Here is a 55,468-nt window from a genome sequence, read left to right as displayed (position 1 = left end):
TTAGCGCGTTCCTTAATTAAAATTAGCATTCAGATGAGGAATATGTTCGCCGTATCCTGGATTAAGTAAATTATTATTCGGCGGGCCACTGCCGGGAGAGATGGAGCGACTGACCATCAGATACCGTGACGAGAATTTTGACGTTATCGTGCGCGGAAATATTCAAATGAATGCGCGAAATTGCGGTTGTTTGATTCGCCGGGAGAGTCATTGTGTTTCGTTGCCGGCTTTGGCTCACCCCCGCAGCACCTTCGCGCTCGGTAATAATCTGCACCTGGCAAACACAATCCTGTGTAACCTGCACCAGCGGAGTAATGGTGTAATTGTCGCCCTCGCGGGTGGTGTTGAACGTGATCTGGCTGGATAACGCCGCCAGCAATAATAAGGTATGCATAGCGCCTCCAAAAAAAACAGGGCCGTAGCCCTGTTTATTCCTGCCCGGGGGATCAGTACTGATTCGCGGTAGCGTGGTTACCGTAACCGGTTTGCTGAACAGTGACACTCGAGCCCGATGCAGTCTGGTTAACCAGCGCGCCGTTACCCACACCATACTGGCTCACAGAAATATCAGAGTTGCGGCCATTCCACTGATCGATAGTGGCATTGTTTTGCGCCCCGTTCTGGACCAGATCGATAGAGCTGGCATCAGAACCCTGGCCCACATCGGCGGCGTTGGCGGAACCATACTGATGGATAGTCAGGTCAGATTCACGTGCATCGCTTTGCAGAGCAAGGGCGGCGTTGGCGCTGCCATATTGATAAATGCTCAGTTCAGAATTTGGGCCATTGCTGCCACCGCCATGACCGCCGCCATTGCCATACTGCGGGACACTACCTGCAAATGCGCCTGCTGAAACAACGATCGCTGCGAATGCTGCCACTTGGAAAAGTTTCATGGTAAACCCCCGTTGGATTGAGATTAAAGCCGCAAGACTTTCAACGTTGAATAACGCGAATAGCCATTTGCGACTGTCGTTGCACCACTACTGCCGTTTTTTGCGTACCGTACTGCGTGATATTTGCCCGGTTGCCTGAGCCTTTCTGAATAATAACCGCGCTATTACCATAAGCACCCTGCGTAATACTCGCATCGTTGGCACTACCGGCCTGATCGATATAAGCAAGGTTATAACTTCCTGACTGGTTAATTTGCGCTGAATTGTTTCCGCCATTTTGCGAAATAACACCTAATAATTTCGAACCTCGTTGATCAATATGCGCATTATTACTCGCACCATGTTGATCAATATTGGCTGATTGATTATAAGGCACCTGGCTTAACTCATTAATCGCCAGATTATATTCCGGGTTTGCCAGGTCATATCCGGCTGCTGTTACAAGGCACGGAATTCCCAGCAGGGTTAACATCATAAAGGCTATTTTGTTCTTCATGCTGTCACCGCCAAACTTATTTGTTAATACCTGGTTGCAAAACTGAGTATGCCGTGGATAAAAAGAAAATATCTCACCAGCAAGTTGGATTTTCATTAGCCTTGTCATTCTAAAGCATGAAGAATAATTATTCCCCGTTTGCAGCAGAGGCGGCATCAGATGATTTTTCTTAAATAATTACCCCTGCGTTATAAGCGTCAATGCCCAGGATACGTGGCCAGAGCAAAACGTGAAAATAAGGCGAACCTGAAGTCAACAAAAGTCAGGTCATTGTTCTTAATATAAATTCTCGCACCATATTCTTTTGTAACCCGCCCTGCTTTTGCCTTTGCATATCTACTTGCCCGAACATCAAAATAACATTTCAATATTTAATTTTACATTCTGTTACATGATTCACACTTGCTTTAAGGTTTGCAAGCGTTAGATTGAATTCGCAGCACTCATTACTTTGTATTATTTCTCCCTTGCACGGGCTGATCACTTATTCCTGAACACAGCATAGCGAATCCGACAGTACATCTGGTTTCCCCGGTGAATAACCGGGGGGTTGAAGTTGATGAACAAAAAACAAATACGCGGGGTTTCATCATGTTTAGTGAAGTCCATAGTTCAGCTATTTCAGTCTTATTATTAATAACCAAACCTTCATTACAGGCAACGGCGCTTCTCCAGCATTTAAAATTTGCGCTCTCTTTGCCCGGAAAGCTCCATAATATTCAACGGCCTCTCGATGATATTCCCGCATTGAGCATCGTCTTATTCGACATGATGGATGCGGATAAAAAACTGATTCAGCAATGGCAGAATATCCTGTCACAACGAAATGGTGATATTAAGCTATTGCTGATGAATACCCCTCTTGATTACCCATTCCAGGATGTAGAAAACTGGCCGAATATTACGGGCGTCTTTTACATTTCCGAGGACAGAAGTCAGCTGGTCGATGGCTTACAAGGCGTACAACGTGGTGAGTGCTATTTCTCGCAAAAACTGGCGAGTTATCTCATCACTCATGCCGGGAATTATCGTTACTACAGCACTGAATCTGCACTGCTCACCCACCGGGAAAAAGAGATCCTTAATAAGCTGCGTATCGGCGCATCAAATATTGAAATAGCCCGTTCACTGTTCATTAGTGAAAACACAGTTAAAACGCATCTTTATAATCTTTTCAGGAAGATAGCGGTAAAAAACCGCACGCAAGCCGTCTCCTGGGCTAACGATAATCTCAGGCGTTAGTGCGATGAAACGCTATGGGTATCGTCTGGCAACTGCCACTTTGCTGATCGCCTGCGTAAACGTATCGGCTGTTGAAGTCGAAGTTCCCGGGCTGTTAGCCGATCACACTGTATCGTCTGTCGGACACGATTTTTATCGTGCATTTAGTGATAAATGGGAAAGTAACTGGAAAGGGAATTTAACTATCAATGAACGACCTAGCGCCCGTTGGGGAAGCTGGATAACGATAATCGTCAATCAGAGTGTCGTATACCAGACGTTTCTTTTCCCGACGCACCGCGACTTTGAAAAAAATGTTGAAATCGCGTTGGCGCAAACCCAGCAAGCGATCGATCACCTGCAAATAAACCAGGCGCTGCTGAGCGTTGGCGATATGGCGAGTGATGAATTCTAAAATACGTTAAATCTCCGGAGGCTATTATGCGAAGCATATATACCCTGCTTGCGCTGTTGCTTATCGCGCCTGCATGCTGGGCGGGAACCATGACATTCCAGTTTCGTAATCCTAATTTCGGCGGTAATCCTAATAACGGTGCATTTTTATTAAATAGCGCCCAGGCACAAAATTCTTATACCGATCCCAGCTATAAGGATTACGGCGTGGAAACCACTTCCGCGCTGGATAATTTCACCCAGGCAATACAATCACAAATATTGGGCGGATTACTTACCAATATTAATACCGGTAAACCCGGGCGAATGGTGACCAGCGATTTTATCGTGGATATTTCCAACAAAGACGGACAACTGCAATTAAACGTCACCGACAGAAAAACCGGCAAGACATCTACGATTCAGGTGTCGGGATTGCAAAGCGGTTCAACGGACTTTTAAGCCACTGTCTAACAGGACAACAACTATGTCGCGTCTATTTATTTTATTCGCCGTGTGTTTATTAAGCGGTTGCCTCACTGCGCCGCCAAAACAAGCCGCTAAGCCGACGCTGTTGCCGCGGGCGCAAAGTTACCAGGATCTGACGCATCTGCCGATGCCAAGCGGGAAAATTTTCGTCTCGGTGTATAACATCCAGGATGAAACCGGGCAATTTAAACCCTACCCGGCAAGTAACTTTTCTACCGCCGTCCCGCAAAGCGCGACCGCAATGCTGGTGACGGCGCTGAAAGATTCGCGCTGGTTTGTCCCGCTGGAGCGCCAGGGTTTGCAGAATCTGCTAAATGAACGAAAAATTATTCGCGCCGCGCAAGAAAACGGGACTGTTGCCATCAATAATCGCGTTCCTCTTCCCTCGCTGACTGCCGCGAATATCATGATTGAAGGGTCCATTATTGGCTACGAGAGCAATGTAAAATCCGGCGGCATTGGTGCGCGTTATTTCGGCATCGGCGGAGACACACAATATCAGTTGGATCAAATTGCGGTGAATTTGCGGGTGATTAATGTCACGACCGGGGAAATTCTCTCGTCGGTCAACACCAGCAAAACCATCCTCTCCTATGAAGTACAGGCTGGGGTATTTCGCTTTATCGACTACCAGCGGTTGCTGGAAGGAGAAGTTGGCTATACCGCCAACGAACCGGTCATGCTCTGCCTGATGTCAGCGATTGAAACGGGGGTGATTTTGCTGATCAATGACGGGATTGATCGGGGACTGTGGGATTTGCAACAAGGCGCCGATCGCCATAATCCTGTGCTGGCTAAATACCGCGAAATGGCGGTGCCGCCGGAGTCCTGAAAAAAGAAAGGCGTGACTTGCGGTCACGCCTTTTCTTGCTCTTTAAGCAGCGGCTGCGCGCGGCGGGAAGCCAGCCACAGCCCGCTGTTTTTCATGGCATAGCCAAACACTAACCCCACTGCCAGCGACGGGATAACCAGACGCCAGTCGCCCTGCCCGGCAAACGTCGCGCAGGCACCAATGAATGTCCCCGGTACAAAAGAGAGCAGCACGTTCCGGGCCTGCAGACACATCAAAAACGCCACCACACCGGTCATCAGATAGCCAACGATCTCCAGATGCGGAGCCAGGGCTGCGCCATGAATCATGACCTGCGCCCAGGCCACGCCACTCATCACCGTACAGGCGGAAATAAGCAGCCCTTTCACACCGCCCTGCGGACACGCGAAATAGGCGGTGCAGCCGAGAAAACCGGCCCAGCTTAATAAACCGAAAGCGACAGCCACCCAGCCCCAGATACCGGAGAGAATGCCTGTCGTAATTGCGATAGAAAGGAGAATGTTCATGGCGCGCATCATAGCAGATGCACGCCCCGGATATGCGACAATACGCACACTATTTGAAAACCAATTATCTCAGTTGCATTTTAATTGTGATTAAAATCACAATTAATCTTCTGACTCTTCCTGCAACTCATCCCACATCGCGGCAATTGCATCGCGTGTCAGTGGCGCCATGGTGCGCCAGAACGGCGTTGTCGCATGGGCTTCAACTTTGCCAAAGAAGGTGCCGCACCAGGGCAGGATATAATCGGCGAATAAGGTCTCCTGCGCTTCGCTTTCATCTTCTGCGGCCTGATCTTCCAGCCATGATGCCGCCAGCAGCAACGTGCCGATGTGATCGGCTGGCGCATCGGTTAACGGCATGCCGCGGCTGGACAAAAATGAACGCACTTCCGCTTCCGTAGCACCTTCCACCCAGGCACTGCGATAAGGCGAGACGCGACACTCTTCCCCGACAAACAGCGCGTTGTAATCGGCCGCCAGTGCCTGCGCATCGCAGTTTTTCTGCAACCGTTCAAGCAGCTCATCCTGCTCCAGCGGCCAGCTTTCCGCCAGTTTCCCCTCCCGGATCATGGTATAGAGCGGCACCAGCAGAGGATCTTGCGGCTGGCGGTAAAACAGCGAGCCCAGTACACGGCAGAGAATTGAAAATTCGTTCATTCAGTTGTTCCAGTCAGTATTAAAGTTCTGCAAATTCGGGAATTGGCGCCATGCCGCGGGATTCGAGGAAATCCAGCAGACGACGCGGCGAGACATTCAAAATACGATCTTCCGGGAAACCGACGTCATCCAGCACCTTACGGCACTCACTGAAATCGCCCAGCGTAAACGCGGTGTGAGAATCCGATCCCAGCGCCACCCAGCCGCCGGCATCACGCACGGCGGCAGCCACGGCGCGGCAATTCGCCTCGCTGCCTTTGCGCGAATGGACAAACGATGAATTGTTAATTTCAAGCGCGACGCCATATTTCGCGGCGGCAGCGGCAACGGCCGGAATATCAATGTCAAATTTCGGGTTACCGGGATGGCTAATAATATGGACATTGCCGCTGGCGATAGTCGCAATCATGGCCTGAGTATGGGTGGCTTTATCCTGCGGCGGAAACACCGGCTCATGGAAACCTGCAATGATCAGATCCAGCGACGTCAACATCGGTCCGGTGCAGTCGATTTCACCCTCGGTGTTTTTAATATTGGCTTCGATACCGCGTAAAATACCCACGCCATCGACCAGCCGTGGCCAGATGCGCATATTCACAAAGTGCCAGTAGTGCGGCGCATCCGCCATATCCGGCCCGTGGTCGGTAATGGCAAAGAGCTTAATCCCTTTGCGTTTTGCCTCGGCAATATAATCGTGAAGCGTACTGTAAGCGTGGGTGCTGGCGACGGTATGCATATGCAGGTCAACGGGATACATGACTCACTCCTGTAGTTATTTCTGCAAAGGATAGCAGTTATCGTTCGCGAGTTTAATGACAAAACCCGGCGATGCCGGGCGTCTGTCAATAACCACGCGCTCTGTCTACCCGCCCGCTCACCGCTTCGCCCCGCTCAATAGCCTGAATAGCCTGCGCAATAAAAGCCACGGCTTCACTGCGGCGTGTCGTCGCCGCCATATGCGGCGTCATCGCCACACGTGGATGCGCCCACAATGGGTTATTGGATGGGAGCGGCTCCTGGCTAAAGACATCGAGCATGGCGCCTTTCAGCTTGCCGCTCTCCAGAGCAGCAAGCAAATCACGCTCGACAACATGCACACCGCGCGCAAGATTTATCACATAGCTGTTGTCAGCGAGCTGATTGAGCAACGCAGTGTTAATAATGCCAGCCGTTTCCGGGGTATTGGGCAGCAGATTGATCAACACTCGTGTGCCATGAAGAAAGTCGGGCAACTCCTCGCCACCCGCAAAGCTGGTCACGCCGGGCATGTTTTTACGGCTGCGACTCCAGCTACGCAGCGGGAACCCCCACTGGAGCAGACTTTCGGCCACTTTCGTGCCGAGCACACCCGCGCCGAGGATGCCAATGGTGAAGTCTTCACGTTCGTATTCATCCAGCGGTTGCCATTTCGCCTGCAGTTTTAGCGCCTGGTAATCATCAAAGCGCCTGAACCAGTGCAGCACCTGGCTCACGGCATACTCCTGCATTTGCAGCCCCATGCCGGTATCCTCCAGGCGAAACAGCGGAATAGACTCGGGAAGCATCTCAGGATGAGCCTGCAACTGGCTAAGAATCGAGTCAACTCCAGCTCCCAGTGCAAACACGCCTTTTAATTGTCGGCCTTTGAGCATCGCAACCGGTGGATGCCAGACCAGCGCATAATCGGCATGGGCATTATCGCCCGGCGTCCACGCACGGATATTTGCCTGCGGCAGCGCCTGCCGCAATGCGCGGATCCAGTCATTGTTATTGAATGAGGGGTGATAAAAGATAATTTCCATATCAACTCCAGAACCTGATGTGATGTATCCGGTTATTTTCCGGAACAATTATGCTTTTTCGCGAAGGCCGCTCAGCATAACAAATTTCTCTCATACCTCGCGGAGAAAGTGCCGTGCCGAGAAAAAAAGCGATTTCAGAACGTTTAAGAAGCAGGTTGTTTGAAGTTTGTCTAAACGCGCTAATTTATTGAAAAAGAGGATTGACGGCGTTCCGGGTTTTCCCTACATTAGCGCCCGTCCCGGTAACACCGGGAAGACAATGTGGTGAGGTGTCCGAGTGGCTGAAGGAGCACGCCTGGAAAGTGTGTATACGGCAACGTATCGGGGGTTCGAATCCCCCCCTCACCGCCATCATTCAAAAAAGAGCTCGCAGGCAAATGCGGGCTTTTTTTTCGCCTGTCTCACTCCACAAGGGGGGGTGAGAAGCCCCGACCGGGGGTCGACAACTGGCGCAGCCAGTTGGACAGACCATGAACGCAGTGAATGGGCTGCCCGTAGGGTGAGCGCAGCGAATCAATCCCCCCCTCACCGCCATCATTCAAAGAAGAGCCCGCAGGCAGATGCGGGCTTTTTTTTCTCATATCGCACTCCCCAGGGGGGATGAGAAGCCCCGACCGGGGGTCGACAACTGGCGCAGCCAGCTGGACAGATGACGAGCCCGCGAGAAACCTGCCCGCACAAAAAAACGGCAACGTTTTGGAACAACCGCTCGTCAAATATCCTCGCCCTTATATTGTAATTCCCTATCCAGTAGTCCTCTTTCGTTAAACGCATCATATTTCAGTATTTCGGCGGTCATTCGTTGCTGCCATCGGGTGATAAATGCCCGGGTGTGGGGAGCGGCCAGATGCGCGGTCAGCGCATCCTGATCTTTCCAGCGTTCCGATATGAGCACGTTTCCCGCCAGGTGATCCTCTACGGCCACGTCATACGAGAGGTTTCCTGGACGTTTTCGCACGGTTTGAGCAAGCACTTTCATATCGGCCATAAAAAGCGATAAATCAGAGGGGTTGATCTTCACATAGCCACAAATGATGAGCATATCGTCGCCTTTAATCTGCTATTCCCGATCGCCATGGCTGGCCGATCGGGGATCGTGATTATCAAAAGTTTGTCAGCACAATTTTGCCCTGAATCCTTCCCATTGCTGCGCGCTGGTGGGCAGCAGATGCCATTGCGAGCGGATAGGTGCTATCAATCACCACCCGAACCACACCTTCTTCCAGAAGACGGCCTGCTTGCGCTAATTGCGCACCGCTGGAGCGCACTTGCGTGGATGACACCGTCACCGCTTTTTGCGCGGCCTCATGATGTGCGGAAAAGCCTAAAGGATTAACCAGAAAGAGTGCGCCGCCAGGTCTGATACAGCGCAGAAAGCGCGCCATAGTTGCGCCGCCCACCGCATCAAAAACGAGATCAACATTTTTTACTGCGTTCTCGGCTGCGGTTTTGGTGTAGTCGATAAACTCGTCTGCCCCCAGCTCGCGTAAAAGCGCTTCATTGTGGGAGGAAGCCACGGCGATGACCCGCGCACCTTTCCAGCGGGCAAGCTGAACAGCAAGGTGTCCCACGCCGCCGCCGGCACCATTGACCAACACCGTTCGCCCTTTTAATGGAACGGCTTTATGTGGAAAAGACTGGAAAGGATTCGGCGCGTCATGCCCGGTTTCGATAAGAAACTGCCAGGCCGTGAGCAGTGACATCGGGGCACCGGCAGCCTGAACATGCCCGATTCCCTGCGGTTTCAGCGCCAGTTCCGACGAAGGAACACTGACATATTCTGCATAAGCGCCACTGCCCTCCATCACCTTTTCAGGAAAACGCACCATCGAAAAGACCTCATCCCCGATGCTGAACCCGGTAACATATTTACCGACCGCCGCGACAACACCTGAGATGTCCGTTCCCAAAATAAGCGGAAAAGTGGGTTTGGGCCACCATTCACGGGGAAGTGCCCGATACCCGTCACGCAGATACCAGTCTGGCGGGTTAAGGCTGGCCGCTTGCACATGAACCAGAACCTCGTCGTTTCCCACCCGGGGCCGGGGAACGTCTTCATAACGCAGGTTATCTGGCCCACCAAACGCATGTAGCTGTACAGCTTTCATCATCTCAGTCATCACCGTCTCGCTCTAAAAACAACTCAGGTAACAGAGCATACGGCTAATATTCAGGATTGATAATGTGGCTGTATTTCGCTTTAATTGTGCCATGAAGGAACAAATCGGTTTTGAAAGACTCACGGGTCTCATCGCATTCGCTCGTGCCGGCGCTCTGGGCAGTTACAGTGCCGCTGCCCGTGCGCTCTCCGTTTCACCTTCCGCCATCAGCAAAAGTATTCAACGGCTGGAGAAGCATCTCGGCGTCACATTATTCACCCGAACGACACGCTCGCTCGTGTTAACGGCCGAAGGCCGCGAGCTGCATGAACGGGCGTTGCGATTGCTACGTGATGCCGAGGAGATCGAGCAGATAGCAAAACGCGCGCGCGCGGAACCGGCAGGTACATTGCGGATTGCGGCATCGTTACCGGTGGGTATCCACATGCTCGCCCCCGTGCTTGCGCAATTTTGCGCGCTTCACCCAAAAGTGACGATTGATTTACGGTTAAGCGACCAGGTGGTAAACATCGTTGATGAGAATATTGATATTGCCATTCGGATTGGCGATCTCGCGGATTCAAACCTGCTGGCGCGTCGCCTCCCGCCGTATCAGATAGGATGCTATGCCTCGCCTGAATATTTAGCCGGTTGCGCTCCACCGCAACATCCTGATGACTTAATCAGCCACCAAACGATTAATCTGCGTTACCAAAATACAGGGCAACTTTTTCGCTGGCCGTTCCGTGTCGGTGAGCGGGAGATTGAAATTGTGCCTTCGTCAACGGTGATTGTTGATGCCAGCGAAGCCGTCATAGCCGCAATGACTGCCGGGGCCGGAATAGGTATGGCGTCGAATTTTATGGTGGCATCCCTGGTCAGGGATAAAAAGTTAGTTCCCGTACTCGCAGATTTTACGGTAGCGCGGCGTAATATTTCGGCTGTCTGGCACGAAAGTCGCCGTTCCAATCCGGCGGTACGCGCGTTTCTGGATCATATGCTTAAACATTTTTAAATTAGCTGCCAGCGGCGATAATCAACGCGGCATGAACCGCAGTATCCACGTTGGCACGCAGGAAATGCTCAGGACAAAATCCGTGCCAGTCTGGTTTTACGGCCCCAGAGCGCACTAGTTCGCAATGAAGAAAAAATAGAAAGGATATCGAAAATGAAAGCAGTGGAATTTTTGCTATACACTCTCAAACCCGGCACCGGGAAAGAGTTTCACCGGATCATGACCGAGGAGAGTGCCCCGCTTCATCGTTCAGCAGGTATGGATATCGTTTCTTTCGGTCTTTCAGCCCATGACGATGATGCTTACTATCTTATCAGAGCTTATGACAGCCTCTCCCACCTGGAATCCTCACAGGAATCTTTTTATAACAGTGAAGCGTGGCGGCTTGGCCCCCGGCAGGCCATTATTGACAGAATAAGCGTCAGCGTTAAATCGGTGCTCACGCTCAGTGACAGCGCAATCGAAAATTTACGATCCAGCTGATTGCGCAACCAGAAATGATTATAACGCCGCGCCAGCGGCATTTTTTTTCACCAGCCCTTAACGTCGCGCTTCACCACCAGTCTCTTCAACGCCAACTCACTGTCTCAGCGCCTGCAGAATTGTTCAGTGGACGACATCCCCATTCGTAAGCCATCTGGTCAGTGATCAGAGCCATCTGAACGGCAGCAATGCGCGAGGAGCAGACATTCTGCCCTCTGAAAAGGTTCACAGTAATGACATTTCTGACAAATTGAGGTCGCGGGTATTTACATGCGATTTCTGCCTACCTGCCCAGATATTCCGTCACCTGCTGCCGTAGAAGTAGCCGTCTTCATGTCCCTACGTTGTTGATATAAGCCTGTAAGCCTGCTGCGAGAATATCGAACACCGTTTTACAGGCCTTACTGTGCCGCAAGTCCTCATGCATCACCAACCAGGTGTCGAGATGAAATGCAAAGAAATCAGGCATCAACCTCTCTAACGGAACAGGGAAACCGGCCAGTTGAACCTGACACATCCCTATGCCCGCGCCTGCGCGGATAAGGTTCAGTTGCGCGACATCACTGTCAGTGCGCACGGTAAAGCGTTCACGATTTAACTGAGGAAAGTGTTTCAGTGCCTGTAAAATAAAGGGCGTCGTTTTATCAAAGCCCACAAGCGTATGGGTGAACAACTCGTCAATACTTTCCGGTGCGGCGTGGTGTGCCAGATAGGACGGCGAGGCATGCAGACCAATTTCAATACTGCCCAACCGACGCGCAATCAGTTGTTCCTGCACCGGTGTGCTCATGCGTACCGCAATATCCGCTTCCCGGTTCAATAAATCCTGTATTCGGTTAGACAGCACCAGTTCAATGGTAAGTTGAGGATAATCTTCTTTAATTTGTGCAATCAGGGGGGGCAGCACTTCGGTGCCGATAATTTCGCTCGCAGATACGCGAACCACGCCATGTAACCCGGCGGAGTGGGCACTGAAGCTGGCAGCCGAACGCTCAATCATACTGGCTGTGTTTTCCATCGCTTGCGCATGTCCCTGAATCGCTACCGCCGCATCCGTGGCCTGCAGGCCAGTCTGAGAACGTGTAAACAAAACCAGACCAAGGGCGGATTCCAGTGCCGCTACGTGACGCCCCGCTGTGGGCTGGGTGATGGAAAGCATGCGTGCCGCTCCCGACAGGGAACCTTCTTTCATCACTGCCAGGAAGGTTCGATACCATTCCCATGGAATATTTATATTCATACAAAAATGCATACCTGCTATCTGATGCCATGCAATTACATTTAGCTTGCACAGGCACTACGATGTCAACAGATATCCGGAAGAGGTAAGACAATGAACAGCAATAACAAGGTACTCATACTGGGCGCAACAGGCGGAATCGGTGGTGAAATCGCCCGTAAACTCATCCGCGAAAAATGGGACGTTCATGCGTTGCGCCGCAATGCCCCGCAGAATGAAGATCACGAGAGTATGACGTGGATAAAGGGTGATGCGCTGAATGCTGAGCAGGTTGCGAGTGCCGCGTCAGAGTGTGATGTGATTGTTCATGCTGTTAATCCACCAGGTTATCGAAACTGGGAACAACTGGTTTTGCCCATGCTACAGAACACAATCAATGCCGCAGAGCGAAATGGTGCATTAATCGTTCTCCCGGGCACCGTTTATAACTACGGCCCGGACGCCTTTCCACTCCTGCGCGAAGACTCTCCCCAAAATCCTGTCACCAGAAAAGGGGCAATACGGGCGCAAATGGAGAAGGCTTTGTTCGCTTACGCACAGCGTGGCGGAAAGGTGCTGATTCTGCGGGCCGGTGACTTCTTTGGCCCTGACGCAGGCAACAACTGGTTTTCGCAGGGATTGATCAAACCGGGGCACCTCCCGCGGATAATTAAAAACCCAGGCAAAGCCGGGACAGGCCATCAGTGGGCCTACTTGCCGGATGTCGCCGACACTCTGGCTGCGCTGTTGGCACGTCGGGATCAACTCGACCCTTTTGCCTGCTTTCATATGCGGGGACACTGGGACGCCGATGGTACGGCGATGACCGGAGCCATACAGCGTGTCGCGCAGCTTGCGGGGGTTAACGCGAAGGAAAAATCATTTCCCTGGTGGCTCATCACGGCGATGGCACCTTTCAACACCACACTGTATGAAATGCTGGAGATGCGCTATTTATGGGAACAGGCAATACAGATGGACAATGCAAAACTGATCGCTTTCTTAGGCCACGAACCTCATACCCCGCTTATTGAGGCTGTGCGTACCACTTTAATCGGCCAGGGCTGCGTTAATCACACATTGTTCACGCATTCGTGAGTGGATCTAAGTATCGTTTCTGGCACGAAGCGGCAAACCAAGGCACAGCCATGTCTGCTACAAGCGAGGAGCGGACATAAATTCTCATAAGCCGATTGCGATGCGTTAAATTGCAGACTTAACAATAAGCTGAACACTTTAGGATAGAATGCTCTTGTACAGGGGCAGAATGTGAGCCGTTCAAGCAGCTAATAGGTACATTATTCATGAGTAGACGACTTAACAGAGATCATAGAACCAAAGTCAGAAATATTCCCCGACGCATAAAAGCCCTTAATCGTTGGGCTGGTACTTTTCATAGCCCAGAACGTAGCATTTTTCCAGAAGAAGAGCATTACTGGAATTTCAAAATTCCAGTAGAAATAAATCTCGTTCAGGGGAAATACAGTACGCTAAAAACCAAAGCAGCTTGTGCACAAGCTTTAATTAATGCCTGTTCAAACCTCATAACGGCTACTGCCAGTATGAATTACAGCCCTCGAATTACCGCTGTGGTATGTCTTCCAGATATGTTTACAAGTGAGGTCTGTCTTTATCGCTCCGAAGAATATTATCAGGGCTTCATAACTGAAGATCGTTCTGAAAATGGTGCTTCTGCTTTGATCAAAGAACGTAGCCTTGCTGCTGAATGGGGACTCGTTCTGCCAGATAACGTACAGGAAATAGGCATCACTCTCGAATATTATGGAAGCGAGGATCGGGATGAATGGTTCACGGGAGAACGCTGGTATTATGGCCAGGTGATTTAAGAGAGCTTCATCCATTTGATTAAAAATAAGGCACTTATAAAAGGGATGTTACTTTTGTCTAACGTCCAGTTCTGGCGCTGAGCGGACGAGCTAACTGAGCTGAAGGTCCGCTGTGAGCGAGGAGCGGAAGTTCTCAAGCATTTTTGTCCATTATAAGCATTGCTATTATTACCGTGTTTTTAGCAACGGGGGCAGGACAGAGCGGTCGGGCTATGTTGACGTTGGGAAAAGGGACTGGCCGCAATCAATTGAAAATGGGGGAAGGTTTATTGAGTGAGTAAATTAATATGATAACGAACAGAACCCAGCCCTGTTATGTACGATACTCAATGATTACTAATAACGCACACATAGGGCTGAGATTATTCAAATTTAATGCTCTATATTTGCATGTAATTTACCATTACCAAAGACATGCATTGCAGCGTAAGCACCTACGCCTACAAATTTATCTTTTACGGCCATATTAGCTATATAATTTGATTCAGCTACGTCTTTTCCATTTTTAAAAGCATCAACAAATGTTTTAGACCATATACCAGCAAGCATAACGTTATAGCTCCACGCTGGTGCGATCACGGTTTTGTACCCCATAGATAGGACTTTGTCAATGAGTGTATTAATTTTGTTTGAATACCACGAGGCTTTCGAACTGCCAGAATGACAAATAAATAATATAGCTATCTCACCCGTGCCAAATATTAAACGTTCATCTGTTACATATAGCCCTGAACCGGTAGATATACTCCTGAATCCGTATAGGTCATCTTTACCACCGTGAGAAATAAAAATATTTATATCTTGATTTAGCTCGATTTTAGGATTAAGGCTATCAATTTTAATCATTTCTTGATCAGTGAATTCATCAGATATTTTGCTATATGCCAGTTGTATGGCGAAGTCGCTATTTTCCATTGGTGCCCATAGTTTAATTTTCCTTGTGTCAATAACGCCTTCTTTATAATTAATATATTCTGTTACTGATAGGGGGGGTAATGATAACATGATCATCACACAGCGGCGTATTTGAATTTTTTTTCAATAAATTTATAGGGATAATTGATATCTCAGAATCTCTAAAAATAACAACTTTCTGGCATTCGATATTTGGTATTAGAGATGGAGTTTTTTTCATTAGTTCTCTTGACTCATTAAGCCAGAATTCTTCTTTTGATTGCAAAACTTCATTTATAGAGGGTTGGTCGTTAAAAGCAAATTTAGCAATTTCATTTTCATTCCAATTACGAGCATCATTTCGTTTGAAGTCATCATTCTGTGAAATGGAAAAAATGCCTTTGTATAAACTGATATAATATGAAAAATACTCATTACACCCAATCCATAAGAATTGTTTATTCTCTGATTCTATTATGATTGATTCAAGATACAACATGTAATTGTCATAAATAGAATCTGACTCATCTTTATCTAATATATCTATTGGGTATTGACCCAACCCAAAAATATCTTTACATATAGGAAGATATGATGTGTCAGACATTAATGAATGAGCAATTAAAGCACCTTCAATATCTTCATTTATGATACTATTTTTCAATAAGTTATAAACCAATGGTCTGATTGCAGTTATTTCATAGTTAACATCTTGATGGTTTCGGGATTGTTGAATTTCCTTTATGTGCTGCTTAACGATTTTTTTATTTTGGGAGACATCATCATCTAGCCCCTGGAAAATATTTTTGATCAGGGGTTCATTTTTTATATCTTCATCATTAAGTAGCCTTGTATATAAATCGACCAAATTGTTATTGTTTTTAAACTTCTCTGAATCCAACTTGTGAAGGTTATGTAACAATGTAAGCCATGGGATTCCTGCATTTTTCCCAAATTTCATCACGTCGTTTTCTTCTAAATGGCTCTGAATTACTTCAAATAACTCATCTGAACGACTCAAAAGCAACATATTAAAATATGCCATATCAAATTGATGAAGATCATATTCATCATCTACTATTAATCTTTTTCGTGCGTCTCTAACTCTCTCTGCATATGGATAAAATTGAAAATTTCTTAACAGAATAAATAACTCCAAAAGAATTTTTGATAAAAATAGATCATGTTCTTTGTTAGAGAAATTAACTCCGTATAACAACATATTTGCTGAAAGTAAGGAGTCTATGACGTTTCTCTGCCTGGCAAAGTTAGCCATTTTAATATAAAAAGAATAATGAAAAACCTTATCTTTCAGAGATAGAAGAAGTGCCAATTCAGACAAGTCTCGAGCTAATTGATTTTTCCCAAGAAAATTTAATTTATGTAACAGAGAATTGAAATATATATAAAACTCGTATAGTCTGTCATTCTTTTTTGATAGTTCCCACATATTAACCATCGAAGTCAGTGCAGTAGGTATATCATCGTTCCCTCCTTCTTTAAGAAAATGTTCAAATACTCTTCGTAATCCTATATATAATTTCTTTTTCCCTATTAATGACCGCCCCTTTTTATGATTGAAGAAATTGATATTACGCTCAGTGTTTTCAATTAGGTCATTCATTAAAAAGTTGCCAACATCTTCTATATTTACCTCGCCTTCAAGTGTGGTGCTGACTAGAACGTTAGGCGTATTAACATTCTCCAAATTGTCTAGGAGATATTTTAGTAAGATGATAACGGCAGGGTCACCAATTTCATGAATTGCTGATGATAAATCAAACAACTTGATTCTTATCTTATCTGCATTTGTTGCTTTATATATTTCAGAAAAAATTAAATTGAGATAATTATTTATTTCTTCATAATTATCATAGCATCCTGTTATTATGGTTTTTTTTATCTCTTTTGATAACGCCGCGATATTTTCCATGCTTTCCATTTTATTTCCTATCAGTAGCTGATTTTTTCAACAATATACTATTTTATTTTATCTTCTTCAGCTCCAAGAATCTGTGATCCTTAGTCATTTCTTTTATAACTATTTGATATTGAAATAGTAGCCTTGTTGCCTCTCAATCAAAGTAAGATACGGATTCCTTTCAGGAATAGCCACTTCATCACCAAACAGTATGGCAGGGATTTTCTAGAATATAGTCTTTAACCTTGCGAGTTTTACACGATCCTTTCACTTCACAGTGCCAAATGTTGATCCCTTTCTTACCCCGACGGTGCTGTTTGAGTACTAAGTCTGCTCTTGGCACAGCGCTGCCGTTGGTCATTACCTGCACAACTGAAATATGACGACTGAATCTGTGGCGATTAACTGTTGAGTAAAAATAGAGTAGCGCGAAGGGATTTTTACAACGAGTGATATGTGAAGCGGTTCCTGCCGGTAAGACTAAGTGACAGGCACAAAAGATAAGAAAGCCGACTCTGCCGAGTCGGCTATTTTGGATGTCAGAGCTTGAAGCTGCCAACCACGTTTTCGAGCTGGACGGTTTGTTCTTCCATGGACTGCGCGGCCGCCGCCACCTCTTCCACCAGCGCCGCATTCTGCTGCGTTGCGCTATCGAGCTGGTTGATGGCGATGTTGATCTGGGCAATCCCGCGACTTTGTTCATCGCTAGAAGAGCTGATTTCTGAGATCAGCACGCCCACGCTTTCGACTTTCTCCATCAGGCCGTCCATCGTGGTACCCGCCTGACGAACCAGCCCGCTGCCCTGCTCAATGCTGCTCACCGACTCTTCAATCAGTTTTTTGATCTCCTGAGCTGAGCGGGCACTGCGCTGCGCCAGAGAACGAACTTCACCGGCCACCACAGCGAACCCGCGTCCGTGCTCGCCCGCCCTTGCCGCCTCCACTGCAGCGTTAAGCGCGAGGATATTGGTCTGGAAGGCGATGCCGTCAATCACACTGATGATTTCCACCACTTTAGAGGAGGACTCATTGATGCTATTCATCGTGGAGACAACGTTGTTAACCACACTGGCTCCTTGTTTCGCCACCGCCGAAGCCTCTTCCGCCAGCTTGTTCGCCTGCAACGCGTTCTCTGCGTTAAGGCGCACGGTGCTGGTCAGTTCTTCCATGGACGCTGCTGTTTCCACGATCGAGGCCGATTGATCTTCGGTGCGCGAAGAGAGGTTCAGGTTACCGCTGGCAATCTGGCGCGAAGCCGATGAGATCGCCATCGAGCTATTCCCTACCTGCTGCATCAGCTCATTAAGGAACGAAATAAACTTATTGAAGTTGTTGATAATGGCGTTGAATTCCGGGCTCTTACTTTGCGCAAGACGCTGCGTTAAATCCGCGCCGCCGCTGGATAACGCTTCAATATTACGATTGAGCAACGTCACATTATGGAAAATATTGCGCACAATAATCATCATGATAAAGACGATAAGGATGCCGATAATCGCCTGTACGATGGTGAGCTTGGTCATGATGGCGTCAGACATGCTCACCAGGTGGCTGCTCGGAATATCAACCGCCATGAACCATGGGCTACCGCTGATGGGCAGAACGAACAGGGAATGCGCGCCATCTTCACCGTCATAGCTCCCGCGTACTTCCGTTGTTTTACCCTGGCCTAACAGGCTAACTAACGGTGCCGCCGCCGGAATACCGAGATCGCGAACGTTTGACAGCGCGGGTTTATCCTGTACGGAAGAGCCGTTACCGACGATTTTGCCGTCCGCTTCAACAATCAGTACGCTGCCGTTTACCGCTTTGCCCATCTCAACAGCCAGCTGGTTAAAGAAGCCCAGCGTCACGTCGATGGTCGCCACGCCCCAGGCTTTACCGTCTTTCCAGATCGCCATAGCACAGTTCGTCCGGGGCTGCGGGCTGGCCGCATCCTGATAAGCTTTCGCCCACGCACACTCGCCTTTCGGCGCATTCATGCCGTCTTTATACCAGGGTTGTTCCCAGTATTTTGCCGACTCCGGCTGGTTCCATACGGTGTTGACCTGCAGGTTGCCGCTTGCGTCGCGGGCATAGAAGGTACTGAATTTGTCCCGGGCCGGATCTCGCTGGCCGGGAAGAGGCCAAATCCCACCGCCGAATACGTTTAAATCGCCATATTGGTTAACCAGACGCGGTAATAATGCGTCGATTTGCTCACTTTGCAGACCGACAACCAGTTCAGTGATGGAGCGTTGCTGAGCCTTAACACGGTTCATCTGCTCTTTAATCGCGTTACTTTGTAATTCAACCGTCGCCTGAATATTTTTGGTCTCGGTTTCAATAATCTGCGGGGAAACGAATTGTTTGATAACAATATAGGTAACTATCAATAAGATAACGAAAAAGCTTATAAGTAACAGGCCTATTCGGCCCTGAGTATTTTTCCATGTCATAATAGCGGCACCCGTTCTGGTTGAATTAGGTGTAATAACGACATTTATTTGAAATTCTTTAATTTAAATCGTGCCATGGTTTCATATACACGCGCATTTCATTGGTCAAAATGAGGTTTTAGAAAAAAACGTTCTGTTGTTCACATTTTTTAATGTTCCCCACTTGTTTCTATAAAAGATAATATCAACGTCATGCGTTATTTCCCGTAGAAGAATTTATTTTGATGATATCTATATTATTTTCATCAAGATGCGTACATTCTGATGAAACTGAACGGTACGGACAGCAACATGTTCATTCGTACTTTTTTATCAGGCACGGTGGCAAGATACATAAGGCATGAAACTGAAGGACAGACATGACGGCATATTCAAACTCTGATGCGGCAAAGGACTTACGCTCGGCCTTAGACAAGGCACCCGCTGGCGCTGTTAACGGTGAATGGGTCTTTATCACGGAGCAGGCTGGAGTCGCCTCGCAAACCGGAGGCTACAGGTATGCCGACGGAAGTCACATTACTGCTGGTGACCACGCCTTTCAGAAGGTTCAGAAGGTTGTCGAGAAACTCGAAGCATCACGGATACAGCCCTTTAATAAGGTTATTGTTCGCTGGAGTAAATCTAAAATACCGTTAATGCGGGGTCGCGTTACGGTTGACATAATTTTCGATGAGGCCATTGTGCCGCGAGGCCCTCAGAGTCCGGTGTATGAGGCTGCCGCTGTCGCAAGGCGAGCATTCTGGAAGAAGTATGGCGAGGTGTCGGATGGTTTTATTGCTGAACGCGGGGATGCAAACATTCACAACCAGACGAAATGGTTCGGGCCCCATCGCCGGGTGCTCAGCACTAAGAGCAGCAGCAAATTAACGCTGGCTACCGATGGCCTCTCGACGCCATGGGCTGGCGTTGCAGCCGCAGAAAACGGCGTAGAATGCGAACTTTTCATGGAGCTGGATGTTTCAGATATTACCGGCCATCAGAGGGATGACTGGGCGCATCTGTTAATGAGCCTGGGAGATCTCGTTGCCAATGGCTATGCGATTGCCGCCGATGTTGAAAAATATGAAGCCATTCTGTTCTGCTCTCTTACGGACGATTATCAGCCAATGACCCGGATCGTTCTCAGCCGTGATGGTCGTCGAATTGAGGGGCTGCCCTTCGGTTCAGTTCCGCTGATCCGTGTAACGCCGATAACCGAAGCAGAGATTGAACATCAGGACCAATCCGATGAATGGGCATCAAACGCGGCAAAACATGCACTCGCGCAACGGCGGATAGAAACGTAGAGATTTATCACGACGTTATTCCCCCCCAGGCAGAGTGAAGCAGCCAGCTTTCTAAAGAAAGAGCAGCTAAAACGATGACATGGCGATCCGGGCTAACGATATTTTGTAGGCTCACCAGAACGGCAGCTGCTTCAGTAAGCTGCCGATTGATGTATGAAATTGCCATACCCCATCTTCATTATCATCAGAAACAAAACTATCCCTTCCCCAGAAGAGATAATTTTTCTATTCGCGATTACCGCCGTATTTGGCTGGCCCTCAAATTACCATGCTAAATTGCTCATTACTGTTGCCGGTTTTATTTTTTTATTCCGTTCTCAGAACGGAAAGTCGGGCATGCCGGTAATCGTTAATACCCAATCAAAAACCGGTTCAACAGTAATAAAAGTCGCCACTCCCCCGCTCAGCAACTGAGTAACCACCTGTTATTGCTGATTTTCTCCGAAGGGGTCAGCAGCGTAAAAGAAATTGAAAAGCGGATGTGAAACACCGGTGGTCTTTTTATCAGCCTCATCCGCTTTCAAAAAATATTCCAGTAAGGTTTTTGGCGTTTTTGCCAGGTTCTCGAACAAATTTACGGGATGCTGCACCACTTTCCCGCCTTCCAGACGAAAGCCATGTTTCAGTCCGGTTGCGGTTACAAAGAATTTACCATTTACACTGCCAAAATCAGGCTCCGGCGTTTTCAACGTCACTTCACTGGCCGCCTCAACAATAAAGTTTTGATTCCCTTTTTGCTGATAAACCGAAAACTGCGCGTCGGAAATCTGCTCCATGCCAGCGGCATTTTTGCCGGACTGATTGACGATGCTTTCAATAAAGTTAAAGTTTGCCAAATGCGTCGGAGAATATCCCGGGTCCAGTTCATAGCGTAAAAAACCTTCATCCAGCGCGGAGCCAGATAGTTTCCCCCCGTTGAGGATACGTGAGGCTGTTGCCTCATCTTCTGCAATAAATTTGTAAGTCAGTACGTGCCCGCCGGTGTCATACATATTCCCGTCATTGAGGTTTGCCATCACGCCATTAAACATACGGTAATCCCCTAAATCGCGGGCAAGATCGTCCACATAGCGCAGATCCGTTCCCTGTTGCTTTGCCTGGGCATACAACCCGGCCAGCGTATTGCGGTCATTATTTGTCAGAAAATTAACCGAAGACATGCCCATCGTGTCTTTCGTCAGTTGAGTTTGTACAGGCGGGTTGCTGTCCGTATCGCCGAACAGACGGGACATCAGCAGCCCCATACCGCTGAGAGTCGTTTGCCCTGATGCCGCCGGCGTCTTCGCTGACGTCTGTACAGGCTGAGAGAGAGTGGTTTTTGAAATATCCTCAGAGGTGCTTTGCGTCTGTGTGTATTTCGCTGTGGATGTCGTGATAATCATAAAATCCATTTCCCCAAGACCTGAGATGTAAAGTGGATCCCCGGTGAGTCCATACCGCTTTTTTCCGTAGTACCCCACAATCCGAAACACGGCGGAATAGATACGCTGCGCTTATTGATGTGAAATCGTACATCGATATAACTAACGGCATAAGACCGGATAACTTGAGCGTTTTTCCCGCCAGGAACGATGCACCAGGTTGACGCCTGACCGCCATTAACATCCCCATCATCACCAGCCCGGCACCCGCTGAAGAGATCAGCGCCCAGCTATGCGTGATCTCCCAAACCCAGGCGGCAGCCAGTGAACCGCCTGCTCCGCCCAGAAACATGATGCTCATAAAGAGTGTATTAAGACGGTTTCTGGCATCCGGGCGCAAAGCATAAATTGTGTGCTGGTTCGCTATCAGTACACATTGCTCACCCGCATCCAGTAGTAAAATGCCCACCACCAAACCCGCCATGCTGTTCCAGGCCCAGAGAGCACCCCAGGCAAACAGCATGAGTAACACACCCAAAACCACCATCCGGAATGGTCCCTGACGATCGCTGAAACTGCCTGCCAGAGGCGCACACAAAATACCGATTAATCCCAGAGCGGCCAAGGTTCCGGTTACCCCTGCCCCATAACCGTAGCGATGCGCTAACATCATGCCGATCAGCGCCAGTAAGAGCACCTGTGCCTGACGCAGGATAAGCCGCTGGCGCTCAATATAATCACCTAATGAGATCAGCAGGAATAAACCCGCCGCATAACCTAACTGGGTGGCCATGGGGATCAACGAAACAGCAGCCCATTCATGGGGAAAGGTCGCTGCGATCAGATTCAGGACAGATTGATTAAAATAAATATTCGCGACCACCATGCAGCAAATAATCGCCAGCATCAGAATTCTGGCTGATGAAAGCGCCTGGTTCTCCGTACGCACTGACTACACCTCGCTCTACATTCACGCTTTTTTGCAGCATAAGCAGAGGCGGCGCCCAACGCTTGGCGCGTTTTTTTCAGACATCTGAATTATGTGGCACAAGCGTCTGAGATCGGGATGAGTTAGTAATGGTTCTCATGTTGTTAACGGTGCTGAGTGTGAGGAGTAACAAAATGGATTTAAAACTGACAGGTAAAGTGGCTCTGGTAACCGGAGCGCGAACCGGGATTGGTTTCAGTATTTGTGAAGAGCTGGCTGCAAATGGTGTGCATGTCGTTATGGTTTCCAGACAAGAACCAGAACTTATCCTGGCGGCGAAAAAGTTCGCCGATAAGTATGGTGTTTCGGCGCTGCCGGTTGCCGGGGATGTGACCGATCCCGGCCTGCCCTCGCGGGTCGTTGAACAAGCGGAAAAGGGTTTTGGGCACGTTGATCTGCTGGTGAATAATGCCGGAAAAGCCCATGCAGGCACGCTGTTAACCACCACCGAAGAGGACTGGCAGTTAATGACCGAGACCAAATTCTCCGCCATGCGACGCTTTTGCAAAGCTGTGTTACCCGGAATGCAAAAACGAAACTGGGGGCGAATTGTCACTATTTCTTCTATTGGCGGCATCTACCCAAACCCGCAACTTACCGTCTCACATGCACTGAGCGCCGCTATCAACAACCTGACCCGAAGCCTTGCTCTGAGCGTGGCGGCGAACGGCATTCTGGTTAATGCGATTGGCGTAGGTGCTGTCGCGACGGATAACTGGGCGCAGAATATGCTGCCGAATGTCCGCCATCGCCGCCCTGGACTGGCTGATAAAACTGACGACTACGTCATGGCATTACTGGGAAAAGAGAAAACGCCGGTAGGCCGCTTTGGGCTGCCTGAAGATATCGCGGCAATTGCCGCCTTTCTGCTCTCCGAAAGGAATCAGTTTGTTACCGGGCAGACCATTGAAGCTTCAGGTGGCGCAGACAGATTTATGTGAATGTTCCCCCTCAAAAGATGGTTTGAGGGAGGTTAATCAGAACCCGCTAATCAGCATTCCTGGGCCAGCGGAATAAACGGATGCCGACGCCCATTGCCAGGGAAATAATTCCGCGCGCGTTGTGCAGGAGGATAATACCTGGCTGCGGGAGAGCCGGTGACAGCAAGAGCGGCTTGCCATCACAGTCGATGTCATATGCAGGCGTGCCGATGAACTGAACGAAGCGTCACCGGCCGCGCGGAGACTGCGGTTATGTTCGCGGCAGCAGGCCATCCTGTTTATCAGGATACCGGGGGATTAACCTCCCCCTTGTTTAAGGGCCGCGTTGCCTCTATCCATTGAACTCACGGACCTAAAACCCGGCGCGTTAAAGCCCGGTGCCTTCAACCAGTACAAACGTTCCGCTGGCAGCCCCTGAACGTAGTGATCTTGCGGCCTGGTATTCCGGACTTTCATAAAAGCGTTTAGCTTCCGCAAAAGAATCGAACTCAAAAACGACATGCCGTTCATGCGACTCTCCTTCAAGATTTTCGTACTGCCCGGACCAGGCAATGATCTTCGGATCGAAATTCTGCATGGCCGCCGCCGCCGCTCTGGCATATTCAGCGTAGGCAACGGGGTCTGAAACGGTTACATGGGCGATGAGATAACCTTTATTCATGGGTTTTATCCTTCGTTAGCGGCTGGATATGCCAGCGTAAGTACATAGACAAGTGAGAACGAAAAAGCCTTTTCAGGGGATGATTGATCTTCAACGCATCCAGACAGCGTTGTGCGATTACGCGGTGTGAAAGCAGTCTATTAAGTATTAACATGGCCATAAATAGCGGAAAAAATAACGTACTGTTACCCAAAAGGTGAACAATGAAAAATCTGGAGCCACTGATCATTTTTGCGCGCGTGGCGGAAATGAAGAGCTTTACGCAGGCAGCCGAAAGTCTGGGCATCCAGAAAGGACGCGCTTCACTGGTGGTCCGTGAACTCGAGCAGGAAATTGGCGCTACGCTACTGCACCGGACAACGCGGACGGTACAGTTGACTGAAGACGGGCGGGTTTTTTATTCGCGCGCCCGCGACTTTCTCTCGGAGGCTGAGGAACTGAAATCCATGTTCTCTCACGGCGATCAGTCATTAAGGGGGAGGATTCGCGTTGATATGCCAGCGGTACTGGCACAAAGCGTGGTGATCCCTGCTCTGCCACAGCTGCTGGAAGCACATCCTGAACTGGAAATCGAGCTTTCGAGTACTGACCGCCGTGTCGATCTGGTTCAGGAAGGATTTGACTGCGTTGTGCGCCTCGGCCCCGTTGTTGATGAAACGCTTATTGCACGGCCATTGGGGCATCTGCGCATGATCAACGCAGCCAGTCCGCGCTATCTTGATCGCTTCGGTGTTCCGCAGACGATTGATGATCTTCTCAGCCAGGGACACAGGATGGTTCACTATATGCGCAACTTTGGTTCGAAACCTGACGGATGGGAATATCCGGCAGGCGATGGTTACCACTCAGTGATGTTACCAGGCACCATAAGAGTTAACAGCGTACCGGCTTATCATGAGGCGGGGCTGGCGGGGTTAGGTTTAATTCAGGGAGGCTATTCCTCACTTTTACCCCATATAAAAAGTGGCGCACTGGTTGAAGTGTTGCCCCAGTTTCGCCCCGCGCCGCTCACTGCATTTTTTGTTGTCGCTCACCGGCGCAACTTGTCGCAGCGTGTAAGAGCGTTTATGAACTGGACCGAAGAAATGTTAAAACCTTACTTTGACTGATACCGGCATTCATAATTGGTTGTTATTGCTCTTCCCCGCCGCAGCCTGGTTAAAACTCGCCGGGCGTTGTCCCCATTACTGAACGGAACGCCGCAGAAAACGCCGCCGGGCATGAGAAGCCGAGCTGGTAGGCGATCTGTTTCACGGGGATGTTATCAGCGAGGAGATCTAAGGATGCGTATATTCTGGCTCGCTGTTTCCATGTCCGGAAGCTGAACCCGGTGTCCCGTAAAAACTGGCGAGAAAAAGTCCGTTCCGACATGTTCGCGATGTCAGCCAGGTCAATCAGTGACGCGCTCCAGCGATGACTGAACACCAGCTCTCTTGCGGCACGAAATAAACGCGCATCACGCGGCATGGGAAGTTCCGCGCCCCTGGAGGGGGTCTCGCTGAGGATTTCCAGCAGTAAAAGCGCCATTTTTCGCTTTATCGGCGCGTTATATTCACCCGTAAAAAGGCCATTTATGAGTTCTTTCACCAGTGGCGTCGCGCTAATGGTATGAACCTGGCTGTTCCTGCTGAAGTTTGTACACGCCGCAATCAGGCTACTGCTGACATAGACCGCTCGTAATTCCGTATCTGACAGAACGCTATAAGAGTGAACCATAAACGGGGGGATCCAGAGGGCGCGCTGAGGGGGAATAACCCACTGTCTGTCAGCGGCTTCAACCAGCATTACCCCTCTGGTAGCAAATAATAGCTGCCCTTCAAGATGGTAATGCGGGGGATCAACCTCTCCACGGCGGTAAGAAATGGCCGTGCCTGACCATCCCGTCGCCTCATCATGTCTTGGCGTTTTATCAATGCTGACTGGCATTTCAGATGAGAACCTCTTGTTTACCATGACCTGGCTGATCTTACCCGCGCGATAGTGTTGGCGGGTAACGTGCGCTTAATTAACTTTATGACCCGTATTACAGGAGCATACATCTGTGCGAGTACATTTCATTGTTCATGAACGTTTCGAAGCGCCCGGCGCTTACGAAATCTGGGCCACGCGTCGCGGCCATCAGATCACCTTTTCCCGCGTTTATGCCGGTCAAAAACTTCCCGCAGATGCACGGGACATCGATCTGCTGGTGATCATGGGCGGCCCCCAGGATCCCTCCGTCAGTGTGGAAGAGTGCGCGCATTTTGATTCTCACGCTGAGCAGGCGCTGATTGCCTCGGCGGTGAACACAGGTAAAGCCGTTATCGGTGTCTGCCTGGGCGCTCAACTGATTGGCGAAGCATTGGGCGCCCCTTTTGCTCACAGTCCGGAAAAAGAGATTGGCACGTTTCCCATTTTTATGACTGATAAAGGAGCGATGAACGAGATGTTCTCTCACTTCGGCAATACCCTTAACGTAGGTCACTGGCATAACGATATGCCAGGGCTTACGCCTGAGGCGGAAATTATCGCCTGGAGCGAGGGATGTCCACGCCAGATCGTCGCGTATTCTGATCGGGTTTACGGGTTTCAGTGCCATATGGAACTGACACCGGAGGTCGTCGAACTGTTGATTGCTCATTCCGAAAACGATTTACGCCGGGCCGCTGAATATCGTTTCGTTCAGTCAGCAGACGAACTACGGGCGACGGATTACAGCGAAATGAACAGAAACTTATTCATCTTTCTCGACAAACTTGCGTCACGTTACGCCCAGTCAAACGCATGACGACATTCACCTCAACGGAACCGGCTCCTGATGTTAATGAACATCTGGCGTTATTTTTGCGTTGAGAAAAGCCCCCGGCTACCACTGTATCCGGGGGCTTAGCGACAAATTTACAGACCCAGTTCCGACAACCCCGGATGATCATCCGGACGACGTCCCAGCGGCCAGTGGAATTTGCGTTCACTCTCTTTGATAGGCATGTCATTGATACAGGCGAAGCGGCGTTTCATCAGGCCATCGGCTTCAAATTCCCAGTTTTCGTTGCCGTAAGAGCGGAACCAGTTGCCTGAGTCATCACGCCATTCGTAAGCGTACCGGACCGCGATACGGTTGCCGTCAAACGCCCATAACTCTTTAATGAGACGATACTCAAGTTCCTTTTTCCATTTACGGGCCAGGAATGCTTTGGCCTCTTCACGATTATTGGCAAACTCGGCGCGGTTACGCCATTTGGTATCCAGTGAGTACGCCAGTGAAACTTTTTCAGCATCGCGGCTGTTCCAGCCATCTTCAGCGAGACGCACTTTTTCAATCGCTGACTCGCGAGTGAAAGGCGGAAGTGGCGGGCGGGTTTGCGTTTCGGACATGGTGAAGCCTCCTGTAAATTCGGATATATGAGTAGAAATCATTTTTTGATACGCAGGCGTTATGAAGAGGCCTGTTCCAGCAAGATTTTCGCCACGTCTTTTGCGCTATCGGCGGCGCTGCAATCGCCCATTACGTACGACATGGTGATAGCGCCCTCCAGCAGAATCAGTAGCTGTCTGGCCAGCGCGACAGGTTGCCCGATATTTAATTGCTCAGTGAGTTCGAGCGTGTAATCCAGCAATTTTTGTTTATGCAGCTTTGCTATCTGGCGAACGGGATCGTCAGGGTCTCCCACTTCTCCGGCTGTGTTGATAAATGCACAACCACGAAAGCCTTCTGATTCAAACCAGCCCCTGAGGACAGTGAACATATTCAAAATGCGATCCTGAGGGGTATCGCCTTTATCAGATTCGGTTCTGAACCAGTGCATCCAGCGTTCATCACGCTCATTCAACGCGGCGGCTGCCACGTCATCCTTGGTCGCGAAATAGCGATAAATACTTTTCCTTGCTACGCCTGAGGTCTTGACCAGAAGATCCATGCCGGTGGCATGAATACCGTTTTGATAGATCAATTGCTCTGCGGTAGACAGGATTTTTTCTCGGGTATCGGTCGTTTTCTTGTTCATGCGATAAAGGTAGAACGATCGTTCTACCTCGTCAACCTTTTTCTCAGAAAGAACTTTCGAAAAAGAAAAAAGCCGTCCGTGAGTGATAACGAACCACTAGCTGTTTTTAAAGCGCAGATGAGCTGGAGGCGCGCTCTACGGGCACGCAGACGTCGAACGCGTCGGATTGAAAGCCTGGCATAAGTGGGGAGCGGATATTAATCGTGCGTTTTATCATTCCCGGGAATCATCTTCGACGGACTGTTTTCTCTGTTTAACTGGCAGAAATTCCCGCGCTGCATGTCCTACCTTCTTACTCAGTATTTGTCTCTTTTATTTATGTCATGAATAGCTAATATCACAACGTCTGAACAGACGTGCCGGTTCAAATTCGTCGTAATGGCGCTTTATGACATCGGAATAATAAACAGAGAGTGACTCAACAATTTCAAAAGGAGAGACAAGTATGAAGCGTCCAAACTGGTTTCAGGTTTCTGCTGAAGGTGGAAAGGCTATCGGAGCGCTCCATCATTACGCTACTACCGGGACAAATTTACCCGCTGATCTTATTCACTTAATTTTTTTAAGCGTTTCACAGATTAACGGTTGTGCGCACTGCATTGATATACATACTCGCGACCTTATCAAGGCTGGTATGTCCATCGAAAAGATAGTCCTGGTGCCTGTCTGGCGCGAAGCGACCTATTTATTCTCGGAAAAAGAGCAAGCGGCGCTCGCATGGGCAGAAGAAATTACCCGTATCAGTGAAACACACGCTTGCGATAAAGCCTATTCCGCCGCGCTTTCTGTATTCGGTGAAAAAGATCTGGTTGAACTGACCATTGTTATTGCCACTATGAATGCCATTAATCGTATGGGCATCAGTTTTCGCATGAAGCCGCTCGCTAAACCCTGAAATGCGGTGCTGGCGAAGCGAGGTTATACATAATCTCCTGAATTTTATAATGAAATAATTATCGGGGGATGCACCTCTTTAAAGATAAAACACCCCTCATACTGATTTCTGGGTGTGACGGTTTCACGTTCGAAAGCATGATGCCAGGCAGTGCTGACATCCGGTATTTGTTGCGCTGTAAGCAAAGTGTATGCCGCCGCACCGGATAAAAGTTCGACCGAGAGTGGATCGGTAATTTGAAAATTAAACAGCGTCAAATCATTGTGTAAAGCACTACCGCGTTGGGCAAGCTGAGCAATAGAATGACTTTGCAAGGGAAATGCATCCTCAAAATATTCTCGGACGGATTTTAACTGTAATTCTGCCTTCTCAAGGCTACCGCGCCGTTTTATATGAAGATTGTGAAGCATAATTAACATCCGGTGTTCTGGATACGCTGAAGTGAAGTTGATCAAATTTTCAGCCATGCGGAAGTCACGCCATGCAAAAAAGTGTCTTCCCGATCGGGCCCTGAAATATTCATCCCTTTCTCGTTGTTGAATGGGTTGCCGTTCCGCGGGGAAGGCAGTTACAGGTCGACGAGAAATAACGTCAATTCCAAGACAAGGAATTTGCCTTGATATTGCCCATGTCAGTAAATTTAAGGTTTCCTGCGTACGTAATATCCTGGGGAAGTTTTGAAGCCGGCAAATGGCAGATTCATTATGTTGATGCGAAAATAACATCCCTTTACTATCCGCTTCAAAAATTAATACAGCCGAATTTTTAAAATAGCGCTCTGCTATATCCTTTCTTAATTGAGTATATTCCGACACACCATGTATGGATTCGCCCAGAAAAATAAAACGCTTGTCGCGAAAAAGCGGTTGCTCTTTAAGAACATAATCCGTAGATCTACGCATCAGAATTATGGCCGCAAGTAATAATTACATGCTATTACCTTAACTTTATACGGCGACTACGGACAAGTGATTTGCAGTCACTGAAGCATCTCTACTTTACATAAACGGCCTTTAGTGAACGGTGGCCGTTCTGTTTAGCATCAGCGGGCTCAGCCCCGACTACTAAGATCTTCGCGCGTTGGCCCCTGAAAGTAGATGCTACTGATATGGCAACTGCGCGGTTGAGTCAGCACAAAACGAATCGTTTCCCAGATCGATCACCCAGTCAGTAAACGTTCCCCCATTCTGGAGTGATTATCGACAGCCATATCTAACCCGGTCAGTTCGAAATCCGGTGGGTACAGCCCGGTAACACGTATATTTTCCTCAGATAGCTGCTGTGACAGTTTCGTTGTAAACCCGCTAAGCCCATGCTTACTGGCAAAAAAAGCGGGATGCGCAATTGAATCCGTAAAATGCGGGATCGCGCATGAAGATATAATGGAGACGATATCAGCACTGTCTGAACGTCTTAATCCAGGCAGCAATGCCTGCGTCAGTAAAATCGACCCCGTAAGTCCTGAACTGATGGTAGTGATAATTTCTGTGTCAGGCTGATCGTCTAACGTCCCTGACAACCACTGGGCGGCATTGAGAATTAGAATGTCGATGGGCTTGTCTGAAGTTAATAACGGTGAAGAAAACGAAGAAAGGGACTCAGGTCGGGTTAAATCACAGAGATACCCTTCTGCAATGCCGCCTTCGGCAGTAATGATGCTGCAGGTTTTTTGCATATCATCAGCCCGCCGCGCGCAAAAATTCACCTCGACGCCCTCTCGCGCCAGCCACACGCACAGCGCCCGGCCAAATCCCCCGCCGCCACCGGTAATAACCGCTCTCTTACCTCTCAGCATCTTCATGCCCCCTTTTCTTAATGGATATGTGTGATGGAGATATACATGAGGAGACTGAATGACATCTTTCCGTTAGTGCCATTTTTAATAAATAAACGGCGCGACAAACTATTGAAGAGAGTACAAGGGGATTAGCGACTTTCGCCTCTGGCACAAGGCCGCCCACGAAAATATCATCGGACGGCGATTTGCCCGAAGTTGTAATTTGGGTTCAGGTAGTCCTGTATTTACAACTTGACGGTATAGCGGACAAAATTATCCAGTACGGCAAGCTTATCATACAGTGCCCGGGCCGGATTGGACTCTCTGGTAACCCAATAGACTTTCGACCATGACTTCGTCCGGGCTTCCTCACATATCGCCTCAATCAGCGCTTTTCCCGCGCCAAGGCCGCGCATAGTTTCATCAACAAAAAGATCTTCAAGGTAACAATGAGGCTGTGTTACCCATGTTCCCTCATGCAACACGCACATCGCAAAACCAACCACGCCCTGTTCGGCTTCCGCAAGCCGGCAGATGACATCAGAGTCTGGAGACAGCACCCGATGCCAGGTCGATGAGGTAACATCATCGCTCAGCGTACTGCCAGAAAATTGCAAATATCCGTTCCAGAGCCTTAACCATGCATCGTAATCCTTAGCGTTAGCTTCACGTACCTTAAACGACATGTCATATACCTTGATGAGTAAGTGTTAATTCCATAATAACAAAGCTGATTTTGGGCCCTGGCGCTGCTTCCAGGCTTAAAAGTCCCGGATCGCTAATATCCGTTTCTGCCACGAAGCGGGCAGCGCCGGAAGAGATGATATGCGCTCTGAGTGAAAAACGGGAGTTCGCCGTTTATCCCACCGTTGCTGGCGCATGTTAATCATTGAGGAGCATTAGTAATCATTCGGGGTGTTCCAGGCGAGCTTGCCGGCCGCGAACCATCCTGTTGGCGATGGGATAATGTGGATGGAGTGAGCTGGTTGATACGCTTTATGCAGGCGCTTTACCTGACGTATAACATCCGTAACGTATATTTTTGTACGCTTGGGCTTTAGTGCCCAATGATGAAATAAGTTTCGGCGATTCTGGCAACCTCCCCCAGCAGGAAGTTTATGATATGCACACAGATAAAAAATTTCGGTTATATCGCCCCCTGAAAGGCATTACGCATACTTTTGGCGACGAGTGGTTTGCGTTGAAAGCAGAAGCGTTCGCTCGTTTTTTCGGTACGCCGATATTTCTGATTGGACAGACTATCGTTGTGATCGTGTGGATTATTCTGAACGTGGCGGGTGTCGTGAAGTTTGATCCCTATCCTTTTATTCTCCTCAATCTTGCGTTCAGCATTCAGGCTGCTTATGCCGCGCCGCTGATCCTGCTGGCGCAAACCCGGCAGGCGGAGCGAGATCAGGCTCATGCGCTGGCGGATGCACAACACCGCGAAGATCTGGACGACGCAATGACGAAACGCCAGATCCTCGCCGAGGAGCAGTCGGCACAACTGCTGGAATTGCTAAAACAAAATACTCAGTTGACCGAAATGACCCGGGAAATGGCCGAGCGTATCGAAACAATCACCTTACAGCTTGCACAGCGTGAGCTTCACAAATAGCAGCAGTAAATATCTCGTAGTGACTGGTGCCACCGTGAGATCTGCTGGCAGACGTCGGGCGTTATGGCAGCGATCCGCTCACGTCGCCAGTATTACGAAAATGCCCCGCTAAGCCTGCTCCCTGAGCAGGCATGACAGGCACTATTGAGCGAGGAGCGGATATTCGGCGACTTTTTGTCGTTACGAAAATACTGCATATTGCACAATCTACTTTCATTATTTGGATATTGGAAAATTTACGTACTGTTTCTTCCCGTATGAAGATAGATACACTCACTCTTAATAATTTCGTTCGCTACCAGGAAGATTCCTGGCCTATGCACTTGATTAATTTATAGAAAAATCTTAGGCTACCGGAAAAACATTATTCATTATTGGTGACCAAAGGCTAAAAATGAAAAAAACAACTCCAGAATATACAACTGTCGACCTATCTCGTTGGGCAAGGAAGGAGCATTTTGAGGCATTTCAGACCTTTGCTCAGTGTACATTTAGTCAAACTGTACAATTAGATATTACCGCGTTGTTAAAACATATAAAGGCGGTTGGCTGGAAAATTTATCCTACTTTAATTTTCCTCATTGCTAAAATAGTAAACAAGCATACAGAATTTCGTATGGCTATAAAAGACAATGAGCTTGTCATCTGGAATGACATTCACCCATGCTATACGATTTTCCATGATGAAACAGAGACTTTTTCGTCATTATGGAGTCACTACGATGGTAATATTCATCACTTCCTGGATATTTATTCAGAAGACGTCGCACGCTATGGCAATAACCTCTCCTATCTGCCTAAAGAAGAGTCTCGGGAAAACGTATTTTTCGTATCTGCAAACCCCTGGGTAAGTTTTACCGGCTTTAATATTAATATTGCAAACATGCAGAACTTTTTCGCCCCCATGTTCACGATTGGAAAATATTACCAACAAGGTGAAAAAGTACTGTTACCTCTCGCCGTCCAGGTACATCATGCCGTTTGCGATGGTTTTCATGTATCCAGATTAATCAATGATTTACAAACTATGTGCGATGACTTATTGCGACATTCAGGGGAACCCGAAGCGTAATGTGCCAGAATACGGGTAAATATCTTTTTACCTGGGGCATACAGCACGACGCAGGCGCTAAAGCTGAAACGGAGAGAGCTTTGGCATGTTTGAATTATCCTTTGGACTCTTTATTATTCCTTGCAAGCGCAAGTAACTCTTCGATATTCTTTTTGTCCTCCTGCTTAAAATAAACGTCAAAATCATGAGTGTTATCCTCTTTCCAGGATAAATTGGCATAGTTAAGAATATCGAGATAAATCACTTTCTCCTCATCAGGTAACTCGGGGATTTTCTCATGAATGATGGCTATTTTTTACTATCAATCCAGCTAAAATCACATAAACAATCGTTTAATGCATCCCAGTTGAATCCAAAATATCCGGGAAACCACAGCAAATAATAAAAGCTTTTGAGTAATTCCGAACTCAGTCGTATTTCGGGATCGATTCGCGCGCAAAAGGCCTGAGAAATATCTAAAGATGGGTATTTTTCATAGAATTTAAAAGACATTAAATTTTATCCTTTACTTCCTGGAGGGAAGGCTTACGGTCCACTATATCCTGGATCTCACTATCTTAACCCATAATCATTAATTTCAGCGCTGGAATATGAGTATCCGTTCCTGGAACCGAGATCCTCTATTTAATCGCGTGATGGTTTCCAACGTACGTTTCAGGCACCAGGCAGCCGGCCATGAGCAGGCATCTCCGCTCATCACCAGAAGCGGATGTTCGCAGTAGTTCCCCTCCTGACGAAGGTATTACGCAATTTGCGGTGTGTTAATCACTGTGGCGCAAGTCATACAATCCGGGGCACTTCACGGTAGCGCTGAGTGAGACGCGGGTGTCGTGCTAGCACGTTTTATCGCCGCCAGCCCAGCGCTTAATATCACTTATCTTTGGTGAGCGGATGCCCGCGCTCAGGAGGTTCTTGGTGGTGTAAAGGCTGACCTGCGCGTTGTCGCCATTCCGGCTTTCGATCTCAATTAACGTGTTATTAATCAATAATCCTTGTGAAAGGAACTTTTGATTGATCTCCCCTTTTTTGCGCTCAACGTCAAACTCGCTTAATACGATAACCGGATTTCCTGAATATGCCTCATATTCGAGGCACTGCCTTGCCATGTGCCTGATGGTTCGATAGGCATCAGAAGCCCCTGCGTTGCTTATGAAACTGCCGTCAAAAGAGGACTGGCTGCTTTTAAGTTCGCTGACGGTTATGGCGCACCCGCTGAGTGAGAGAGAACACAACAGGCCTGCCAGGGCAACGTATTTCACTTTTAACTCCATGGTTCAGGTAGATGCCCTCCGCCGGGTCGGGATCAGCGTTGCGCTTTCGTTCAGGAGGACTTGTGGTCTGGGAAATCAACCGTAACCATCAGTCCGCCTTCTGCAGACGTAGTGAGACTTACGCTGCTGTTGTGTTGCTGCGCAACCGCTTTGACGATGGCAAGCCCCAGCCCACTCCCGCTTTGCATCTGATTAGGATCGCGAAAAAACCGGTCAAACACGCGCTCCCGCAATTCAACCGGAATGCCAGGCCCGGCATCTGAAACACGTAACTGCGTGGAATTATTTAAGGATCGTAACTCCACCTCGACCCGTCCGCCCTCAGGGCTGTACTTCACGGCATTTTCAATAAGGTTATCGATAAGCGACATCAACCGTTCGCGGACACCTGTTATCCAGATTTCATCTTCAGCGTAGAATTCAAGCTCTATCCTGCGCTCAGCCGCGAGCGGCGCCAGCCCGGCCATTCGCTCTTGTATAAGCGTCGTCAGCGGCACAGGCTCCATAACCGTGTCAATGCGCGCTTCGCTGTGCATCATCAGCAGCAACTGATTGACGAGACGAGCCGCACGGCTATTGCTGCGAATAATCCCTGCCAGTAACTCTTTTTGACTGTCACTGCTGACATAGGACTGCAAAGCCTCAACATTGATTCGCATCGCAGCCAGCGGGGTGCGCAGCTCGTGGGCGGCATCGGCAATGAAAACGCGTTCCCGTTCCGTGCTTTCCCGCACCCTGGCAAGAAATCCGTTCACAGCGTCGACCATCTGGCGAAGCTCCCTGTGCTTTGGCACGGCTTTTAAGGGCGAGAGATCGTCCGGCGTGCGTAGGGAAATTTCATTGACCACCCGATTCCACGGGCGCATCGCAATGCGGATGGACAGCCACGCGGGAAACAAAAGAAAAGGAATGCATACCAGTAGCGGCATGACGTAGTAGCCACGCGAATTCAGGTAGATAAAGAAGTTCCAGCCTCCGGCAGGGGTGATGAGTGTGACCTCCGTGTCGGAGTGCGCGGATTTTAAGGTACGGCTGGTCCAGGCGCGGCCTTCACTCTGAATTCGCTCAATTTTCCCATCGCGGGTGTTTGTCACCCCGGCCGGTGCGCCATCAGAGGCATAAATTATCGCTTTGTCCTTGCGCACGATAAGGCTGATGGAGAGTTCTGGATCTTCACCGCCACCGTAATCTTCCCGCACCGCTTTACTGAGCGCAGCCAGCACATGCGTTCGCTCCTGCGGGCGATCCTCCATACTCTCAACGACAGTAAAAATGGTTTCGTAAGTCTTGCTGCCCGTTAATATCGGCGGGCTACGCAAGTCCTCCCACAAAACGTAAGTCAGAAAAAGACACCAGAGCAGTGTGAGTAGTAGCATTTGAGCTACCATAATACGCCGTACGAACGTTGGGGTTCTCAGATGGCGCCAAAAATTTCGCATCAACCTGCCCCCTTCAGGATCGGGACGGTATCAATGACATACCCAACGCCCCTCACCGTTCGCACATAGCCGTCGCCGATTTTGCGACGCAAATTCCCCATATGCACATCGAGCGCATTACTCATATTTTCTTTTGCGCCAAAGATCCGTTCTTCCAGAAAACTGCGGGTCAGCACGCGATCGCTGCGCAACATCAACGTTTCAAGCAGCGCGTATTCACTTGCCGTCAACTCAACATGCCGTGCATTCACGGTCACGCATCGCGTCGGCACATGAAGCGATAAGCCGCGAATCTCTATCGCCTCGTTCTCAAAACCGTAACTGCGGCGCGCAAGCGCTCTCACTCTGGCCAACAACTCGGCGAGAACAAACGGTTTGACAAGATAGTCGTCGGCACCGGCGTCCAGCCCGGAGAGGCGATCGTGCAGTGTGCCGCGCGCCGTCAGGATGATGATGGGGATGCCCTTGAGCTGCTGACGCAAGCGCGCCATCAGGCTCATGCCATCACCGTCGGGTAAGCCGAGGTCGAGTAACACAAGTTCAGGCACGCAGGCATCAAGCTGATGCAGCGCATCCTCTTTGCGGCGAACCCATATGACATCAAATCCTTGATCTGCAAGAGCAATACGCACGCCATTGCCGAGATCCAGGTCGTCTTCGATTAGGAGAATTTTCACAATGGTTACGGTATCAACAGTGAATGAAGAACGTCTGAAGAAAAAAACGGTAGCAGGAAATCTATCAGCTTTGCAGCACCTGTACTTGCTTCATCCTTTCTTCATTTTTGGCTCACGAGAACTTTAGGGGGCGCATGCAAAATGAGCGTTCTGGCGTTTAACACCCGCTTGTATCGTAATCATTTGAATCCACAAGGACTTCTTTAATGAGAAACATCAAACTGCGTCATAAGTTCCCCCTTCCACTTTCGGGGCGCAGCCTGAAAAAAATGTTGCCGGGCGCGGTCCTGGCGTTACTGACCACCCCGATACTGGCGGCAGAGCAGGATCCGGGCAATGCGTTGACCCTGGGAGGCGGCGCGAATGTTACGCCACGCTACTCTGGTGCGGATAAAAGCCGTGTCACAACGGCCCTGGTGCTTGATTACACAATGGCAAATGGTTTCTTCGTTAGCACCACACGGGGCATCGGTTACGGCAATAACATCGGCAAATTCGATTACAACGCGGCACTGAGCTATCGCGCAGGCCGCAAGGATCGCAATGCAGATAGCGACTCGCTAAGCGACGGCAGCGACTACCTGCGCGGTATGGGCGACGTCAAAGGCTCGGCTCTTGGTGTGCTTGGCGTGGGGTACGGGGTGACCAACTGGCTTAATGTGCAATTGCAGGCCGAGGTGCCGGTTTCGCAGCGAAGCAATGGTGCGGCCCTGCATTTCGGCATCAATAGCCCGCTCTATGTCTCATCGAGCAACTCCGTGACGCTGGCGCTGACCGGCAGTTGGGGAACGGAAAAGTACATGCAGACTTACTACGGGGTCAGTGCATCCCAGTCGGCCGCCTCGGGGTTTACTCAATATGATGCCGGATCGGGAATTTATGCCTGGTCAACGAATCTTACCTGGACCCACAAATTCAACCAGGACTGGAGCGTGGTTGCCGCAGCAGGCGTAACGCAGTTGACGGGTGATGCGCGCAATAGCCCGATTGTGCAACGAAACACATCGCCCACAGGAAGCCTGCTGGTGACATATCGTTTCTGAATCGTTGTTCAACACGCTTACCGCCCGCTTATGGCTCCGCACAGCCAATAAACAGGCATTCGTTCCGCCCCGGTTCAGCGAACGGGGCGGAACTCAATACAGTGAAGATCCGAAAGCATCTGCCCCAGGCCCGGATAAAACCTGTTAGCTGGCGCATCAGCAGAAGAGCAGGCTCACGTTGCGGACGGGGCGGGATCCGCCAGCAAGGCATCGACGATATCCAGCATGACCCGCAGGCGATCCATATGGCGCAGATCATAGTGATACCCCACCCAGATATCTTTGGAAGGCGGCGGTTCCGGCATGCGAATGCTCTGCAATCCGGGGATGGCATCGCCAAGAGGCCGTGGCAAAACAGCAATTCCCATTCCCCGCTGGCACATCTGCGCCTGAACGGCCCGGCTGGTACTGGTAAATACACGCCGCGACTGCGGAAATCTGTCAAGCAGCCAGGCAACGTCAGAAAAGTGGGATTGTGCCGTATTCATAAGAATAAGCCCCACTGCGGCCGGGTCGTGCTCCGCGAGATGCGCGATTTCCGGCGTGCCATACAGCGCGTAGGGCATACTCATCAACCGGCGCTGAACAATATCCGGTTCGGTAAAGGGAACGATGCGAAATGCGATGTCGGCATCACGGCGCGACAGATTAAGTAAGCGGTAGCTGGCGATAATTTCCGGCACAATCGCTGGATGGCGGCGCGTCAGTTCGACCAGCACAGGGGCCAGAACATAATTAGCAAACCACTCGGCTGACGATAACCGCAATATCCCTTCAAGACGCTCATGGTTTCCTGCCAGGCGCCGCTCCATCGCCAGCGCGGAGTTTTCCATCGCTTCTGCCAGCGTCATAACCCTGTCGCCGGCATCCGTCAGCACCAGACCATCCTTTGTCCGGCGAAATAGCGCCTGCTGCGCCTCATCCTCAAGCGCCTTTATTCTGCGCCCAACCGTCGGATGGCTCACGCCAAGGCTTCTGGCCGCTTCGCCAAAAGAGCCCTTACGAATGACTGCAAGAAATACCCGGACGTCGCCCCACTCCATGCCATGATCTCGCCGTTCAAAAATGAACATCGAATATACAAAAGTGTCAGTTCCAAAACAATTATGTAGATATCACCATAGCCTCCTCAACCAAACCGCCCCGGGCGGGGATATCAGGAGGCTAAAGATATGCACAAATTAAAAGACAAAGTTGCCATCGTGACCGGTGGCTCCAGCGGTATCGGCGCTGGCATTGCCCGCCAGCTGGCGGCTGATGGCGCGAAAGTCATCGTTAATTATGCCTCAGACAAAAGCGGTGCCGATAAGGTGGTCGCTGATATTGACGCCGCCGGTGGGCAGGCCGTGGCGGTCGCGGCAAATGTCACCAAACATGCAGAAGTCGAGGCGCTGGTCAACGCGGCCATCGACACGTTCGGGCGTCTGGACATTGTGGTGAATAACGCCGGTATTTATCAGTTCGCCAGCATCGAAGAGAGCACTGAAGCCCTCTATCGCAGACAGTTCGACATCAATGTTCTGGGCCCGCTGTTGCTGACTGGCGCAGCCGTGCCACACCTCGCTAAAGGCAGCAGCATCATCAACATCAGTTCGTTCGTCACCCACGTTTTTATTGCCGAAAGCGCCATCTACAGCGGCACCAAAGGCGCGATTGACGCCATCACCGGCGTACTCTCACGCGAACTCGGCCCGCGGGGGATTCGCGTCAACGCGGTCAACCCTGGCCTTATCGAAACGCAAGGCAGCCACAATGCGGGCGCGATGAACTCGGACTTCCAGACATGGAATGAGCAGCAGACACCACTCGGTCGCATCGGTCAGGTGCAGGATGTTGCCCCGATCGTCTCATTTCTCGCATCAGACGACGCGGGATGGATAACCGGTGAGGTGATTCTGGCCTCTGGCGGCATGCGCTGATTTTCCCCACTCACCGTGGCCGCGTCGGGGCGAAATGCCCCGAACCCACATGGCCAAACAGCTTATTGCACCTTTTGCCCTAACAACACGTCTCTTACCGGGGACGGAACCGCTACCGATGGAGTGTTCTATGTCGGCACATAGCCTCACGCAAGCCGAGCCGCGTCGCTGGGCGATGTTTGTTATTTTACTGGTCGGCGCATTCTTGCCGCCGCTCGATTTTTTTATCGTCAATGTGGCGCTGCCTGCGATCCAGAGCGAGCTGGGTGCCTCTTTCTCCGCTGAGCAACTGGTCATTTCATCCTACGCGGGTGTGTATGCGGTAACGCTCATCACCGGCGGTCGGCTGGGGGATATTTATGGCCGCGGAAAGATGTTTTTTCTTGGGCTTCTCGGGTTTGCCGCTGCATCGCTGTTGTGCGGTTTAGCCTGGTCACCGTGGGTGCTGATCACCGGGCGCATGTTACAGGGTGCCACAGCTGCTATTATGGCGCCCCAGGCGCTGGCTTCCGTACAGGCCATTTTTCCGGAAGCGGAGAAACCGTTAGCGCTGAGCATCTATGGCGCCGTGTTTGGCCTGGCCTCGGTTATCGGCCAGATATTAGGCGGCATCCTGATTTCAGCGGATCTGTTTGGGCTGGGATGGCGGGCTATTTTTCTCGTTAACCTGCCGGTAGCGCTACTGGTTATTCTCTTTGGCCTGCCGCTGCTGAAAGAAACGCGGGCACAATCTGCGCAGCGACTGGATCCCATTGGCATGCTGCTGGCAACCGTCACTCTCAGTACGCTGATTGTGCCGTTGATTGAAGGCCATGAGGCGGGTTGGCCGTGGTGGACGTGGCTGTTATTGCTTGCTTTCCCGCTGCTGAGCGCGTTGTTATGGCGTTATGAACGTCGCCTTCGCTGGAATGGCGGTTCGCCGTTACTTGACCCGTCCGTGTTACGCGCGCCGGGACTGGGCCAGGGGCTGGCGATCGTGTTGCTGTTTTATTCCATCGCGGCTTTCTTTCTTTTGTTTTCTGTCTATCTCCAGGGCGCGTTGCATCTGAACGCCCTGAGCGCAGGCCTGCTTTTCCTGCCCTTTGGCGTTGGCTTTCTGATTGGGCCGTTGCTGACGCCTTACCTGCGGCGTTTTGTCGGTAATTACCTGAGCGCAATCGGGATGGGATGCGAGACCGCAGGGTTAGCCGGTATGGCATGGTTGATTGCCAGTACGCTGACCGGCAGCGCGCCTGCCATAGTGCCGCTCGCCGTCCTGCTTTTTGTCACCGGTCTTGGCCAGGGGCTGGCAATGCCAACGCTGGTGCGGATGGTAACCGGCCGCGTTGCGCCAGAGTTTTCAGGCATGATTGCTGGCGTCACCAGTTCGGCATTACAAATCAGCACGGCGCTGAGCGTCGCCGTTATCGGCGGCCTTTTTTACAGTATGTTGGGTAACGGTAGAAGCGGCGCAAATATCACGCATGCCTTTATCGTCGCGCTGCTGGCGATGGCGGTATGTCTCGCCACAGGCGCTGGATTAAGTATCCGGCTTATCCGGCGCTCCAGCGGTCTGTCTTCAGCGTCGGCCAGCCTTTCCCTTAAGTAACGCAACCAGCGTCAATCGGCTGAGCGAATAACCAGCGGAGTCGCCAGCCAGTTGAGGCGCCGTTACTTCACGCATCCACGCCTGGTACACGCCGCGCGGCCTCTTTTCCGGGATCAAAAAGCTAATTGTCGCTGCCAGACAAAACATCCTCGCCAGCCTGATACGCGGCGAAGAGATGGAAAACGGCAACCATTGCACTTTGCTAAAGCTCAGAGGGGAATATCCCCTCTGTGACTTTTTTGCAGTTCTCGTTCGGCGCAATTAGTAAGAGAAGGGGGAACGATGCTGTGCCTCTTTCAGCATCATTTGGGCATCTTCACCCGCCGCAGTATAGAGCGGCGCACTGGCATCCCGCGCAACCGCGAAAATGGCATTCGCGACATCATCCGCATGCGTCACGGGCGCGTTGCTATCGCCCACACGCTGGATAAACTCCTGCACCATTTGCCCATAGGCGGGATCATCGATGCCGGCAAAATAGGCGCGCGCATTCTCGCCAAACTTCGTTTCCGGGGAGCGCCCCGGTAACACCACGTGAACACGAATACCAAAAGGCCTGGCTTCAATGGCGAGTGACTCGCTCCATGCATTCAGCGCCGCTTTACTGGCGCGATAAAGGCCAATCAGCGGCATCGCCCGGGTCGTTACGGATGAAGAGACGTTAATGATCACCCCTGCTTTTTTCTCTCTCATCAGCGGCAGAAACGCCTGGGTTAATGACAGCGTCCCCAGCACATTGGTGTTCATTAACTGCTGCGCGGTGGCAAGCGACGTAAGTTCGACCGGTACAGGTGCGCCAAAACCCGCATTGTTCACCAGAACATCAATCGCGCCCGCCGCTTTCACGACATGGTTAATGCTCTGCGCGGAAGTAATATCGAGCGGCAGGATCGTCAGTTTATCGCTTGCAGGCAAACAGGTTGGGTCAGGTGTTCGCATGGTGGCAATCACTTCCCAGCCCTGCTGTAAAAAAAGTTTTGCTGCGGCAAGACCAAAACCTGAAGAGCAACCGGTAATCAGTACAGTAGACATATGTGATCCTCTTTGGTGGCAAGAGCAGCGATCATAGCGGCTACCAGCCGGACAATATATAATCAAACGTCCCGCAAACTTTAGAGAGCGTCCAATGTCAGATCCGCTAACCGATATTGTTGCCCTGCTCAACCCCAGGCCATCGCATTCAAAACTCGTTGAAGGGCGCGGCCAGTGGCGTATTGTTCGGGAATCTGGCGGAGAGGCCTTTTACTGCGCCGTGCTGGAAGGCGAATGCCTGATCACTGTTAACGGCAAAGGTCCAACGTTGCTGGTTGCCGGTGATTTTATTCTGATACCCGCCGCGTACGTTTTCGAGAACACCAATGCGGGCGGAGCTGGCTCAACTGACATCACAACGCCAACGATTATCAGCGAAGGACATGTGCGGATTGGCGCAACCAGCGGACCCGCCGATCTGATCATGACTGTCGGCCACTGTGAATTCGATACGCCGGATAAGCAACTCATCGTCTCTTTGCTGCCAAATGAGATCCTGATTAAAGGGCAACGGCGTTTCGCCACCTTGCTTGAACTTCTGCTGGATGAAAGCCGGGCCCGGCGACCAGGGCGCGACGGGGTATTAATGCGGCTTTTACAACTGCTGCTGGTCGAGTCGTTACGCAGTAATGATGATCTGCTGAAAACAGCTGGCATCCTGAAAGGGCTGCAACATGAAAAGATCGCCGTCGCGCTGCATCTGATCCATGAAAAACCGGGTGTTGAGTGGCAAATTGCCCAGCTCGCCCGCCACGCCGCCATGTCCCGCTCGGCTTTTTTTGCCGCTTTCAGTGAGACAGTCGGGATGCCGCCGGGGCAATATCTTCTCTTCTGGCGCATGTCGTTAGCGAAAAAAGCGCTGATCAGCAGCAAAGAGAAAATTGAACAAATTGCCTTTCACGTCGGCTATCAGTCAGCGAGCGCCTTTAACGTGGCATTCACGCACTATGTGGGCGTTCCACCAGGCGTTTTCAGACGCCAGAAGATCCCGCAAATGCGTTCCCCGGCGTTAAGCAAGGAGCAGGCTTTTCCTTAAGCCCACGCCCGCGTGCCAGAAGGGTATTTTATTGCGCGGCAAGTGCCGTCACGACGTCGCGGTAAGTATGCAGCGGGCGGCCAAGAAGCGTGACCAGTCGCTCTCTGTCGCCATCCTGCGGGAGCATGCCGTGGCTGACGTAGCGCTCAGCCATCAGACGCATTTCGTAGGCCATCCATTTCGGCATAAATTCCGCCATGCTTGCTTCAAATGCACCCGGGTTATCTCCGCCGTAGATAATCTCGCGGCCCAGCACCTCGCTCCATACGGCGGCGGCGCTCTCGCCGGTCAGCGTATCGGGGCCGACAAGATTAATCGTCTCGACAGGCAGTTTTTCGCTCGCCCGATCGCGTCGTATCAGTTCAATGGCCGCCACTTCAGCGATATCGCGGGTGTCGACCATTGCCAGGCCAATCCCGCCGATCGGCATCGGATAAACACCGTGATTCATGACCACATCCTTAATCATGGCCTCATTGTCAATAAAGTAGGTTGGCCGCAGGATCGTGGCGCTAAAGTCCATCGCGTTAAGCATGCGCTCGGCCCCATATTTCACGGCGAAGTGCGGCACATTCACGGCAACCTCGGCGCCAAAGACAGAGAGGTAAACCACACGTTCAACGCCGCACTCGCGGGCAATGTTGAGGGTAATCATCGTCTGGGTATATTCGTCGCTCGTGACCGCATTCAGTAAAAACAGCGTCTTGATGCCGCTGAAGGCGGCGCGCAAGGCGTCGATATCCAGCATATCGCCTTTCACAACCTCCACATTTTCGGCAAAACCGGCCTTTGCGGGGTCACGGGTCAGCACGCGGAAATCGGCGCCGCGGCGAAGAAGCTGGTTAACAATATGGCGGCCGACGCGGCCGGTAGCTCCGGTGATCAGGATGGACATGGTATTTACTCCGTGGTGTTTGGTTGGTGTGAGCAAACACTATCGCGATCCATTTTCGCTTTGAAGATGCTATTTTTTAGATGGTTCGTTCCATAAATGAGACACCCATGGATATTAATGCCCTTAAAGATTTCCACCTCATCGCGGCCTCGGGCGGGATCGGCGCGGCCAGTCGCGCCAGCGGAAAGCCCAAAGCAACCCTGTCACGCAGGCTGACGGATCTTGAAGAGGCGCTCGGTGTGCGTCTTATTGAACGCGGCGGGCAGAGGCTGCACATCACTGAGGCGGGTGAACGCCTTTTGTCACGCACCGTTGGCGCAATCCGTGACATTGATGAAGCGGTCGAATCCGCGCGGGAAGCGTCGGCAACTCCCGCGGGATGGCTGCGTATTGCGGCCCCGCTGCTCTTTTCGCAACTCGCTCTCGGGCAGCTTCTGGCTGAGTTTCGCCGCCGCTACCCTCGCATTTACGTTGAAGTGATTTCTGAAAATCGAATCAGCGATCTGGTGGATGAGCATTTTGATGTCGCGATCCGTATTAATCCGCACAAAAACAGCACGCTGGTTGGCAGACAGTTTGCCAGAGACAGACTGGCGCTGGTGGCGGTTCCCGCGCTTGAGATGCCGCTCAGCGATGCGCAAAGCACGCCTGCGATCCCGGCAATTGTGATGTCAACTTATTCGGACGGCGAGCTCTGGACCATTCAGGGCGGAGAGCTCTGGACCATTCAGGGCGGAGAGCGTCGTTTCGCGCCGCAACCGGTGATGCGCCTCTCTTCCCTGCTGACCGTGCGCGATGCCGTGCTGGCAGGTGCCGGCGCAGCGATGCTTCCGCAATCCATCGTCAGCCAGCAACTGGAAAAAGGTGAGCTGGTGTGCTGGGGAGAAGCCGATACATTGACTGAACTCTGGGTGCTGCACACCGCCCGTCGCCTTCAGAGCCCCAAAGTTAAGGCTTTTGTGGAGTTTATCTGCGAGCACTATCCCACCGGCTGGTTCTCTGTCTGAACCAGCCGATTCGGGTATTAACCGGAGATAACTAGTTGTTAAGAAAAAGATTTAGCACCGCGCTGTGAGGGCATTATTGTTGATTGCCCAACCACGAGCGAATTCTCACGCTGTGCTGTGCTGTGCTGTGCTGTGCTGCGCTGGTGTCCGGTGTCCGGTGTCCGGTGTCCGGTGTCTGGTGTCTGGTGTCTGGTGTCTGGTGTCTGGTGTCTGGTGTCTGGTGTCTGGTGTCTGGTGTCTGGTGTCTGGTGTCTGGTGTCTGGTGTCTGGTGTCTGGTGTCTGGTGTCTGGTAAGAGAGTGTTATTCTGTGTAGAAAACCACCAACGCTATGCGAGGTTACTTTGCCTTTAAATCTCCATATTCGCCCGGCTCTTGCTGATGAGGCCTCAATGCTGGCTGAACTCCGCGTTGAAGCAATGCGCCCGAGTCTTGAGGCGATCAACAGATTCGATCCCATCAGAGCACGCGAACGCTTCCTTTCGACATTTACGGATAAAGAGACGTTCATCATCTGCTACCAGCATGAGATCGTGGGATTTTACGTGCTGCGGGATTTCCCGACGTACCTCTATCTGGATCACTTCTATATCAAAAATCAATTTCAGGGTAAGGGCGTGGGAAAAGAGGTGGTGCAGCGCATACAGCAAAAAGCCAGACATCCCGGGAAAGCTATCCGACTCATCGCGTTGAAAGCAAGCCCGGCGAATGATTTCTACCGCGCTCTAGGGTTCATGTTTGAGCGAGCTGAAGGCGTTGATAATCACTACATATGGCCATGTATTGACGCTGAATGATGCGCTCCTTTTCAGTGACGTTGAAGTAAAACAGTACCGCTGGCAGCGGGCGATACTCTCGCTTTAGCGGAGGTCGCCGCTAAGTTTACAGGCGGTTTATGACGTCAGCCGATAGTGCGACTGCACCAGACCCGAAGGGAAGCTGCGGCTTGATAACAGAGTCAACTCTATATCCCCATTCAGGGCTCCGAACAACGGTTTTCCCGAACCGAGCAGGACAGGAACCGTAGTGATAACGATATCGGCGACCAGACCTTCGCGCAGGAACGACTGTATTACCTGCCCGCCATCGATATAGACGCGATGCGCGTTATGCGCCGCCAGGTCAGTAAGCACCTCCCCTGGCGTGCGGCATGAGAACTGCACTTTGCCCTTCAGCTTCTCGGGCACGGGAGTATCGCTTAGCTGTCGGGAGAGCACCAGCACGGGTCGATCATAAGGCCATTCGTCAAAGGTCAGCACCTTCTCATAGCTGCCCCACCCCATAACGATCCAATCTTTGTCCGCGATAAATGCTGCATAGCCATGATCTTCTGTCGGGTCATCGCGCTGCAACAACCACTCGATGTCGCCATCCTGTCGGGCGATATAACCATCAAGACTGACCGCGATAAAAACATGTGTGGTGACCATTATGTGCTCCGTATTCAGGTTGCATATATCCCGTAGAGTTTAGGGATGTGAGCGATAAAGACCTGCTCCCTGCGGAAAAACGTAGCATGAGAGCAGCAACGTTCCCATTATGGATTAAGGCAAAAAATCGTGTGGTGTTGAGTCCAGGATGGAGCGAAAAGCCGTGATCTGCTCCCCATAAAGTAACCTATCGCCATGTTAACAACGCCCGCTCCTGGCACTCAGCAACTGGTCAAGGGGCAGGCATGTCGGCAGTCAGTATTTATCAATGATGCCCTGACTGACGACATAAAAAGCAATCGCCAGGGGGCTATTGACAGCCTGTTTACGCCTGAGTAGGCTCACCGGCACGTCGCGAAAAACGATCCTTTCTGCTGTTGAATTGATCGCGTACACGTCGATTCTGTTTCCTTACAGTTTGACCAGCGTCTTCGAAATCAACCGCGTTGTTGCCATGACATGGCGAAAGCGCTTATCGCTACCCGTCGGTAGCGGTACGATAAACGGAGCGTACCTATGTCAAACTCAAATTCTGACCCGCAGTTATCTGTCCGTTCTTTTCCTGCTTTTTCTGCTCCTGTGTGTGTAGATGGTAGTAACACGATGAAGGCGATCCGTTATCACGCGTTCGGTGGGCCTGATGAATTACGCGTTGATGAAATTCCTGTTCCTCACGCCGGGCCTGGCGAGATTCGTATTGCGGTGCATTATGCCGGGGTGAATCCATCGGACTGGAAACGCAGAGAGGGCCAGTATCAGGCATTCGAAGATGGGGTGTTGCCACTCACGGTGGGCGTGGAGGCCAGCGGCGTTGTTGATGAGATTGGCGATGGCGTTTCCGGCGTTGCCATCGGCGATGCGGTATTCGGTTTTGGTGATGGCACCGTCGCGGAGAAAGCCATCCTCTCGCACTGGGCGGTCAAACCCGCTGCGGTATCTTTTGCGGTGGCAGCAGGCTTGCCCGTAATGACTGATACGGCCAGCCGGGCACTCGATGAAGTGAATATAAAAACGGGGCAGACGCTGCTGGTTAGCGGGGCGGCAGGCGGTGTAGGAACGGCTATCGTCCAGCTTGCCTGCCTGCGCGGCATAACCGTTATTGGTTCAGCAAGTTCCCCAAAACATGGCTATCTCGCCTCATTAGGCGCCATTCCGACCACGTACGGTCCCGGTTTACAGGAACGAATAACTCACTTAGCGCCGGGAGGTGTTGATGCGGCCATTGACGTTGCGGGTTCCGGGGTCATACCTGAATTAATTTCAATCGTGGGACATCCCGCTCGCGTGCTTTCCGTCGCGGATTTATCTGCAGAGCAGTATGGCGTGAAATTTTCCCACGGCCCGCCTGTACACCCGGAGCTGATCCTCGCAAATATTGCCCGTCTCTGTGCCGATGGCCTGTTTAAGCTTCATATTCCGGGCGTATACCCACTGCAACAGACTGCCGATGCACATCGGGTAAGTGCAGAAGGCCACGTGACCGGCAAACTCGTCATCAAGGTTTGCTGAAGTGCAGCTTGCCGGAAGCAATGGGTTACCCGTCACGTCTCGCTCTTCCATTCGGGTGCAGCCTCGATGCCTTCCGCCATGCAATGCACAGCCATCAGGTTGAGGTTATCGGTTGTCAGACATAGACAAATTTTTCGCCAGCCATTGATAACGCAGAGAGCGATTTATCTTCATGCCAGCCGGATGACAGGCAGCGTGGGCCACAATTTCCGGCCCACGAGCCTTGTAAGTTTCCTCGCCGTTAACGGTGTTCGCTCAGCGCGGCAATATCCTGCGGGGTTGTACGGCAGCATCCGCCAATAATTCTCGCTCCCGCCGCTAACCACTGGGGCAAATATGCCGCTAAGGATCCGCAGCTCCCGCCGTGTGTATGCCACGCCTTGGTAACGGCATCATAGGTTTCACCAGAGTTAGGATAGACAACCAGAGGCAGCGCACTGAGGCTTTGCAGATGTTTGAGGGCGGCAGTGGTTTTGCTCAGCGCAATACAGTTAATCCCCAGCGCAACAATTTGGGGACAACCAGACAGCGCATTTACCACCTGGACCAGCGGTGTGCCGTCGCTCAAATGCTTGTCGTCACGTAAGGTAAAAGAGAACCACGCCTGCGCTTGCGGATATTCAGATAGCAGGTCTGCCAGCGCGACGATTTCGGCGAAAGAAGGTAACGTTTCACAGGCCAGCAGATCGGTACCGGCATTGAGCAATGCGTCAATGCGCGGGCGATGAAATGCCTGAAACGCCTCGTGGCTGCACGCGTAGTCGCCGCGATACTCCGAGCCATCTGCCAGATAAGCACCGTATGGCCCAACAGAGCCCGCCACCAGCAGCGGACCGGCATTGGGGTTTTCTGAGCGATAAATGTCACTCGCCTCTTTTGCCAGTTTCACACTCTGTGCAATCAGCGCTTTCGACTGCGCCTCAGTCAGCCCGCGAGCCGCAAAACCAGCGGGTGTGGCCTGGTAACTGGCGGTAATGGCTATCTGTGCGCCCGCCCGAAAGTAATCCAGATGCACGTCCCGAATACGCTGCGGATTTTCCATTAACACTTTGGCCGACCAGAGATTATCGACAAGGCTGCATCCGCGCGCTTCAAGCTCAGTGGCCAGGGCACCATCCAGCACGGCAAAGGGATGATGTTCAAGCAGCGTGGTCAGGGAGTTACTCTGCGGCATAGTCAGCCTCCTTCAAGGTTGTTTTCCGGGTGAGAAAATAGGCACCGTAGCAAAAGGCGACAAACGGCAGACCACAATAGAGCGCAATGCGCTGATCCGCATCGAACGCCAGCCCGATGCAGGCCAGCAGACACAGCACGAATCCAAGTACCGGCACCAGCGGATACCAGGGTGCCCGGTATTTCAAGGCCGCAGATGACTTGCCCGACTGTAAGTGGCGGCGACGAAAGACAAAGTGGGCCGCGCAGATGCTGAGCCAGACAGCGACAACGGCAAAGCCTGAAATGGCACTGAGCGCAACGAAGACAGTATCAGGGGCAATCACACTCGATAACAGCGCCAGCAGACCACCAAGCATCGAGACAGAAAGTGCTATCAACGGCACGCCATTTTTGTTGACGCGGGCAAAACAGCCCGGCAACGTTTTTTCGTTTGCCAGCGACCATAGCATACGACCCGACGCGTAGAGCCCGGAATTCGCCGCAGAAAGGATAGCGGTCAGGATGACAAAGTTAAAAATATCTGCCGCATACGGAATGCCGATTTTTTCAAAGACCAGCACAAACGGGCTCTTCTCAACCCCGGCCACATTTGTCGGAACCAGCGCGGCAAGGACAAAAACGGTGCCGATAAAAAACAGGATCAAGCGGGCAATCGTCGCGCGGATCGCAACCGGGATAGCCTGGTGCGGATTTTCTGTTTCACCCGCCGCGATACCGATAAGCTCCGTACCGGAAAAAGCAAAATTGACCGCCACCATGGTCATCAGAATGGGCAGACCGCCGTGCGGGAACCAGCCTTCGCGGGTGAGGTTAGAAAGCCCCGGAGACGGTGAACCATCCTTCAGGGAGATAAACCCGAAAATCACCCCGCAGCCCAGGATGATAAAGACGAGAATGGTCGCGACTTTAACCAGCGAAAACCAGAACTCCCCTTCGGCAAAGAAACGGGTTGAAATCGCGTTAAGACAAAAAATTACCGCACAAAACAGGGCGCTCCATATCCAGACTGGAACCTGCGGAAACCAGTACTGCATACAAAATCCGGCGGCGGTAAAGCTTGAACCCAGTGCAACTGTCCAGGTAAGCCAGTATAGCCATGCCACGGTATACCCTGTCGCCGGACCGATATAGCGCGCCGCATAGACATGAAAAGCGCCGGTAACCGGCATCGCCACGGAAAGCTCGCCAAGGCACTGCATCACCAGCCAGACGACCAGCGCCCCAATCAAATACGCCAGCAGTGTCCCTGCCGCCCCCGTAGTGGAGATGATGTATCCGGTATTAAAAAATAATCCTGTGCCAATGACGCCACCCAATGACAGCATAATCAAATGGCGGGTTTTCATGGTGCGCTTAAGCTCGCCATTTTCTTGTTGTGTTTGCATACCACCTTCTAAACGTATAGATGTCTAAATGTCCGTTCCGGGGTACTTTATATCGTCATTATCAACAAAAGGCCAGCACCAGGCTGACATCCGGGTTGAGACACGCAGAAGCAAGGGGCGTACAAAGATCGGGAAAGCGGTTTTTTCAGCGCACTACCCGGAGGAAACAAGATAAGAATGTCGGGTATCCGGATGCCCCGCCGCAGGAGTGAAAATATCTGTGGCTGTGGGAATGAGTCCTTTTGAAGGGGTTATACCAGCGGGCTTTCGCAGCGCAACGACGCAAGCGATACAACCCTGCGCCCTCTGGTGTAACCCGACGAGACGCAAATCCATTATTTTCAATTACATGGATTATGGACTCAGGTGAAATCCGATAATTTTTGCCCGGAAACGATCAGCTCGTTGAGCAACATCTGACGGCGCTCCTCCGGCGTATCGCGACTCACCATAAAGCAGATTGCGGCGACGGCTTGCCCGCTTCGGGAACGAATCGGTGCGGCCATACAGCAGGTAAAACTCTCTGATAAGCCTTCCGTCAGGCAATATCCCTGCTGTCCGGCACGATGGATATCATCGAGGAAGGCCTGTTTGTCGAGGACTTGCCCGCTCGCCAGACGGTAGTCCTCTTCGGGAATGAGATCGAGAATGGCACTATCCGACCAGTTACTGAGCAGCAGGCGACCGGTGGCAGTCCACGGAATCGGTACTCGCACCCCGACATCTGAGGTGATTTTGAACGGATGGGCATTACTTTCCGACAGCACGACGGTGTACTTATTCCCTTCCAGCATACAGAGCTGCACCGTCTCGCCATGACGGGCAACGATCTCAACCATTAACTGATGTGAGCGGCGGATCAGATCGTTATGGGCCATGTAGTCCGCACCGTAATAGTGCATTTCACGGCCGAAGAACACCGCGCCTTCGGCATCCAGTTCAAGCAACCCGGCCTCACTCAGCAGGTTAACAAGTTCATATACGCTGGAACGCGGCGCGCCGGTGGCGTCGATCAAATCGCGCATCGCCATGGGCTGACGAGCGATATGCAACTGGCGAAAAATGTCGATAACCCGGTCAACACCGCGCGCCCGCGATGGCTTCTCGTCCGGCATAAGCAAATTCTCCTGATGCAGTCGGGCGGTCGCGCCAGACAGTAAAAAAGAAAAGCATCATACACCCAGCGTCGTCGTTAACCCATCCCCGTTAATTAAAATTTCATCGCCAGCATTTATATTTCTTTGTTCTATTTTGGGGCCTCATTTTAGCGCATGAGCTGCAGGTTATTTTTTTAAATAACGACAGCGATAACATTTCCGGCCAGGAATTTCCTTCATTACTTTTTTATTTTGCGATCGCGACGACATCACGAGAAATTAAATTCTCCGCGATATATTGCAAAAGCAAAAAACCTGTGCAAATCTTGCTCTATCCGATATTGCAGATATAAGTCTGATATACCAGACAACAAACACCCGGCACTAACGGGTATTCTCAGAACCAAAAGGAGCAGCGTTGCATGACGATTAAGCGTTATGGCATTGAAGGCGGCACCGGTACGGGTGGGCAGAAACTGCCGTTCGCACGGGCAGTTGAGGCCGATGGCTGGCTGTATATCTCAGGCCAGACACCGATGCGCGAGGGCGAAGTGGTGGAAGGCGGTATCATCGAACAGACGCAACTGGCGTTCGATAACTGTCTCACCATCATGCGGGAAGCAGGGTATCGCGTGGAAGATGTTGTGCACGTTACGGCGGTATTAACCGACGCGCGCTATTTCAGTTCATTTAATAAAGTATTCAGAGAGATATTTAGTGATAATCCGCCAGCACGTATTTGTAGCGTGCAGGATTTAGTGGTCGACTGCAAAGTGGAAGTGGATATGAAATGTTTCCGCGCTGACCGCAAATAATTAAAACCGTTAAAACAGGCTGCGCTTTTTATTTTTTTCTTCGTCAACACCAGGACCGCCTGTTATTAATTGATGCTTTTGCTTTTTCACCAGAATATCCCGAAATAATCAGCGCTGCCGCTGCGCGGGCGATCGCCTGACTTATCACGGGTGACACGGTATTACGCCGTCTCGTCAAACATTAAAAGAGAGCATAAAAAATGAATGCAACAACATCGCTGAAATTAAGTGCCGCAGCACTGGCCGGCGCGCTGGTTTTGCTGGCTGCCGCAGGCTGTACGCCAACCGAAGAGAAAAAAGAAGCGGGTGCAGCGCCGCAGTCTGCACTGCAAACCGTCCTGCAGCGCGGCACACTGCGCGTGGGCGACTGCCTGAGCTTTGCCCCGTTTGGTTTTTACGATAAAGACGGTAACCCGGATGGTTATGACGTCGATCTGGCCAAAGCGCTGGCGAAAGAGATGGGCGTCAAACTGGAGATGGTCAACACCACCAGCGCCAACCGCATTCCTAACCTGCAAACCAATAAAGTCGACGTGGTGTTCTGTAACTTCACCCGCAATCTGGAGCGCGCCAAAGAGATCGGTTTCACCAACCCATACGTCGTGGCGAGCGAAGCCATGCTGGTGCGTAAAAACAGCGGCATTCAGTCCGCGCATGACATGGCCGGAAAAACCATCGCCACGGTGAAAGGTTCCACCAACGGCGACGAAGTGCGCAATCTCGGCATCGACGTGAAAATTCAGGAGTACGACTCATCCCAGGCGGCGATTCTGGCGGTGAAGCAGGGACAGGCTGATGCGATGATCGAAGATAACAACTTCCTCGCCTATCAGGCGAAGCTCGATCCGTCGCTGACCGTGACCAACGAAGCGCTGGTGCCGCTGGAGTACAACGCCTTTGGCGTGAAACTGGGTGATCAGGTGTGGACCAACTATCTGAACGAATTCCTTTTTGAAATCAACGCCTCCGGCGAGAACGCGCAGCTGTATGAGAAATGGTTTGGCAGTAAACCGCGCTACCCGCTGAATCCGCAATACTGATTGTTCGCCCGCGGTGCAGCAGCCGATGCTGCACCGCCTGAAGGAGTCACACCATGAGTTATCAATGGCTAACCCTGTGGCGCTACGCCGATACCTTTCTGGACGCTGCCTGGCTGACGCTACAGGTCACGCTGCTGGCGTTTATCCTGGCGGTGGCACTCGGGCTGCTGGCTGCGCTGGCAAAATCCTCGCCGCTGGCGCCAGTACGCTGGCTCAGCCACTGTTACGTCGAGTTCATCCGCAATACCCCGGTGCTGTTGCAAATTTTCATTATCTTTTTTGGTCTGCCGTCGTTGGGTATCACCATGAGCGCCTTTACCGCAGGCGTGCTGGCGCTGGGGATTAACGTGGGCGCTTATCTGTCGGAAACCTTCCGCGCCGGCATTCAGTCAGTCGCGAAGGGGCAGCTCGAAGCGGCGTATATCCTCGGGATCCCGCGCCGACAGATCTTCCTCAGCGTGGTGCTGCCGCAGGCGGCACGCGCGGTGTGGCCTGCCATTATCAATAACCTGATTCAGTTACTGCTCGGCACGTCGCTGCTCTCCGCCATCGCGTTGCCTGAACTGACCGGCACCGCAACGGTGATCAATGCGCGCACCCTGCTCTACATCCAGACCTTCAGTATTGTCGCGCTGGTCTATCTGCTGCTGAGCAATCTGTTCTCATGGCTTGGCAACATGGCAGGACGCCGGATGTTCCATCCGCCGCTGGTGACGCCGGTAAAAAAGCCCGGCTGGCGGTGGGCAAAAAAATGGCTGATTAATCCAGCGAAACGGGAGAATGCGCTATGAGCGAACTTATCATCAACTCGCTGCCAATCCTGCTGAAAGGCCTGGTCATCACGTTACTGCTCTCCATCGCCGCTATCGTTGGCAGCACGCTGCTCGGGTTACTGGCGGCAGTGTTACGCACCAGCCGTTTGCCGGTCGCCAGGCAGATCGCCGTGCTCTATACCGAACTGTTTCGCGGGACGCCGGTACTGATCACGCTGATGTTTATCTATTTCGGCGTGGCGTACTTCGGCTATGAAATCAATCTGTTCGCCGCCGGGATCCTTGGCCTGAGCATTTATCAGGGCGCTTACATTGCCGAAGTATTCCGCGCCGGGATTGAAGCTGTCCCCAAAGGCCAGTGGGAGGTGTCGTGGATCCTTGGTCTGACAAAACGCCAGACGTTTCTAAGCGTGATCCTGCCGCAGACGCGCGGCATCGTGCTGCCGCCGCTGGTGGGTCAGTATCTTTCGTTGATTAAAGATACCTCGATTGTCAGCATGATCGGCATGTCGGAATTGATGCACCAGGGCCAGGCCATTGTCGATCGCATCGGTCAGCCGGTGGTGATT

General features: G+C 51.0%; 60 protein-coding genes, 1 tRNA gene and 1 pseudogene (1 of these 62 cut by a window edge). 28 read left to right on the top strand and 34 right to left on the bottom strand.

Going from position 1 to position 55,468, the window contains the following annotated elements:
- Positions 1-73: 73 nt before the first annotated feature.
- From csgC to csgB, 3 genes are read right to left on the bottom strand one after another with little or no spacing between them, the layout of a single operon-like run.
- Positions 74-394 carry a curli assembly chaperone CsgC gene (gene csgC / locus H650_RS23045; protein WP_020457407.1) on the bottom strand — a complete coding sequence of 107 codons (321 nt, stop codon included), beginning with the start codon at positions 392-394 and terminating at the stop codon, positions 74-76.
- 52 nt (positions 395-446) lie between these two features.
- Complete coding sequence (csgA, locus tag H650_RS23040) at positions 447-896, bottom strand: curli major subunit CsgA (RefSeq protein WP_017456373.1); 450 nt, start codon at positions 894-896, stop codon at positions 447-449.
- A gap of 40 nt (positions 897-936) precedes the next feature.
- Positions 937-1,392 carry a curli minor subunit CsgB gene (gene csgB / locus H650_RS23035; RefSeq protein ID WP_044489832.1) on the bottom strand — a complete coding sequence of 152 codons (456 nt, stop codon included), beginning with the start codon at positions 1,390-1,392 and terminating at the stop codon, positions 937-939.
- A 591-nt stretch (positions 1,393-1,983) separates the two neighbouring features.
- Between csgB and csgD the strand changes: the two genes are divergently transcribed.
- Genes csgD through csgG form a run of 4 tightly spaced genes read left to right on the top strand, consistent with a single transcriptional unit; the run spans position 1,984 to position 4,327 of the window.
- Positions 1,984-2,634, top strand: coding sequence for a biofilm master transcriptional regulator CsgD (gene csgD / locus H650_RS23030; RefSeq protein WP_020457405.1), 651 nt, complete (start codon positions 1,984-1,986; stop codon positions 2,632-2,634).
- A 4-nt stretch (positions 2,635-2,638) separates the two neighbouring features.
- Positions 2,639-3,028 carry a curli production assembly/transport protein CsgE gene (gene csgE, locus H650_RS23025; protein WP_020457404.1) on the top strand — a complete coding sequence of 130 codons (390 nt, stop codon included), beginning with the start codon at positions 2,639-2,641 and terminating at the stop codon, positions 3,026-3,028.
- 26 nt (positions 3,029-3,054) lie between these two features.
- A complete protein-coding gene (gene csgF / locus H650_RS23020; protein WP_020457403.1) occupies positions 3,055-3,468 on the top strand; it encodes a curli production assembly/transport protein CsgF in 414 nt (137 codons plus the stop codon).
- A 25-nt stretch (positions 3,469-3,493) separates the two neighbouring features.
- The gene (csgG, locus tag H650_RS23015) at positions 3,494-4,327 is read left to right on the top strand and encodes a curli production assembly/transport protein CsgG (RefSeq protein ID WP_020457402.1); all 834 of its coding nucleotides are present in this window, start codon (positions 3,494-3,496) and stop codon (positions 4,325-4,327) included.
- Between the two features lie 23 nt (positions 4,328-4,350).
- Here csgG and H650_RS23010 read toward each other — a convergent pair whose 3' ends face one another.
- The 4 genes from H650_RS23010 to ghrA form a co-directional block, all read right to left on the bottom strand.
- Positions 4,351-4,833 (bottom strand): DUF1097 domain-containing protein, encoded by a 483-nt coding sequence (locus H650_RS23010; RefSeq protein ID WP_202819292.1) that lies wholly within the window; start codon positions 4,831-4,833, stop codon positions 4,351-4,353.
- A 102-nt stretch (positions 4,834-4,935) separates the two neighbouring features.
- A complete protein-coding gene (locus H650_RS23005; protein WP_020457400.1) occupies positions 4,936-5,490 on the bottom strand; it encodes a TorD/DmsD family molecular chaperone in 555 nt (184 codons plus the stop codon).
- 19 nt (positions 5,491-5,509) lie between these two features.
- Positions 5,510-6,247 carry a phosphatase gene (locus tag H650_RS23000; RefSeq protein WP_020457399.1) on the bottom strand — a complete coding sequence of 246 codons (738 nt, stop codon included), beginning with the start codon at positions 6,245-6,247 and terminating at the stop codon, positions 5,510-5,512.
- Positions 6,248-6,332: 85 nt separating this feature from the next.
- Positions 6,333-7,271, bottom strand: a complete 939-nt coding sequence (gene ghrA / locus H650_RS22995) for a glyoxylate/hydroxypyruvate reductase GhrA (protein WP_020457398.1) — start codon at positions 7,269-7,271, stop codon at positions 6,333-6,335.
- 263 nt (positions 7,272-7,534) lie between these two features.
- Between ghrA and H650_RS22990 the strand changes: the two genes are divergently transcribed.
- Positions 7,535-7,622, top strand: a tRNA-Ser gene (locus tag H650_RS22990).
- 361 nt (positions 7,623-7,983) lie between these two features.
- Here H650_RS22990 and H650_RS22985 read toward each other — a convergent pair.
- Positions 7,984-8,313, bottom strand: coding sequence for a putative quinol monooxygenase (locus tag H650_RS22985; protein ID WP_020457397.1), 330 nt, complete (start codon positions 8,311-8,313; stop codon positions 7,984-7,986).
- A gap of 61 nt (positions 8,314-8,374) precedes the next feature.
- Positions 8,375-9,391, bottom strand: a complete 1,017-nt coding sequence (locus H650_RS22980; RefSeq protein WP_044489618.1) for an NADP-dependent oxidoreductase — start codon at positions 9,389-9,391, stop codon at positions 8,375-8,377.
- 91 nt (positions 9,392-9,482) lie between these two features.
- Between H650_RS22980 and H650_RS22975 the strand changes: the two genes are divergently transcribed.
- Together H650_RS22975 and H650_RS24995 are read left to right on the top strand one after the other, a co-directional pair.
- Entirely contained in the window at positions 9,483-10,385 is a 903-nt protein-coding gene (locus H650_RS22975) for a LysR family transcriptional regulator (protein WP_020457395.1), read from the top strand.
- Positions 10,386-10,538: 153 nt separating this feature from the next.
- Entirely contained in the window at positions 10,539-10,868 is a 330-nt protein-coding gene (locus tag H650_RS24995) for an NIPSNAP family protein (RefSeq protein ID WP_071925278.1), read from the top strand.
- 331 nt (positions 10,869-11,199) lie between these two features.
- Here the strand turns inward: H650_RS24995 and H650_RS22970 are convergent, their stop codons facing one another.
- Positions 11,200-12,108, bottom strand: coding sequence for a LysR family transcriptional regulator (locus H650_RS22970; protein ID WP_044489617.1), 909 nt, complete (start codon positions 12,106-12,108; stop codon positions 11,200-11,202).
- Positions 12,109-12,201: 93 nt separating this feature from the next.
- Between H650_RS22970 and H650_RS22965 the strand changes: the two genes are divergently transcribed.
- Both H650_RS22965 and H650_RS24990 read left to right on the top strand, forming a co-directional pair.
- Positions 12,202-13,185, top strand: coding sequence for an NAD-dependent epimerase/dehydratase family protein (locus tag H650_RS22965; RefSeq protein ID WP_020457392.1), 984 nt, complete (start codon positions 12,202-12,204; stop codon positions 13,183-13,185).
- A 206-nt stretch (positions 13,186-13,391) separates the two neighbouring features.
- Positions 13,392-13,934 (top strand): DUF3916 domain-containing protein, encoded by a 543-nt coding sequence (locus tag H650_RS24990; protein WP_071925277.1) that lies wholly within the window; start codon positions 13,392-13,394, stop codon positions 13,932-13,934.
- A 372-nt stretch (positions 13,935-14,306) separates the two neighbouring features.
- Here the strand turns inward: H650_RS24990 and H650_RS22955 are convergent, their stop codons facing one another.
- The 4 genes from H650_RS22955 to H650_RS22945 all read right to left on the bottom strand — a co-directional run bounded on the left by H650_RS22955 (position 14,307) and on the right by H650_RS22945 (position 19,187).
- Complete coding sequence (locus H650_RS22955; protein WP_189660083.1) at positions 14,307-14,939, bottom strand: hypothetical protein; 633 nt, start codon at positions 14,937-14,939, stop codon at positions 14,307-14,309.
- Complete coding sequence (locus H650_RS22950; RefSeq protein WP_189660082.1) at positions 14,899-16,770, bottom strand: hypothetical protein; 1,872 nt, start codon at positions 16,768-16,770, stop codon at positions 14,899-14,901. The genes H650_RS22955 and H650_RS22950 overlap by 41 nt, the downstream gene beginning before the upstream one ends.
- A gap of 178 nt (positions 16,771-16,948) precedes the next feature.
- Positions 16,949-17,383: a conjugal transfer nickase/helicase domain-containing protein gene (locus tag H650_RS26260; protein ID WP_502690858.1), complete on the bottom strand. Its 435-nt coding sequence runs from the start codon at positions 17,381-17,383 to the stop codon at positions 16,949-16,951.
- On the bottom strand, positions 17,289-19,187 hold the full coding sequence (locus tag H650_RS22945; protein WP_020457388.1) for a methyl-accepting chemotaxis protein: 1,899 nt from the start codon (positions 19,185-19,187) through the stop codon (positions 17,289-17,291). Before H650_RS22945 ends, H650_RS26260 begins: the two co-directional genes overlap by 95 nt.
- 359 nt (positions 19,188-19,546) lie before the next feature.
- Between H650_RS22945 and H650_RS22940 the strand changes: the two genes are divergently transcribed.
- The gene (locus H650_RS22940) at positions 19,547-20,473 is read left to right on the top strand and encodes a hypothetical protein (RefSeq protein WP_020457387.1); all 927 of its coding nucleotides are present in this window, start codon (positions 19,547-19,549) and stop codon (positions 20,471-20,473) included.
- A 425-nt stretch (positions 20,474-20,898) separates the two neighbouring features.
- On the opposite strand, the gene H650_RS22935 is transcribed toward H650_RS22940, so the two are convergent.
- Positions 20,899-21,864 (bottom strand): hypothetical protein, encoded by a 966-nt coding sequence (locus H650_RS22935; protein WP_189660081.1) that lies wholly within the window; start codon positions 21,862-21,864, stop codon positions 20,899-20,901.
- Positions 21,803-22,783, bottom strand: a complete 981-nt coding sequence (locus H650_RS22930) for an MFS transporter (RefSeq protein ID WP_238328367.1) — start codon at positions 22,781-22,783, stop codon at positions 21,803-21,805. The genes H650_RS22935 and H650_RS22930 overlap by 62 nt, the downstream gene beginning before the upstream one ends.
- Positions 22,784-22,956: 173 nt before the next feature.
- On the opposite strand from H650_RS22930, the gene H650_RS22925 reads away from it, so the two are divergent.
- Complete coding sequence (locus H650_RS22925) at positions 22,957-23,763, top strand: SDR family NAD(P)-dependent oxidoreductase (protein ID WP_020457384.1); 807 nt, start codon at positions 22,957-22,959, stop codon at positions 23,761-23,763.
- A gap of 367 nt (positions 23,764-24,130) precedes the next feature.
- Here the strand turns inward: H650_RS22925 and H650_RS22920 are convergent, their stop codons facing one another.
- Positions 24,131-24,424 (bottom strand): DUF1330 domain-containing protein, encoded by a 294-nt coding sequence (locus tag H650_RS22920; protein ID WP_020457383.1) that lies wholly within the window; start codon positions 24,422-24,424, stop codon positions 24,131-24,133.
- 203 nt (positions 24,425-24,627) lie between these two features.
- Between H650_RS22920 and H650_RS22915 the strand changes: the two genes are divergently transcribed.
- Positions 24,628-25,533 (top strand): LysR family transcriptional regulator, encoded by a 906-nt coding sequence (locus H650_RS22915; protein ID WP_020457382.1) that lies wholly within the window; start codon positions 24,628-24,630, stop codon positions 25,531-25,533.
- Positions 25,534-25,582: 49 nt separating this feature from the next.
- Here the strand turns inward: H650_RS22915 and H650_RS22910 are convergent, their stop codons facing one another.
- Entirely contained in the window at positions 25,583-26,350 is a 768-nt protein-coding gene (locus H650_RS22910; protein WP_044489615.1) for an AraC family transcriptional regulator, read from the bottom strand.
- Between the two features lie 115 nt (positions 26,351-26,465).
- On the opposite strand from H650_RS22910, the gene H650_RS22905 reads away from it, so the two are divergent.
- A complete protein-coding gene (locus H650_RS22905) occupies positions 26,466-27,191 on the top strand; it encodes a type 1 glutamine amidotransferase (protein ID WP_020457380.1) in 726 nt (241 codons plus the stop codon).
- A gap of 110 nt (positions 27,192-27,301) precedes the next feature.
- On the opposite strand, the gene H650_RS22900 is transcribed toward H650_RS22905, so the two are convergent.
- Both H650_RS22900 and H650_RS22895 read right to left on the bottom strand, forming a co-directional pair.
- A complete protein-coding gene (locus H650_RS22900; protein ID WP_017456351.1) occupies positions 27,302-27,778 on the bottom strand; it encodes a nuclear transport factor 2 family protein in 477 nt (158 codons plus the stop codon).
- Between the two features lie 59 nt (positions 27,779-27,837).
- Positions 27,838-28,407: a TetR/AcrR family transcriptional regulator gene (locus H650_RS22895; protein WP_020457379.1), complete on the bottom strand. Its 570-nt coding sequence runs from the start codon at positions 28,405-28,407 to the stop codon at positions 27,838-27,840.
- 445 nt (positions 28,408-28,852) lie between these two features.
- Between H650_RS22895 and H650_RS22890 the strand changes: the two genes are divergently transcribed.
- A complete protein-coding gene (locus H650_RS22890) occupies positions 28,853-29,302 on the top strand; it encodes a carboxymuconolactone decarboxylase family protein (RefSeq protein WP_020457378.1) in 450 nt (149 codons plus the stop codon).
- Positions 29,303-29,346: 44 nt separating this feature from the next.
- On the opposite strand, the gene H650_RS22885 is transcribed toward H650_RS22890, so the two are convergent.
- From H650_RS22885 to H650_RS22875, 3 genes and pseudogenes are all read right to left on the bottom strand, one after another.
- Entirely contained in the window at positions 29,347-30,204 is an 858-nt protein-coding gene (locus H650_RS22885; protein ID WP_044489614.1) for a TraB/GumN family protein, read from the bottom strand.
- A gap of 149 nt (positions 30,205-30,353) precedes the next feature.
- Positions 30,354-31,097 (bottom strand): annotated as a pseudogene (locus H650_RS22880) (SDR family oxidoreductase).
- Positions 31,098-31,324: 227 nt separating this feature from the next.
- Positions 31,325-31,765 carry a GNAT family N-acetyltransferase gene (locus H650_RS22875; RefSeq protein WP_020457375.1) on the bottom strand — a complete coding sequence of 147 codons (441 nt, stop codon included), beginning with the start codon at positions 31,763-31,765 and terminating at the stop codon, positions 31,325-31,327.
- A gap of 437 nt (positions 31,766-32,202) precedes the next feature.
- Here H650_RS22875 and H650_RS22870 point away from each other — a divergent pair, with 437 nt between their 5' ends.
- Together H650_RS22870 and catA are read left to right on the top strand one after the other, a co-directional pair.
- A complete protein-coding gene (locus H650_RS22870; RefSeq protein ID WP_020457374.1) occupies positions 32,203-32,697 on the top strand; it encodes a DUF1003 domain-containing protein in 495 nt (164 codons plus the stop codon).
- Between the two features lie 394 nt (positions 32,698-33,091).
- Positions 33,092-33,769 (top strand): type A chloramphenicol O-acetyltransferase, encoded by a 678-nt coding sequence (gene catA / locus H650_RS22865; protein WP_020457373.1) that lies wholly within the window; start codon positions 33,092-33,094, stop codon positions 33,767-33,769.
- A gap of 288 nt (positions 33,770-34,057) precedes the next feature.
- On the opposite strand, the gene H650_RS26160 is transcribed toward catA, so the two are convergent.
- The 4 genes from H650_RS26160 to H650_RS22845 all read right to left on the bottom strand — a co-directional run bounded on the left by H650_RS26160 (position 34,058) and on the right by H650_RS22845 (position 37,156).
- Positions 34,058-34,261 carry a barstar family protein gene (locus H650_RS26160; RefSeq protein WP_020457371.1) on the bottom strand — a complete coding sequence of 68 codons (204 nt, stop codon included), beginning with the start codon at positions 34,259-34,261 and terminating at the stop codon, positions 34,058-34,060.
- Between the two features lie 341 nt (positions 34,262-34,602).
- Positions 34,603-35,040, bottom strand: coding sequence for a hypothetical protein (locus H650_RS22855; RefSeq protein ID WP_020457370.1), 438 nt, complete (start codon positions 35,038-35,040; stop codon positions 34,603-34,605).
- A gap of 50 nt (positions 35,041-35,090) precedes the next feature.
- Entirely contained in the window at positions 35,091-36,479 is a 1,389-nt protein-coding gene (locus H650_RS22850) for a sensor histidine kinase (RefSeq protein ID WP_044489613.1), read from the bottom strand.
- On the bottom strand, positions 36,479-37,156 hold the full coding sequence (locus H650_RS22845; protein ID WP_020457368.1) for a response regulator transcription factor: 678 nt from the start codon (positions 37,154-37,156) through the stop codon (positions 36,479-36,481). Before H650_RS22845 ends, H650_RS22850 begins: the two co-directional genes overlap by 1 nt.
- A gap of 206 nt (positions 37,157-37,362) precedes the next feature.
- Here H650_RS22845 and H650_RS22840 point away from each other — a divergent pair, with 206 nt between their 5' ends.
- A complete protein-coding gene (locus H650_RS22840) occupies positions 37,363-38,199 on the top strand; it encodes a MipA/OmpV family protein (RefSeq protein ID WP_020457367.1) in 837 nt (278 codons plus the stop codon).
- A gap of 173 nt (positions 38,200-38,372) precedes the next feature.
- Here the strand turns inward: H650_RS22840 and H650_RS22835 are convergent, their stop codons facing one another.
- Positions 38,373-39,242: a LysR family transcriptional regulator gene (locus H650_RS22835; RefSeq protein ID WP_020457366.1), complete on the bottom strand. Its 870-nt coding sequence runs from the start codon at positions 39,240-39,242 to the stop codon at positions 38,373-38,375.
- 129 nt (positions 39,243-39,371) lie between these two features.
- On the opposite strand from H650_RS22835, the gene H650_RS22830 reads away from it, so the two are divergent.
- Both H650_RS22830 and H650_RS22825 read left to right on the top strand, forming a co-directional pair.
- Positions 39,372-40,118 carry a glucose 1-dehydrogenase gene (locus H650_RS22830; protein WP_020457365.1) on the top strand — a complete coding sequence of 249 codons (747 nt, stop codon included), beginning with the start codon at positions 39,372-39,374 and terminating at the stop codon, positions 40,116-40,118.
- A 130-nt stretch (positions 40,119-40,248) separates the two neighbouring features.
- A complete protein-coding gene (locus H650_RS22825) occupies positions 40,249-41,706 on the top strand; it encodes an MFS transporter (protein WP_020457364.1) in 1,458 nt (485 codons plus the stop codon).
- Positions 41,707-41,967: 261 nt separating this feature from the next.
- On the opposite strand, the gene H650_RS22820 is transcribed toward H650_RS22825, so the two are convergent.
- The gene (locus H650_RS22820) at positions 41,968-42,738 is read right to left on the bottom strand and encodes an SDR family oxidoreductase (protein ID WP_020457363.1); all 771 of its coding nucleotides are present in this window, start codon (positions 42,736-42,738) and stop codon (positions 41,968-41,970) included.
- Between the two features lie 94 nt (positions 42,739-42,832).
- Here H650_RS22820 and H650_RS22815 point away from each other — a divergent pair, with 94 nt between their 5' ends.
- A complete protein-coding gene (locus H650_RS22815; RefSeq protein WP_020457362.1) occupies positions 42,833-43,774 on the top strand; it encodes an AraC family transcriptional regulator in 942 nt (313 codons plus the stop codon).
- Between the two features lie 28 nt (positions 43,775-43,802).
- Here the strand turns inward: H650_RS22815 and H650_RS22810 are convergent, their stop codons facing one another.
- Positions 43,803-44,669: an SDR family oxidoreductase gene (locus tag H650_RS22810; RefSeq protein WP_020457361.1), complete on the bottom strand. Its 867-nt coding sequence runs from the start codon at positions 44,667-44,669 to the stop codon at positions 43,803-43,805.
- A 107-nt stretch (positions 44,670-44,776) separates the two neighbouring features.
- Here H650_RS22810 and H650_RS22805 point away from each other — a divergent pair, with 107 nt between their 5' ends.
- The 3 genes from H650_RS22805 to H650_RS22800 all read left to right on the top strand — a co-directional run bounded on the left by H650_RS22805 (position 44,777) and on the right by H650_RS22800 (position 46,471).
- Positions 44,777-45,676, top strand: coding sequence for a LysR family transcriptional regulator (locus H650_RS22805; protein WP_020457360.1), 900 nt, complete (start codon positions 44,777-44,779; stop codon positions 45,674-45,676).
- Between the two features lie 171 nt (positions 45,677-45,847).
- Positions 45,848-45,970: a hypothetical protein gene (locus H650_RS26095; RefSeq protein ID WP_286141458.1), complete on the top strand. Its 123-nt coding sequence runs from the start codon at positions 45,848-45,850 to the stop codon at positions 45,968-45,970.
- Positions 45,971-46,066: 96 nt separating this feature from the next.
- On the top strand, positions 46,067-46,471 hold the full coding sequence (locus H650_RS22800) for a GNAT family N-acetyltransferase (protein ID WP_020457359.1): 405 nt from the start codon (positions 46,067-46,069) through the stop codon (positions 46,469-46,471).
- A gap of 96 nt (positions 46,472-46,567) precedes the next feature.
- Here the strand turns inward: H650_RS22800 and H650_RS22795 are convergent, their stop codons facing one another.
- Positions 46,568-47,104, bottom strand: coding sequence for a dihydrofolate reductase family protein (locus H650_RS22795; protein ID WP_020457358.1), 537 nt, complete (start codon positions 47,102-47,104; stop codon positions 46,568-46,570).
- 603 nt (positions 47,105-47,707) lie between these two features.
- On the opposite strand from H650_RS22795, the gene H650_RS22790 reads away from it, so the two are divergent.
- The gene (locus H650_RS22790) at positions 47,708-48,613 is read left to right on the top strand and encodes an NADP-dependent oxidoreductase (RefSeq protein ID WP_020457356.1); all 906 of its coding nucleotides are present in this window, start codon (positions 47,708-47,710) and stop codon (positions 48,611-48,613) included.
- Positions 48,614-48,854: 241 nt separating this feature from the next.
- Here H650_RS22790 and mmuM read toward each other — a convergent pair whose 3' ends face one another.
- The 3 genes from mmuM to H650_RS22775 form a co-directional block, all read right to left on the bottom strand.
- Positions 48,855-49,787, bottom strand: a complete 933-nt coding sequence (gene mmuM, locus H650_RS22785; protein WP_020457355.1) for a homocysteine S-methyltransferase — start codon at positions 49,785-49,787, stop codon at positions 48,855-48,857.
- Entirely contained in the window at positions 49,774-51,174 is a 1,401-nt protein-coding gene (mmuP, locus tag H650_RS22780) for an S-methylmethionine permease (protein WP_020457354.1), read from the bottom strand. The genes mmuM and mmuP overlap by 14 nt, the downstream gene beginning before the upstream one ends.
- 362 nt (positions 51,175-51,536) lie before the next feature.
- Positions 51,537-52,289 (bottom strand): IclR family transcriptional regulator, encoded by a 753-nt coding sequence (locus H650_RS22775; RefSeq protein WP_020457353.1) that lies wholly within the window; start codon positions 52,287-52,289, stop codon positions 51,537-51,539.
- A 404-nt stretch (positions 52,290-52,693) separates the two neighbouring features.
- Between H650_RS22775 and H650_RS22770 the strand changes: the two genes are divergently transcribed.
- The 4 genes from H650_RS22770 to H650_RS22755 form a co-directional block, all read left to right on the top strand.
- Positions 52,694-53,086, top strand: a complete 393-nt coding sequence (locus H650_RS22770; RefSeq protein WP_007372873.1) for a RidA family protein — start codon at positions 52,694-52,696, stop codon at positions 53,084-53,086.
- Positions 53,087-53,286: 200 nt separating this feature from the next.
- Positions 53,287-54,126, top strand: a complete 840-nt coding sequence (locus H650_RS22765) for an ABC transporter substrate-binding protein (RefSeq protein WP_020457352.1) — start codon at positions 53,287-53,289, stop codon at positions 54,124-54,126.
- Between the two features lie 53 nt (positions 54,127-54,179).
- Positions 54,180-54,917, top strand: a complete 738-nt coding sequence (locus H650_RS22760) for an amino acid ABC transporter permease (protein WP_020457351.1) — start codon at positions 54,180-54,182, stop codon at positions 54,915-54,917.
- Positions 54,914-55,468 carry the 5' portion of an amino acid ABC transporter permease gene (locus H650_RS22755; RefSeq protein ID WP_020457350.1) on the top strand. Its footprint extends 90 nt past the window's final position, so the window shows 555 of its 645 coding nt (coding positions 1-555); the start codon lies at positions 54,914-54,916; its stop codon lies beyond the right edge, outside the window. Before H650_RS22760 ends, H650_RS22755 begins: the two co-directional genes overlap by 4 nt.

It is taken from the genome of Enterobacter sp. R4-368, assembly GCF_000410515.1.
Taxonomy (GTDB): Bacteria; Pseudomonadota; Gammaproteobacteria; order Enterobacterales; family Enterobacteriaceae; genus Kosakonia.
Note: the sequence above shows the minus strand (reverse complement) of the source record. Positions and strands in the feature narration are given on the sequence as shown.

Coding starts and splice junctions, on each gene's coding strand:
- csgC (WP_020457407.1), bottom strand. CDS start 394: ATGCATACCTTATTATTGCTGGCGGCGTTATCCAGCCAGATCACGTTC.
- csgA (WP_017456373.1), bottom strand. CDS start 896: ATGAAACTTTTCCAAGTGGCAGCATTCGCAGCGATCGTTGTTTCAGCA.
- csgB (WP_044489832.1), bottom strand. CDS start 1,392: ATGAAGAACAAAATAGCCTTTATGATGTTAACCCTGCTGGGAATTCCG.
- csgD (WP_020457405.1), top strand. CDS start 1,984: ATGTTTAGTGAAGTCCATAGTTCAGCTATTTCAGTCTTATTATTAATA.
- csgE (WP_020457404.1), top strand. CDS start 2,639: ATGAAACGCTATGGGTATCGTCTGGCAACTGCCACTTTGCTGATCGCC.
- csgF (WP_020457403.1), top strand. CDS start 3,055: ATGCGAAGCATATATACCCTGCTTGCGCTGTTGCTTATCGCGCCTGCA.
- csgG (WP_020457402.1), top strand. CDS start 3,494: ATGTCGCGTCTATTTATTTTATTCGCCGTGTGTTTATTAAGCGGTTGC.
- H650_RS23010 (WP_202819292.1), bottom strand. CDS start 4,833: ATGAACATTCTCCTTTCTATCGCAATTACGACAGGCATTCTCTCCGGT.
- H650_RS23005 (WP_020457400.1), bottom strand. CDS start 5,490: ATGAACGAATTTTCAATTCTCTGCCGTGTACTGGGCTCGCTGTTTTAC.
- H650_RS23000 (WP_020457399.1), bottom strand. CDS start 6,247: ATGTATCCCGTTGACCTGCATATGCATACCGTCGCCAGCACCCACGCT.
- ghrA (WP_020457398.1), bottom strand. CDS start 7,271: ATGGAAATTATCTTTTATCACCCCTCATTCAATAACAATGACTGGATC.
- H650_RS22985 (WP_020457397.1), bottom strand. CDS start 8,313: ATGCTCATCATTTGTGGCTATGTGAAGATCAACCCCTCTGATTTATCG.
- H650_RS22980 (WP_044489618.1), bottom strand. CDS start 9,391: ATGACTGAGATGATGAAAGCTGTACAGCTACATGCGTTTGGTGGGCCA.
- H650_RS22975 (WP_020457395.1), top strand. CDS start 9,483: ATGAAGGAACAAATCGGTTTTGAAAGACTCACGGGTCTCATCGCATTC.
- H650_RS24995 (WP_071925278.1), top strand. CDS start 10,539: ATGAAAGCAGTGGAATTTTTGCTATACACTCTCAAACCCGGCACCGGG.
- H650_RS22970 (WP_044489617.1), bottom strand. CDS start 12,108: ATGAATATAAATATTCCATGGGAATGGTATCGAACCTTCCTGGCAGTG.
- H650_RS22965 (WP_020457392.1), top strand. CDS start 12,202: ATGAACAGCAATAACAAGGTACTCATACTGGGCGCAACAGGCGGAATC.
- H650_RS24990 (WP_071925277.1), top strand. CDS start 13,392: ATGAGTAGACGACTTAACAGAGATCATAGAACCAAAGTCAGAAATATT.
- H650_RS22955 (WP_189660083.1), bottom strand. CDS start 14,939: ATGTTATCATTACCCCCCCTATCAGTAACAGAATATATTAATTATAAA.
- H650_RS22950 (WP_189660082.1), bottom strand. CDS start 16,770: ATGGAAAGCATGGAAAATATCGCGGCGTTATCAAAAGAGATAAAAAAA.
- H650_RS26260 (WP_502690858.1), bottom strand. CDS start 17,383: ATGCGGCGCTGGTGGAAGAGGTGGCGGCGGCCGCGCAGTCCATGGAAG.
- H650_RS22945 (WP_020457388.1), bottom strand. CDS start 19,187: ATGACATGGAAAAATACTCAGGGCCGAATAGGCCTGTTACTTATAAGC.
- H650_RS22940 (WP_020457387.1), top strand. CDS start 19,547: ATGACGGCATATTCAAACTCTGATGCGGCAAAGGACTTACGCTCGGCC.
- H650_RS22935 (WP_189660081.1), bottom strand. CDS start 21,864: ATGGATTTTATGATTATCACGACATCCACAGCGAAATACACACAGACG.
- H650_RS22925 (WP_020457384.1), top strand. CDS start 22,957: ATGGATTTAAAACTGACAGGTAAAGTGGCTCTGGTAACCGGAGCGCGA.
- H650_RS22920 (WP_020457383.1), bottom strand. CDS start 24,424: ATGAATAAAGGTTATCTCATCGCCCATGTAACCGTTTCAGACCCCGTT.
- H650_RS22915 (WP_020457382.1), top strand. CDS start 24,628: ATGAAAAATCTGGAGCCACTGATCATTTTTGCGCGCGTGGCGGAAATG.
- H650_RS22910 (WP_044489615.1), bottom strand. CDS start 26,350: ATGCCAGTCAGCATTGATAAAACGCCAAGACATGATGAGGCGACGGGA.
- H650_RS22900 (WP_017456351.1), bottom strand. CDS start 27,778: ATGTCCGAAACGCAAACCCGCCCGCCACTTCCGCCTTTCACTCGCGAG.
- H650_RS22895 (WP_020457379.1), bottom strand. CDS start 28,407: ATGAACAAGAAAACGACCGATACCCGAGAAAAAATCCTGTCTACCGCA.
- H650_RS22890 (WP_020457378.1), top strand. CDS start 28,853: ATGAAGCGTCCAAACTGGTTTCAGGTTTCTGCTGAAGGTGGAAAGGCT.
- H650_RS22885 (WP_044489614.1), bottom strand. CDS start 30,204: ATGCGTAGATCTACGGATTATGTTCTTAAAGAGCAACCGCTTTTTCGC.
- H650_RS22875 (WP_020457375.1), bottom strand. CDS start 31,765: ATGTCGTTTAAGGTACGTGAAGCTAACGCTAAGGATTACGATGCATGG.
- H650_RS22870 (WP_020457374.1), top strand. CDS start 32,203: ATGCACACAGATAAAAAATTTCGGTTATATCGCCCCCTGAAAGGCATT.
- catA (WP_020457373.1), top strand. CDS start 33,092: ATGAAAAAAACAACTCCAGAATATACAACTGTCGACCTATCTCGTTGG.
- H650_RS26160 (WP_020457371.1), bottom strand. CDS start 34,261: ATGTCTTTTAAATTCTATGAAAAATACCCATCTTTAGATATTTCTCAG.
- H650_RS22855 (WP_020457370.1), bottom strand. CDS start 35,040: ATGGAGTTAAAAGTGAAATACGTTGCCCTGGCAGGCCTGTTGTGTTCT.
- H650_RS22850 (WP_044489613.1), bottom strand. CDS start 36,479: ATGCGAAATTTTTGGCGCCATCTGAGAACCCCAACGTTCGTACGGCGT.
- H650_RS22840 (WP_020457367.1), top strand. CDS start 37,363: ATGAGAAACATCAAACTGCGTCATAAGTTCCCCCTTCCACTTTCGGGG.
- H650_RS22835 (WP_020457366.1), bottom strand. CDS start 39,242: ATGGAGTGGGGCGACGTCCGGGTATTTCTTGCAGTCATTCGTAAGGGC.
- H650_RS22830 (WP_020457365.1), top strand. CDS start 39,372: ATGCACAAATTAAAAGACAAAGTTGCCATCGTGACCGGTGGCTCCAGC.
- H650_RS22825 (WP_020457364.1), top strand. CDS start 40,249: ATGTCGGCACATAGCCTCACGCAAGCCGAGCCGCGTCGCTGGGCGATG.
- H650_RS22820 (WP_020457363.1), bottom strand. CDS start 42,738: ATGTCTACTGTACTGATTACCGGTTGCTCTTCAGGTTTTGGTCTTGCC.
- H650_RS22815 (WP_020457362.1), top strand. CDS start 42,833: ATGTCAGATCCGCTAACCGATATTGTTGCCCTGCTCAACCCCAGGCCA.
- H650_RS22810 (WP_020457361.1), bottom strand. CDS start 44,669: ATGTCCATCCTGATCACCGGAGCTACCGGCCGCGTCGGCCGCCATATT.
- H650_RS22805 (WP_020457360.1), top strand. CDS start 44,777: ATGGATATTAATGCCCTTAAAGATTTCCACCTCATCGCGGCCTCGGGC.
- H650_RS22800 (WP_020457359.1), top strand. CDS start 46,067: ATGCTGGCTGAACTCCGCGTTGAAGCAATGCGCCCGAGTCTTGAGGCG.
- H650_RS22795 (WP_020457358.1), bottom strand. CDS start 47,104: ATGGTCACCACACATGTTTTTATCGCGGTCAGTCTTGATGGTTATATC.
- H650_RS22790 (WP_020457356.1), top strand. CDS start 47,708: ATGAAGGCGATCCGTTATCACGCGTTCGGTGGGCCTGATGAATTACGC.
- mmuM (WP_020457355.1), bottom strand. CDS start 49,787: ATGCCGCAGAGTAACTCCCTGACCACGCTGCTTGAACATCATCCCTTT.
- mmuP (WP_020457354.1), bottom strand. CDS start 51,174: ATGCAAACACAACAAGAAAATGGCGAGCTTAAGCGCACCATGAAAACC.
- H650_RS22775 (WP_020457353.1), bottom strand. CDS start 52,289: ATGCCGGACGAGAAGCCATCGCGGGCGCGCGGTGTTGACCGGGTTATC.
- H650_RS22770 (WP_007372873.1), top strand. CDS start 52,694: ATGACGATTAAGCGTTATGGCATTGAAGGCGGCACCGGTACGGGTGGG.
- H650_RS22765 (WP_020457352.1), top strand. CDS start 53,287: ATGAATGCAACAACATCGCTGAAATTAAGTGCCGCAGCACTGGCCGGC.
- H650_RS22760 (WP_020457351.1), top strand. CDS start 54,180: ATGAGTTATCAATGGCTAACCCTGTGGCGCTACGCCGATACCTTTCTG.